The sequence below is a fragment of the Planctomycetaceae bacterium genome, assembly GCA_041398785.1.
GTDB lineage: Bacteria > Planctomycetota > Planctomycetia > Planctomycetales > Planctomycetaceae > JAWKUA01.
This window is the reverse complement of the sequence record JAWKUA010000023.1, coordinates 1-57,671: the sequence shown is the minus strand read 5'-3', so window position 1 is coordinate 57,671 and position 57,671 is coordinate 1. Positions and strand designations below refer to the sequence as shown.

Below are 57,671 nucleotides of genomic sequence, written 5' to 3'. Positions count from 1 at the left end.
CCGCGTTTCCATCCGAAACATCCGGCGAGATGCCAACAAGCACGCAGATCAGGCGGAGAAGGACAAGTCGATGTCGGAAGACGAACGCGATGACGTCAAGGACCAGATTCAGGAACTGACGAAGAAGTACGAAGGCACGATCAACGGAAAAGCCGCCGCAAAGGAAACGGAAGTGATGGATCAGTAGTCGCCGGACGACGCCGAAGCGTTCTCACTTTGCCCGCGGTTTACTCAGTGATCAGCCTGCCGAAATACAGAAAATCAGAAAGCTAAACTGTCATGGCCAATGTCAATGTCGCGATGATCGGTCTCGGCTTCGGTGCCGAGTTCATTCCCATCTATAACGCTCACCCGAATGCCACTGTCACCGCGATCTGCCGACGCAACGAAGCCGAAATGAACACGGTCGGCGATCAGTTCGGAATCGACAAACGATACACCAGCTATGACGACGTGCTGGCCGATCCGCAGGTCGACTACGTCCACATCAACAGCCCGATTCCCGATCACGCATGGATGTCTTTGAAGGCACTCGATGCCGGAAAGCACGTCATGTGTACCGTGCCAATGGCCACAACCATCGAAGAATGCCGACAGATTGTCGAAAAAGTCAGGGACACCGGCCTGAAGTACATGATGGCTGAAACCGTGGTTTACAGCCGAGAGTTTCTGTTCATCAAAGACATGTACCAAAAGGGCGAACTGGGCCGAATCCAGCACCTTGCGGCGTCACATCCGCAGGACATGGATGGCTGGCCCAGCTACTGGGAAAAGATGATCCCAATGCACTATGCGACTCACGTGGTCAGCCCGTGTCTGGGACTGGTAAACGGTCTGGCGGAGTACGTCAGTTGTTTTGGTTCCGGCACAGTGCGGGACGACATCGCAAAGAAATCCGGCAACAGCTTCGCCGTGGAAACGTGTCATATCAAGATCAGGGACACCGACCAGACTGCGCACATCTGGCGGTTTCTGCACGACGTCGCCAGGCAATACCGCGAAAGTTTTGACGTCTACGGCACGAAGAAAAGCTTCGAATGGACACTGATTGAGCACCAGCCGCACATCATCCACACCGCCAAGAAGCCGGAACCGGAAATTCCGGAGAAGATCGAAGTACCGGACTTCGCTCACCTGCTGCCGAAGGAGATTCAGAAGTTCACGCAGCCGCAGGAAATTCACGATGCCGGTCACCTGAGCTTCATTCAGGGTGGCGGGCACGGTGGTTCGCATCCGCATCTGGTCCACGAGTTCGTCAGCGCAATTGTGGAAGACCGTGACCCATGGCCCAATGCCGTCACCAGCGCTAACTGGACGTGTGTGGGCATCTGTGCTCACGAATCTGCGACGAAGGGCGGCGAGATTGTCCGGTTGCCGGAATTCACACTCCGCTGATTCTCGCCACCGCAGGCTTCGTCGCTGCCGTCACCCTTGCGGAATCAATTGAGCGGCGGTCGCGATCCGTCAGCGAGTTTGTGTGCCCGCTGGATCGCAGCGGGTCAAACCGGGTTGCAATAGCCTCCGTCCCCAGCTGCGCGCTTCAGCACGGCACCGCCAGACGGCGTTGATGTCGACGACGACCTGCTCTTGTAGTGAATGCCAGGTGGCCACAACGCATCGCGACTTCGCGTGCAGCAACGCTCCGACGTCTTTGCCTGTCAGAAAATGTCCCGCTTTGGCGCGAGTTTTGTAGGAGTGAATCCCACAAGAGTCTCATTCGGCTGAGTCGTCTATGTTCGGAAGGCTGGAAGGAAGACTAGAGAGACCAAAAAAAAGAGCGTTCCAGGTTTCCCTGGAACGCTCAAAGCCCAGACAGCAAGGCGGGCCATTGCTCGCTGCCCGTGGCGTGATGAAACAATTGCAGTTTTCATGCCAGAGGTCGTGAGTAATTCTGCACGACGAGAATTGCAACATTCTACGCCTGATTCTGCGTCACACGCCCCAGAGTGTCATTGGCGATGTTCAATTATGCGCTAGCAAAATGCAACAGCATGACGCAGATTTGAACACTACCGTAGACGGCGAATGTGCGGCACACGGACAATTCCGGACAGGATCCGCAGACGGTGGGAAAAAGTCCGATGCCGAAGTTCAGGCGCATTCGTGGTCACCGCTTTTCATGCCGGCCAGGCCTGGCTGCCACCGTCGACCCGCAGCACCTGGCCGGTCACAAAATCTCCTAACGGTCCGGCGAAGAATTCGACAACGCGCGTCACTTCATCGACCATAGCGATGCGATCGAGCGTGCCTTGTGTGGCCATGCGGTTTTCGTCGACCTGCCGAGTTCCCAGAAAACGACCCGTTCGCGTGTCACCGGGAGCCAGGCTGTTGACATTGATGTTGTAGGGACGAAGCTGCACCGCCAGACATCGCGTATATTCCACGACGGCTGCCTTGGATGTTGCGTAGATCGCGCTGTTCGGAATTCCCAGAAATCCCGAGATCGAGCTGATGGTCAGAATGCGACCGGATCTTCTGGACATCATCTGTCGCGCGGTTGCCTGACACACGTAGATCGTTGACATCAGATTTCGATCGATCACCGAGCGGACATCTTCCGGCTTAATCATAACGGCGTCGTTGGGATTGGGTTTTCCTCCCGCCGCGGCGATGTCACCTCCGGCGTTGTGAACCAGAACATCAATCGGACCAAGTTCGGCGGTCACTGATTCCACGATGCGATTCACGTCGTCAATACAGGTCAGGTCACCGAGCAGCCGGCAGGTTTTCACACTGTGCGCTTCGCCGATTTCTCTTGCAGTATCGGTCAGAGTGGTTCCTTCGCCGTATTCCGCCGGTCCGTGTTCTCTCATTCCGTGAACACCGACACTGCAGCCCAGCTTTGCCAGGTGTTCCGCGAAGGCTCGACCGAGCCCGCGACCGGAGCCGGTGACCAGTGCGACTTTTCCGTCCAGCATTCGCTCCGCCATTTCGCGACCTTCCTCCCATTGCTTACAGAAGTGATTGAACTGCCTATGATTGGCGGATGGTAACAATTCGGGGCGGTCTGTCGCCGCCAAAGGCCGGCCGCATCGGCATTGGTTTCCGGTGATTCGCTGTAGCCTTCCCGATGATCCGGTCAAGGCAGTCTTGCCGGCACTCACGCTTCGCGCAGCTCGACGCTTCAAAGCTTCCGGCAATTCGCTTTTCGAACGACAGGCTCAGAAAGTTCCTGTGAACAGTCTGCTTCAGAACGACGGCAACGGTGACGAACAAAGCCGGCAGACGTCCGGATCATCGGTTTCCGGCCGCAGGCTGGTTGTGCTGATGTTCCTGTTTGGTATCGCCGCAACCGTTGCGATGTGGGTCTACTGGACACTGCATCTCACGCCCTTCATGCCGTTTCAGAAATCACTTGCGGCGGAATTCAAAAACTCCAGTCCGCGCGTCAGCGGCGGGCAGCGAAAAATCAGCGACAACAGTCCCAGGATTCTGCGAGTCGTCATGCGCGTACCGTTCGATCCCACTTCCGGTGACAGTTCCGCTCAGGAGGAGATCGACGGAACGCTGCGGCGAATCAGGGACCTGGCGGGCCAGCACGTGAACCTGCCGGAATATGAGATACTGGAAGTCCATCTGTTTCTGGAAGTTCAGCATCCGGCGTCAAATGAGATTCGCAGCCAGGTGTTTCGAAAGAACGTGACGTCTTGGCAGGATGTCAACGAAGACGGTTCACCGCACGTATCGCAGCAATCGGGTTCGGACGCAGCGCAGCCGGGATCCGCCGCGCTGGTGCCTGCCGGCTGATGGCGGATCGGCAGTCATCACGACCTTGGTCCCTGGCCGTTTGTTGTCGCGATTTGTAAAGTCACATCGTCGTCGTGATTCGCGACGTCAGCCACGGGAGGGCACGTTTGCCAGGTCTACCTCTGTCCCAGTGAAAGTGAGCCATGACTCGACTCTTCTCTCTGCCCTTTGCGTTGTTGGTGTTGTGTGCCTTCTGTCCTCTGACTGCAGTTGTTGCGGACGAAGAAGCCGGCACGTTCACTGACTTGAATTCGGCCGGCCCCGATTACTCGGTTCAGGGCGAGTATCAGGGAACGCTTAGCGTCGACGGTCAGGAGTTCAAATACGCACTGCAGGTGATTGCTCTGGGTGACCACAAATTTGACGCCGTCGGGTACATGGGCGGTCTGCCGGGAGAGGGCTGGACCGGCGAAGAAAAAGTTCGCGCCAGCGGCCAGACGGCAAACGGTGTGACCACAGTCGTCAGCGATCACGGCAGTGCCACGATCTCCGGCGGCAAGGCGACCCTGAAACTCGACAACGGCACAGAGATTGGCACGCTGAACCGGATTGAACGCAAGAGTCCGACGCTGGGAGCGAAGCCGCCGGCGGGAGCCACAGTCTTGTTCGACGGCAAGTCTGCCGATCAATTCGAACGTGGCAGGATCGTTATGGACGACCTGCTGGCGGCCGACTGCGAAAGTCACGAAAAGCTGGGTGACCACAGGATGCACATCGAATTCCGCACTCCCTTCAAGCCCGCGGCTCGAGGTCAGGCGCGAGGAAACAGCGGCGTTTATCTGCAGGGTCGCTACGAATGCCAGGTGCTGGACTCTTTTGGGCTGGAAGGTGAGAACAATGAGTGCGGCGGGATTTATTCCATCGCGAAACCGGACGTCAACGCCTGTTTTCCTCCGCTGACGTGGCAGACGTACGACGTCGAGTTCACTGCGGCGCGCTGGCAGGACGGCAAGAAAGTCAGCAACGCGCGAGTCACGATCCGGCAGAACGGCATCCTGATTCATGACGACATCGAACTGCCTCACGGCACGCCAGGAAAGTTTCCGGAAGAGGAAGGGCCGGCGGCGCTGTATCTGCAGGGGCACGGGAATCCCGTCGTCTATCGCAACATCTGGTTCACCGCGAAGTAGAGATTCGTGTTCGTGCTGAATCACCTGGCTGGCGGCTGACAGCAACGCTCGTCAGCTGCCGGCGATTCGCGCGAAATTCGAATTTCTGTCCGGATTCCTGCACGGAATTGCGCGGCCGCCGCCACTAACAGATGTGAAACCGCGTTTCTCATTCTGTTTGACAGGTATCGGCCCATGCGACTCACACTTCGAACCCTGCTTGCCTATCTGGATGACCGGTTGTCTCCCGTCAACGCCAGAGAGATTGGGCAAAAAATTACGACCAGCCCGTTTGCCACCGAGCTTGCGGATCGTATCAAGGACGTTGTCCGCAAGCGGCGGCTGTCCGGACCTGGTCCTCAGCGGAAGGTGATTGACGCAAATCTGATCGCGGAGTACCTGGACGATCAGTTGACACCGGAACTGGTGGCACTGATTGAAAAGGAAATTCTGTCGTCCGATTTTTCTCTCGCGGAAGTTGCGGCGTCCCACCAGATTCTGGGACTGCTGAAAGATAACGTCGAGCTGGACAGTCGCGTCCGGGAACGACTCTACGCTCTGGACCCGCATCCCGCTGCGCGCGGAGCTGAACCGGCTGCTGCCATGCACGCGGCGACCGACACGGATGCTGAGGAATGGAAGCCCCTGGCACCGGTCGCCGGCCGGCAGAGACGATCCGCGGTCTGGCTGCTCGCGGTGCTTGTTGTCGGCTGGCTGGCTTTGATTCTGACGGATTCCAATTTGTTCCGCGGCGGGACAAAGCCGGAATTGGTTGCCGACGCCGGTGGTTCCGTTGACGAAGGTTCCGCGCCAGTTGACGATACCGCCGCTCCTGACGATGCCACTGCGGGCGGCACTCAGCAGAACACTGCAACTGTCGACGACGCTGCGACCGCTGCTGACGGCGGCAACGAAAAGACAAGCGACGAATCGACCGGTGACGATGTAGCGGTCGTGACATCCGGTAGTGCCTCCGACGCCGAAGCAGCATCCGCAGCCGACTCCGACCACGAAGCCGTCGCCACTGCGGAACCAAAGCCCACAGAAGCAGCCGAAGAACCGGAAGTTGCGGATGCCGATGCCGCTGAGCCAGCCGAAGTCGAACCTCCGCCGGCCCACCGATTTTCAGCGACAGACCGGCACAGCATGGCTGCCGTTTGGAATCCTGAATCCGGCGGTTGGTCGCTGGTGACGTCTATCGCTCCGCTTTCGTCGCCCGACTGGTCAACGGTCGCCACTCACAATGTCATAGGAGTCTTCGAACCGTTCGAACTGACAATGGCAGCGGTCGACTCCGGCTGGTCCGCCATCGCTCAGGGTCCGGCGCTGCTGCGAGGAATCAGTCACGGTGTGGCTGGTCTGGAGCTGCTGGAAGGAAGGATGGTTATTCGCCGCGATCCCACCAGCTCCGCACAGCCTGGTGAAAAGATCCCGTTCCGACTGGCTGCCGGAAACAGCGCCACGGAATTGACGCTGCTGAGTGAAGACACGGTTGTCGGAGTGGAAGTCGTTCCGTTGCCCCAACTGCTTCCGATTGCCGTTCCGTCAGCCGTCGAAACCGGCAGTGACGGCGGACCTGCTGCAGCGGACGGTAAGAGCGACGCGGCTGCTCCGGCGAATGATCCGGCAGCTGATGAGGATCTCTTCGCCGTCAATCGGCTGCCGATCGGTAACCTGGTCCAGGTCAACGTTTATTCCGCCGAAGGTAGTGTGCTGGTAGCACTGCCGGGTGATCAGCCGGCACAGGAAATTGCCAAAGGCCGCATGATTTCATGGATCGCTGATGCAACGTCCGTTTCCACGGTCAACATCTCGCCTCCCGGCCAATTGGGTGTCATTCCGGAATGGATCTACAGCCTGACCAGCCCGCCCATCGCGGAACTCGAAGAACTCCGTATGCGGCTGTCGCATTCCTTTACACAGACGACTTCACTGTCAATGACAGCCGCCGGCCTGACGAGTGACCGTAATCCGCAGATTGCAAAGCTTGCGGCCGGAATGCTGGCACTGACGCGAGACATTGATCAGTTGCTGGGACTGCTGCTGAAGTCAGATTCAGAAAACGTCCGACGCGCGGCGATCGACGGCCTGCGAAAAGCCATGTACCAGAAGGAAAGTAATCAGGTCCTGGTCGCCAGAGGGCTGGAAAATCGTCTTCCCGTTGACGAGATCGAAGGCGCGATGCGGCTGCTGAAAGGTGTCAGTCGCGTCGCCGCCGAAGAGCGTGACACCAGTGCATGGCTGGTGGGAATGCTGGAAAGCGACCGGGCGGCGATCCGAGAACTGGCGATCTACAATCTGGAGCGGATCACCGATGAACGCTATAGCTTCTATGCGGATGCTGACCCCAGCCGAAGAAATGAGGCTGTGCGTCGGTGGCAGCGGCACCTGAGCCGCAATGACGGAATTCTGGTACACGCACCGTAGACTTCTGTTGACCTGCAGCGCGTTCACGCGAAGGCAGGATAAATGAGCGACCGACAGCAACCGCGTCGTCATCGCGCGCAGCGGAGCGAGCGGGAGCTTTCCGAATACGGATTCCGGCGGCAGGTCGCGTGGTCCGGGGCTCAGCCGCGCCGGCCCGAATGTTCATCCGTCGTTCAGATTCAACCTTCGGGGCCGCGGGCGTTCTCTCGCCAGCGAGATCGCCGCGCCAAAGTCACCCAAACACCGCGGGGCATCGGTCGGTTTGGTGGCCGTCCACTGATCCATAAACCGGAACGAGGCTGACGCTGTCCGATGATCGGACCACGCTAGCCTCGTCGTTTGTTACGGGAAATCACTTCGCAGTCCGTGCGAAACGCTGCTCCGTGGCAATCTCGCTACTCCTCTGTCGCTTCGCTGTCGCAAACGTCTTCTTCGGTGCTTGCTGCGTCGTCCGTTGGGACCTGTGACTTCGAGTCCGCCGCGACCGATCCCTGGGCCAGTCTGCGTTTCGTCCGGAACAGTTCACCGGCCGACGCCGCCACGGCAGCCACCATCAGCAACGGGGCCAGCACGGAGTCGATGACTCCGGCAATTCGAGCGCCAATGATCAGAATGGTGCCGATGCACAGACTGATCAGCAGCACCTGACGCAGCAGCAGTGCATTCTGCTGTTTCTTTTTGGCGTGGGATGCCAGCGCCTTTTCCACCGATTGAGCTGACACTTCGCGGAACGAATTCATGTTCGCGCGCAGGGCCTTCGGATCGATCTTCTGTTTCGGCCGCGTGGGTCGCGGTGCAGAAGCGGCTGCCGATACCGATGCATCCGGCGCTCCGGTTGGCTGGCCATCGGAATCAAGCTGAAGATTGCCTGACATGTAGGCTTCCAGCAAAGAGGCATTCTGCGGTTTCGGTCTTTTTCGGGACGACCCGGACAGCTCGCTTGGCAGCTTGCCGCCGGCACTGCTTCGATTTCGCGCCAGCAGTTGTTCCATATAGTTGGCGACGAAGTCCTGATCGTCGTCGACTTCCTCTTCCGTCTCTTCCGTGCTGTCCTCAGAATCCAGCAGCAGATGCTGGTTTTCGGAGAATCGCATCTCAACGGCTTCGTGTTCACGAAGCGTGTTGCCGCCGATCGAACCTTCCTCCATCGAGGACACCGGAATCGAGTCGCTGGTGATGCCGAACAGTTGCGCCAGTTCTGATCGCAGAGCCGTTGTGCCGGTCTTCTTTTCGCCCTCCGGATTGTCTTCCGAACCATCCGCCGGAAGCGCGTCATCGGATCCGGTCCCGGCATAGCTTTCAACATCGTCGGCCAGAGTGAAGTCAGACTGCGAGTCGCCGGCATCCGTGTCCGCGCCGCCGGCGCGGAAGCTTTCGAAGCCGTCCTGAGGTTCGAAGTCCTCCGTCTCGTTGCTGACATCAAATCGCTCGAACGCGGCCGGGACAGCGAACTCATCCTGTTCATCGGCGTCAAAGCCCGAAGTTGCATCCGCTGTGGACGTCCCATCATCCCGGCTATCGAAATGGCTGTCGGCGCGGAATTCGTCATCGAATGACGCCTCGGTTGCTTCGAATCCGGTGTCCTCCGGCTGCAATTCGGAGAACTCCGCAGTTGCGGCGGGAACTTCATCCATGTGCGCCGGTGAACCCGCGGTTTCGAACGCGGCATCCTGTTCGAATGCTTCGCGCTGCTCGTCGGAATCTGTCCAGTCAACAGCCGCAAAGGAGGTTTCGAAGGGATTGGCCCGATCGCCATTGACGAGGTCGGAGAATTCTTCCGGTATCGACGGAGCCGGTTCGGACAGAGAAGTCTGCAGGTCCGTTCGAGCCTGTTCCAACTGGCATCGGGCGTCGTGCAACTCACGCTGCTGAGAATCCAGCTCGGTTTCCGAGTTCTCGACCAGCCGGCTGCGTTCCCGGAGTTCTTCCTCGCGCTGATCCAGCAGTTGCGAGCGCTGTTCGAGTTCTTCATTCAGGCGCTGCAATCGCTCTTCGTCTTCCGAGGATGAGTTGTTCAGTTCCTGCTGTTCCGTCAGGTCTTCCCGCAGGCTGTCCAGTGCCGTTCGAAGTTCGTTGAGCGCCGTCAGCAGTTCATCTCGCTCTGTGGTCACATCAGCAAGCTTCGACTTAACCGCTTCCAGTTCGGACGTCAGCGTTTCCAGTGCGGCATCGGAACCGACGCGATCGGCAGCCAGCGAAACGAGCTCGTCGCGCTGTTGCTGTACGGCTTGCGCTTCCAATTCAAGTCGCTGCAGTTCCGCCTGCAGGGACTGTTCGCGTTCCGTCAGTTCGGCGTCTCTGGCATCCACAGCAGCCGTGCGTTCATCCAGGTCGGCGAACCGCGCTGCGAGTGCCGCGTCCCTTTCTTCCTGTGTCGCCGCATTGGCGCTGCACTGCTCGATCTGCTGCCGCAGCGAAGCGGCTTCGTCATCAAGCTGAGAACGTTCTGCCTGCAATGCGTTTTCGCGATCCGTCAGTTCGGCGTCGCGTGCTTCGGCTGCGGCGACGCGTTCGTTCAGCGCGGACAGTTTGTCTGACATTTCCTGGTCGAACGTTTCACGATCAACCGACAGGGCATCGTATTCTTCCCGCAATTGCCGGACGGAACGGGCTTCGTCGTCCAGACGTTCACGCTCGACTCGCAGAACCTCTTCGCGAACCGCAAGTTCGCCATCCCGGGAATCGAGTTCCGCGGCGCGATCTTCAAGTTCAGTCCGCTGCTGGTCGAGAGAAACGTCGGCTGCGTCGCATTCGGCACAGCGGGAATCCAGCTCCTCGGACCGCTGCTGCAGTGACTGAGCTTCCGCAGCCAGCCGCTCACGCTCGTCGGACAGTGATGCTTCCCGCTCAGTCAGTTCCGCTGCATGCGTCTCGACGGATGCTCTGCGATCCTCAAGTTCGCCGCGCAGCCGGGTCAGTTCTTCGTCCGCGGCCGCGTGTTCAGCGGTTTTCGCGTCGAGTTCCTCGGAACGCTGCTGCAGCGATTCGGCTTCCTGCTCCAGTCGAGTACGTTCCGACTGAAGTTCTTCTTCGCGCCGCGACAGGTCAGCATCCTGCTGCTCGACCGCTGCGACGCGTTCGTTCAGGTGACTTCGGAGCTGCTGAAGTTCCGCGTTTCCGGACTCCCGTTCTGCGGCCCAGACAGCCAGCTCTTCGGATCGCTGTTTCAGAGATGCGGCTTCGTCGTCAACGTGTTCGCGCTCCGCGCGAAGTGACGCTTCGCGTTCCGCCAGTTCGTTGTCGCGAGCTTCCGCGGCGGCAGATCGTTCATCCAGTTCGCTGCGCAGTCGAGCCAGTTCACTTTCGATCGCGTCGCACTCGGCCGCTTTCGTATCCAGTTCCTGCGTTCGCTGAAGCAGCGTTTCCGCGTTCTGATCGAGTTGTTCGCGTTCGGTCCGCAGAGCTTCCTCGCGGCCGGCAAGCTCCTCTTCGCGTGCGTCGAATGCAGCACCGCGCTCTGCCAGTTCAGAACGCTGTCGCGAGAGTTCCGCTTCGGCGGTTTCTCGTTCGTTCCAGCGAGTTTCCAGTTCGTCAGACCGCTGCTGAAGTGAGGCTGATTCCTGACTGATCCGTTCTCGTTCAGCGCTCAGTGACTCTTCGAGTTCGCGGAGTTCCGCTTCGCGTGCATTCGCCGCGGAAGTCTTTTCGTCGAGTTCCGTGCGTTGCGCGGCGAGTTCGGCGTCGGTGGCTTCGCAGTCAGCGGCAAACGTGTCGAGTTCCTCCTGTCGCTGGTGCAGTGACTGAGTTTCTTCGTCCAGACGTTCGCGTTCGGTGCGAATCAATTCCTGCTGTTCGGACAGTTCGCGTTCGCGAGTTTCGAGAACCGTCTGCCGTTCGTTCAAATCGCTGTCGCGGCTTTCCGCTGCGGCGATCTGAGCGTTCAGCTCCGATTCCCGGCGATCGGCATCTGCGGCACGTTCCTGCAGTTCTGCCTGTCGGCGCAGGACATCGGCCTGCAGTTCGTCACGTTCCGCATCCTGAGCATCAAGTTCCTGTGACCGCAGTTCGCACATCTGCATCTCGCCGTCGAGCTGCAAACGATCCGTCTTGAGCGTCTTTTCCCGCTGTGCCAGTTCCGTTTCGCGGACATCCAGCATGGCATCGCGCTCGTACAGCGTGGCAAGTTTCTGAGTCAGCTCGGCGGCGGTGACTTCGCGATCAGCGGACAACTCCGCCAGCTCTTCCCGCTGCTGCTGCAGTGACGCGGACTCTTCGTCAACACAGCGTCGTTCCGCCAGCAGAGATTCTTCGCGTTCGGTCAGAATGCCGTCACGAACGTCAGCATCGATGATGCGCTCTTCCAGGTCCGCTCGCTGCTGAGCCAGGTCGGCGCGAATTTCAGCACATTCCGCTTCCTTCGCTGCCAGGGCTTCTGATCGCTGCTGGAAGGCGTTCAGTTCTTCATCCAGTTTCGCACGATCTGCACGGCCTGCTTCTTCCTGTTCCACAAGCCGGGATTCGCGATCTTCGATGTCGGCCGCCAGTTCGTCCAGTTCGGCACGCCGCTGCGCGAGTTCTTCGTCGGTCACTTCGCATTCGGCGAATAATGCGTCGACGTCGGCTCGCTGCTTTTGCAGTGATTCGGATTCCTCGTTCAGCAGTTCCCGTTCCAGCCGGACCGCTTCTTCACGTTCGCGCAGATCGGCTTCCTGCGCTTCGGCGACTGCTGTGCGATCATCGAGTTCCGCCTGCCGCCCGGCGAGTTCCGCTTCGGCCACTTCACGTTCTTCAGCCAGAGATGTCAGTTCGTCGCGCTGCTGCAGCAATGACTGAGCTTCCTGCTGGAACTCGTCACGCTCCAGTTGCAGCGACTGTTCGCGTTCGTTGAGTTCCGCTTCGCGTTCCCGGATCTCCGCATCGCGATCGGACAGTTCGACGTCACGAGCGTCCAGTTCCGCTGCGCGTTCGTCGAGTCCGGTCTGCTCCTGCGCCGTCTTAGCCTCGAAAGCGGAACGTTCGACCGACAATTCCTGAGTCAGTTCCTGCAGTGAATTCAGTTCACGGTCAAGGTCTTCGCGTTCGGCGTTCAGCGATTGTTCGCGTTCGCTGAGTTCCGTTTCGCGAGCGTCCGCAGTCGCAAGCCGTTCGCTGAGTGCTTCTGTAGCCTGAGTCTGCTCGGCTTCGAACGCTTCCCGCGCCGCGGAGAATTCATCGTTCCGGACCTGCAGTGCCTGCGTGTCTTCCTGCAACTGATCGCGTTCCAGCCGGATCGCTTCTTCGCGATCATTCAGTTCCGTTTCGCGAGCGTCAGCAGCGGCGCAGCGTTCGTCGATCACCGCCAGAGTTTGTTCCGTCTGGTCGCTGAAGGCGTCACGTTCCGACGACAATGCTTCCTGCTGCTGCCGCAGGGACTGAGCCTCCTGCTCGAACTGTTCGCGCTCGGCGCGCAGTGCTTCTTCCAGTTCGGCGAGTTCCTCCCGCCGCTGCTGCAGAGATTCAGACTCGCACTCGACCCGATTGCGTTCCGCCTGCAACTCATCCTTCTGCAGTTCCAGAGCCTGCTTTTCGTCGGTCAGTTCGGTTTCGCGACGTTCCACGTCAACCAGCAGGGCGGCAACTTCTTCTTCCGCGGCGGCCTGAGCCTCATTGACGCGAGTGATGTCGTCCCGCTTCTGCTGCAGTGCTTCGTCTTCCCATTCGATTCTCGCTTCCAGTTCCTGCGAGCGACGCTCCAATTCGGCTTCGCGTTCTGCCAGAGCGGTTTCTCGCGCGTCGAGATCAGCCTGCCGTTCTTCCAGATTCGCGTTCGCAACGATCGCCGCCTGTCGTTCCGCTTCTTCCTTTTGGTGCGCGAGTTCGTCCGCTCGTTCCTGCAGCTCCTGTTCCTGTGCCGCAAGTTCGTCACGCCGCGCGGTCAGATCCTGCGCTTGTTCGGTCAGATGCAGTTCGCGCTGAGTGAGTTCGGCTTCGCGGCGTTCGCTGGCGGTGTCCTGTTCCTGCTTCTCTGCTTCGAGCTGGATGGCCTGTTGTTCGACAGCGGCAAACTGCTCGCTGAGAACCTGCGCCTGACGATCCAGCTCCGCTTCGCGATCGGCGAGTGCTGCCAGTTCCGTTTCGAGACCGGCGCTTCGTTCTTCGATCGAGGCGGCATGTGCGGCGCGGTCTTCAAGCTGAGCCTCGCGAAGTTCCAGTTGACGCTCACGCTCGCTGAGTCGATTGGCCAGAGCCTGCAACTCGGCATCACGGCGGTCAATCTCCGCCACGCGCAGTTCAAATCCGCAGCGGTGAGATTCCAGCTCCGACTGCAGCGTCTGAAGATGACGTTCGGAGTTCTCGACTTCCGCGCGGCGAATGTCCAGCCGCTGCTGTTCCACCTTCAGCTTGGCCTGCAGTTCGTGCAGCGCCGCGCTTTGTTCTTCGACGACGACGCGCAGAGCATCCACTTCGCCGCGCGAATGTTCAAACGCATTCTGCGACGCCAGCAGGCTGGTCTGACGCTGTGCCAGTCGCATCGCCCGCGCTTCCAGATCGTTGTTGCGGCGTTCCAGTTGCAGCTCCCATTCTTCAAGTTGCTGCTGCCGCTGCCGTGCCAGTTCGTCCCACGCGGAACTTCGGTCGACCACCTGCCGTGGTACGGCGGCGAAGGCAAATTCCGGAAACGCTGCCGTCGGCGCTGGCTCGCTGCGCGTCTGGTTCAAGTCCGGCTGTGGAATGGAAGGTGTTAGTTCCGTCGACGGCTCTCGCGTTGCGACGACAGGATCTTCAGTGTGTCGTTGTTCCCCTGCCAAACCGCTTGTCAACGGCACTGCCGAGACGGGTGCCGAGAGCATCTGCGATGCGGAAACCGGCGCCGCGCAAACCGGCGGCGCGGGCGATTGCGGCGAGGAAACGGCAGCAGCGCTGTTCGTCGTTACCACCAGCGGAGCGTCAGGAACGGGGGTCGGAACGGATCGTTCGGCAGACTCCTGCGGCTCTGGCGCGACAGCTTTTTCGACCGGCGATGTCGGGCGAGCGACTCTGTAGGCAGCGTCGCGCGCGGCAGCTTCGGCTTCGGCGAGTCGTTGTTCGAGTTCGCGCAAATGCAGGCGCAGCGCGTCGCGCACGTGAGCCGGCGTTGACTCGGTTGCCTGAACTGCTTCGGAAGTAAAGTGTTCGGTGATTTCGCGGGGATCGATATGCGGCAGTCTGCCGCGGTCCACGCGAAACGTCGCCGGGCCGAGCGCCAGCAGGTCACCGGGCAGCAGTCGCGCAGTGGCGGAAACCGGAATATCGTTGACCCAGACCTGGTTTCCTCCGGACGCGACCGTCAGGACTCCGTGGCGAAACTGCAGGTGACAGTGCGTTTCCCGCACGCCGTTCAGCCGTGCCTGGAAATCGCAGGACGCACCGCTGCCGCAGGAAAAACGACCGTCGCCGGGAATCCGGAACGGCTCAAGATTGGCGTCCCAGACCGGCTGCAGAATCGGCGGGCACGCGGCGTCCGTTGCCGAATTGGTGGCATGTGAGAGTGAGGGCATAACGTTCTCCGTTCGCCGGTTGTTCACCCCCCGTGGGCGGTCAACCAGCGACACTTGTTGTCGACAAACGGAAGCCGAACTCGCGTCGGCGGCCTACAACCGGGAATTCCGGTTGCACTGTGATGCATCGAATGTGGGAATTTGGCAACCTGGTGAACTACATAGCCCAGGAAAGCAATTCCGTCCAAATCCGCTTCTTCGAAGCTGTTGGCATAACGAATATTCTGGTCCGAGAATGTGTCCCGCGACGTATGCGCGGCTTTCGCGGACAGCTTGTGCCGAGAATGCGGATCGGTCCGACGCGCGCGAAGGAAGCGAATTCACAGATTCTGCTTCCCATCAGCGCCCTTCCGCCGAACAATCCTGCGGACTCTTCCGGTGACCCTTCAACTGAGATTTCTGACGGTTGTGCCGGGACAAAAATCACCGAACGTGAATTTTCGCCACAACAGCCTCAGCCGGGTTTGTGGAGATCACCGCCGGAAACTAGTTTTGAAAAATCACCTCACGCGAGCGACAGGACGCGATCGCTGAACCAACGCTGATGCGCGGAATGAACCGCGTTCGGCCAGGCTTCCGTTATCGCACCATGAGCCCGCTCGACGTCAAATCACCTTCCGTTCGTTCGCTTCACGCTGCCGCCTGCTTTCTGATGCTGGCTGTGGTTTCCTGGGCGCTGCTGACCCCGGATCCGTTCGCGGTTGTGAAAGGCGGGCCTCTGCAGGTTGTCGCCGGATTCGACGATCTGGTGCTGCATCTGGGCGTCTACACGGTGTTTTCCGCGACGTGTTTCGGCCTGGTTGCGGACTCCCGCGACCGGCGAGTCAGAAACCTTGTCGTGGCGATTCTCTGCCTGCACGCGGTCGGCACGGAGATTCTTCAGGCTTCCGTTCCCGGCCGGACGGCGGATCCTCTGGACGCTGTGGCGAACCTGACGGGAATCACGCTGGGAGTCCTTGGTACGCGGCACACCGTTCGTCTTTTGCGAAGTCGCATTGTTTCGGCAACCGCGTAGAATGTCGTTCGTTCCCGACTCGGGACATCGACGTTTGTTTGCCACAATGAATTGACTCAGCACGTATGTCGGACGCAGCCAGCGATCGTTCCTCCGCCGAGAACGCGGCCACTGACCGGCGTTCGGCCGACGTCGGAATCGTGTGCGTCCACAACGGTGAAGTCGGCCGATTTCTGAAGCGGCTGGATCGTAGGCGAAAATATGTCGACCAGAATATCGCCTATCGCGGCGGTTTCCTGAACGAGACAATCCGGGTCGCTATCGCGGAAGCAGGTACGGGGTTTTCCCGGCACCGCACGGCGACTCAGACACTGATTGCGGAACACCACCCGGCGTGGGTGATTTCCGTGGGTTTCAGTTCGTCATTGTCACCGGAACTGAATGCCGGCGACTTGTCGCTGGCCAGCGAAATCACAGATACGCACGGCAACCTGCGAACTCTGAAGTGTCCGATTCCCGAATCCCGACGCGTGCTTGTTCGTCGGCATCTGGTCGCCGATCAGCACCCGTCGACGCCGGCCGACAAGCAAAAACTTGCGGCGGAAACGTCCGCCTTTGCGGTGGACACAACCAGTCTGGCGGTCGCTCAGGTGTGCGACGAACGCGGCACGCGATTCCTTTCGATTCGCGCGATCATCGACGGTCTTGCCGAAGACGTGCCCAGCGACGCATTCTCGATGATCTTCCATCGAAACAGTCGCGCTGTCGGCGGGCTGCTGGGCGGTCTGGTGCGAAATCTGAAACGCGCGCCGGAACTGAATCAGTGGCGAAAAAGGACGGACGAAGCCGCCTCGCATCTCGATCGGTTTCTGTCCGGCGTGATCGTGCAACTGGCCGAGCATCTGGCGAAACGATCGTAGGAGAACCGGTGCCGGGAGATTCCCGCGCCCCGGGCCGAATCGCGTGGAGTCAGGCGACAGTCGGCGAACGACCTCCGTTTGAAAGGCAGGATCGCACCGATACAATCCCGCGTTTTGCAACTGGCAGCCATCGGGCGTTTATGAATAACAGTCTCCAGACGCTGGCCAGCGGAGCCACTCCGCCGGAAGCCCGTCATATCGATCAGCCGCGAATCGAAGCCGCTGTGCGGGAAATTCTGGCGGCGATTGGTGAAGATCCCGGCCGCGATGGCCTCCTGGAAACACCAGCGCGAGTCGCCCGGATGTATGCCGAAATGTTCGGAGGGCTGCATCTGGAGCCCGGACGCCATCTGCAGCGCGTGTTCCAGGAAGAATACGACGAGATGGTGCTGGTGCGGGACATCACGTTTCACAGTATGTGTGAGCACCACCTGCTGCCTTTCATCGGTACGGCTCATGTCGGCTATATTCCGCGAGGCCGCGTGACCGGACTCAGCAAGCTGGCTCGCGTCGTCGACGAAGTTTCACGTCGCCCGCAGGTTCAGGAACGCATGACTCACACCATCGCGGACCTGATCGAATCGGAACTGGACGCGAAGGGTGTCGTGGTCGTGCTGGAGGCGGAACATACGTGCATGACGATTCGTGGCGTTCGCAAACCCGGCGCATTGACGGTGACCAGCGCTGTTCGCGGCCTCTTTAAGAAAAACACGTCCAGTCGCGCAGAAGCGATGGCGCTGATCAACGGCCGATGATTGCTTTGTTCGTTTTGAAATTGTCGGCCGGCATCACTCTGATGTGGTGGCTGATGCCCCGCAAAGACGTGACTGACGGGTTCTTCCGCATTCAGATGCGCCTGCTGCTGGGGCTGGCCGTACTGGCCGCGCTGCTGCTTTCGTCAGCGGGAACCTGGGACGATCTTCCGGATGCACCGTCTGCAGCAGCATTATCCGTCGCGACTGCCGGACAGCAGCGACTGGTGGAAATCGGTGTCGCCGTCGCTGCGTATGCCGGTTCCGTCTTCTGGGCGCTGGGACGAAGACTTCCCGGAAACATCTGCATCCACATGCTGACTCTGGCGTCCATTGTGGCGCTGGGACTGCATTCGTGTCGGGTTCCGAATCAGGCGTCGCTGCCTTTGCAGTTGCTGTCTGATTTCTCTTCGGCCGCAGTTTTAGGTTCCGTGATGACTGGAATGTTGCTGGGGCACTGGTACCTGACAACTCCGACGATGTCGATCCGGCCGCTGTGGTGGTTCATCAAAGCCATCAGTGCTGCCGGCGGAGTTCGCCTGGTCGCGTCAGCGTGGTCGGCGGCTCAATTCGGATTTCCCTCCGAGGACCTGACGCGAACGATCTGGCTGGCGACACGCTGGATCGGCGGAATCGTCGTCCCGCTGGCCGTCGCGGTTATCGTTTGGAGAATCCTGAAGTATCGGAACACTCAGTCAGCGACGGGAGTCCTGTTCGCGGGGTTGATTCTGGTGTTCATGGCCGAAATGGCGGCGTCGCTGCTGGAACGCGACATGAAGATTCCCTTCTGATCGTGCGCGCACAAAAAAGCGTTCGCCGCTGTTCGGCGAACGCTTTCGGCTCGTGTCCTTTCCCGCGATCGGGATTCAGGACTTGGTCAGGTCCTGAGTCGAATCAGCCGGAAAGCCGCATTTTTCCAGAGCCTGGATGGCGTCTTCCACGACGAACGCTCCGGCATTGCCGGAGACCACCACCGTTCTTGCCTGAGCATCAATTTCCAGTGTCGCTACACCCGGTAGCGCTTGCAGGGTCGCCGTAACGGTCCCGCGGCATCCGCCTCAGTGCATTCCCGGACAATGAAACTTCACGAGAGCAACGGCGCTGGCAATGTCCTCCGGAGAGGCCTGCGGCGCCGCTGACGTTGCTGGTGCGGGAGGCTGGCCGTCGGCACATCCGACGACAGCACCCAGCATCAGACACAGCATGGGTTTGCGCATGTTTTGTCCTGTTAAGTAAAGGATCCAGAAATCGGTCCACCGACTTCTCATCGTCGCGAGTGCATCGTCCGCTGGAAACATCATTGCTCGAAACGACCCGGAGAAAAGCGTCGATTTGCCCACCGGCACTGTTGATGCCGAAACGTGCCGGCCTTCAGCAGAAAACGCAAACCGGGAAGCGGTGCGAGCAAACTCGCATGGTCGGCAGGCCGGAGGATTCAATGCAATGAACGCCGCGCAACTTCGAACGCCGCAACTCCTTCGCGACATACGGACTTCAGAAATCCGCACTGATGTGCGTGGCTGCCGTCTCACGAATCGTCGAACGGCCGGATCACTGATTTCGCGGCAGAGCGGCCATAACGCAATCGAAGCAATTCCCCAGTCGTTACAATCTCAGGCTCGTCCAACTTCGAACAAGCGAACGCTCAAATCATGGAGAAGCTGCGAGTTTCGGTCATCATTCCGGCGCTGAACGAACAGTCGCTGATCGCCGACGCTATCCGCAGCGCGCACGATGCCGGCGCCGCACAAGTCATTGTTGTCGACGGTGGCAGCACTGACGAAACGACCATGGTCGCCGGGAAGCAGCGAGCGACAGTGCTGGTAACGTCGCCCGGGCGGGCCATTCAGCAGAATGCCGGAGCGGCAGTTGCTGAAGGCGACGTGCTGCTGTTCCTGCATGCCGATTGCCGGCTGCATCCCGATGCCATTCACGATCTGCGCCGGCGACTGGACGCACCCGCGAACGCAGTCGGCGGGTTCTTCCGGCAGCGAATCGACAGTGCCGATCGCATCTTTCGAGTGATCGAAGCCGGCAATCTGGCGCGTGCCCGGCTGCTGAAATGGGCCTACGGTGATCAGGGTATCTTCGTGAGAACCCACGCGTTTCGAAGTCTCGGCGGGTTTCCGGAACTGACGCTGATGGAAGACCTGTACTTCATGAAACGCCTGAAACGACTCGGTCCGCTGCTGGCGATTTCGACGCCGATCACGGTTTCCGCCCGCCGCTGGAAACAACGCGGCGCGATTCGGCAGACGCTGACAAACTGGTCGCTGATCACGGCCGCTCACCTGGGGATTTCGCCAAACCGGCTCGCCCGCTTCTATGCGAAGAATCGCTGATCGGAATGTTCCGGGGCCGTCCTGCGAATCGTGGCGCCCGTGTTCAGCGGGTTTGCTACACGGACCCGTATCGCACCGGCTGCGTGCCACGACGCCAGCAGGTCGCGAACCGATCGCGCGGCGTCTGCGGACTCCGCGGGAACGCAAACTGTCGGTCCCCAGGATGACTGGACGGCTCCGCTGACACCGCGCTCCGCCAGCCACGAGACAGCGTCCGCAATCAGCGGACTGGAAAACACGCCGCCCTGCTCTGCGGTGAAGTACCGTCCGACAGCCGTGCCGTATTCTTCCAGTGCATCACGAAACGTCGCAAAGTCGATGGCATCGATGGCCGGAATCAGACGATGTTCGATCAGGTCGATCTGCAACGCCATGACCTCGTCCGACATCGTTCGCGACTTCTGAAACACGGCCTCTTCGCTGTCGCCGGAAACCCCGGAACCTGCGACGGGAGTCAAGAGGACCATCCGCCATTCGTCGGGAAACGGCAGACGCCGCACGCGATTGCAAGTCGGTGCTGCCGTCAACTGCCTGGAGCACTGAGATTGTCGCTGACCGTGATCGACCAGGAATCCACCGCGTTCGAAGCCTGCCGTTCCGATCGCCGAACGCCGCACACGATTCAGACTGCGAGCTATCGAGTACAGTGATTCGCCGGCGGAATTTCCCGCGATCAACTGAGCGGCGCTGGCAACCGACAGCGCCAACTGAGTTCCGGCCCCCATCCCGGAATGCAGTGGTGACGATTCCAGCATCTCGACTCGCAGCGGCGGCAGTTCGGGCATGACCGCGCGGCATTGCTTCACGATGGAATCCACTCTCGCCGCGGCCTCGCAATCGTCACCGACCGCCGAAACCACTTCATCGCACCGAGCGAAAGACACGCGAACCCGCCAGCCGGGCGAATCGATCATCAGACCGACTCCACCATAATGCCACGGCAAACCGGCTTCGGCACTCAGCAGTCCGAAGTGCAGCCGGGAGCCGGTTGTGACGTCAACGCTCATCATCAGTGAACCGCCTTCCGGCGCATTGCTGGCTCATTTGATCCGAAGCGAACAGAAGGAAGCCCACGCACCGCCTCGCACGATCAGTCCTCTGCAGGGGACGGGACGTCGACTGTCGCCATGGGACAGTCACGGAGAAGCCTGATGTCCCTCACAGCCGCCATCGTCTGGCTCTCAACACCCAAGGGCATTCTACAGCAACCGGCTCACTGAACCATCAGCACGCGATGTTCGTCGCGTCGCGTGTGTGAAGCCACACACCAGGTCAGGCGGTGCAAGCGAAGTCGTACCAGGAACGAAAGGCAGTTCCGCTTCGAAGGCTGCGACTGACATTTAGCACCTGCCCGGCTACAGTCGTGCCGTCGCCAGCCCATTCCCGCGGAAGGAGAATCATCGTGATGACGATCAGAATCCATTTGGCATTCGTATTCCTTTGTGTTGTTGCAGCACCGGTGAGGGCGATAAAGGTGTCAGCGACGAATGGCACTGTCGTGAGCCTAAGCTGTTTCAGGCTTTCCCTTTATCATCATCGAGGAGTTTCGCTTTGAGCACGTCGCGGGGTCCTGCATGAGCGGGTAGCCGTGGCGCCTGCGTTTGAAGGGCGATAAAGGTGCAGGCGAGGGGGGCGATAAAGGTGTCAGCGACATTTGTTCTGCTCGGTCTCGACGGCCAGCGCTCCCAGAGTGATCGTCAACCTGCAGCCGCTGTGGATGAAGTCGCCCAACCGCAGTGCTCGCGGCGGCACGTCAACCGTCGATCTGATCATCGTTCATGACACCGGCGGTCCGGTCATCGGCCCGGCGCTGAATCATTTCATGCACGGATCCGGAACAGGCCGGGCGAGTGCCGGGTACATTATCGACACCGACGGTCAGATCGTGAAAATCGTGCGAGTCAGTGAGGCGGCGTGGCAGGCGGGCACTACTTACTGGCACCCTCGAAACGGAGTGAACGCGGCGTCCATCGGAATCGAGGTCGTCCACCGCAGCTGCTCATACCCGGCGGCGCAATATGCGTCGCTGATCACTTTGCTGACGGCGCTGGTGCAAGCATACGGAATTCCTCGCAGTCGAATCATCGGACGCAGCGACATCGGCACAAACGACAGCGGGCGTCTGGGGCGCAAAAGCGGCGATCCCGGATCGACGTTTCAGTGGTCGAAGCTGGAACCTCAGAATCTGAGTCCTGGGATCGGCCGCAGAGTCGGCGTGGCACCGCCGCCGTTTCCCGGCAGTTTTCTGGATCAGTTTCCAACCGGTGCCCTGCGAAGCGGGGACAACGACACGTCACGACGGTTCGGCGGCACAGTTCGTTCGACGGTCACCGGCAACCCGGTGCAGGAACTTCAGGAGGCACTGCGGCGAATCGGATACAGCGTGGGAACTCCCGACGGCGACTACGGTCAGAAAACCGTGTGGGCAGTCAGAATGTTCCAGAAGCATTTCCACGAAATGGGCCTCCCGGAAAACGGCCGCGTCGATGCCGCCACCGCGAGCGCAATCTGGACGTTGTCGTGAGACCGTGTAACCCCGCTCAGCGTTCCCCCTGGTGTCCATGTCGCCGCTGTTGTCCGGATGCAGCGTCGCCACTTCATCGTCTGTTGACGTCACGGTGACTTCGACGCCAGGCAACGCATCGAACGTATCATCGCTGTGGTGCGCCACGTTTGAGACCGCTGGAAGACGACTTCGGATCGAATTCGTCCTGCTCATACGGCATTCGTTTTCGTCCCAGGACCATCATTGTATGGTCGCGTGGGACAAATATCCGCTCACCGGCCTGTACCGTCGGGTAAATCTTGTACGGTCGCTTCAAGATCGGTGTGCCGGCGTAAATGGCGACTGTCGCATGTAGATCGCTACTGGGAACCAACCCAACCTCCCGGTCGTCACCGTAGTTAGCCCACAGCACACAGTTGTCGTCGTGAATTCGAAGCATGCCGTCCTCGAGGTCTTCGATGAGATCCGGTGCCGGCGGACCGACGGTTCCCCGGCCGGGACTGGACAGCGATTCCTCGCCCGCCTGGAAGCCCAGCGTATACGTCACAGCAAGCGTCAGCATTCCGATGACCAAAGCGAGAAAAACCTGAGTGACGTTCATCGTATGCAGCTTTATCTTTGCAGTTTCGGTGGCATGTTGTTCGCTGCGCTCGAACCATCATTGTCCGGTGCCGGTTGAGTCCTCAGAATCTATGACTGCAACCGAGTCAGCATGAGCTGACTTGAACACGCAACCACCCGAATGTCTCGCCCAGCGCAGAAGGTGGCGCATACACGGCGCCTGCACAGATAACGAAACGGATCTGTCACGATTTTTTCGAATTCGTGAAGCGCGGCTCGCGACGGGTCAGCCAAAGCCCGGCGTGGTTCAACACTCAGAATCGATGTTTCTGTTGCCGCATTCGAATTCCGGATCGCCGTCCTGAGAAACCGTTTCCTGGGCCTCGACATCGGGGAATGTGTCGGTGCCGGGGCCTCCGTTCAGGATGTCGCGGGCACCTCCGCCGCGGATCACGTCGTTGCCGGCACCGCCGTTGATTGTGTCGGGGCCGTCGTTTTCGGGGTCTACAGGGTTGCCTTGCTCGTCCGGCGGAGTGTCGCCGTAGATATCGTCGTTGCCGGTGTCGCCGCAGAGCGTGTCACTTCCTGCGTCGCCATGAAGAAAATCGTTTCCGGCATTGCCGTGGATGATGTCGTCGCCGGGACCGCCGCGGATTGTGTCGTTGCCTGTGTTTGCGTGGTTTTCCTCCGTCGAAATAATCTGGCCTTCCCGGTATTCCGGACTGTCTCCGGAAAGCGTATCGTTGCCGGCACCACCGTCGATCACATCGTCGTCGAGATCGCCGAAGGCCGTGTCATTGCCATCGCCACATTGAATCGTGTCGTTTTCCCGGCCGCCGTGAAGTTCGTCGTCGCCGTCACCGCCGTGAAGCTCGTCGTCGCCGCGATCACCGAAGATTCTGTCGTCGCCGGGGCCGCCGGTCAGTTTGTCGCGACCATCGCAGCCTCGAATGTGGTCGTTGCCGGGACCACCATCGACGATGTCATCGTCGTGGAATTCCGAATCGACTGTGCCACAGAAATTGCCGCGGCTGCCGGCCTGGGGTGTGTCGCCGTAGAGGTCGTCATTGCCGTCACCGCCGCTGATCGTGTCACGGCCGATGCCGCCGATGATCCTGTCGTCTCCGGCACCGCCCTTCAGCGTGTCGTCGCCGGGACCACCAAAGATCTCGGCCGCGTGTTCGACGTCGGGAGCAACCGTGACGTCGTCATTGCCGCCGAATGTGTGGATTTCGATGTCGCGGCCGTCGGCGTTTGCCCGGAAGCGGACTTGGCCGTTGACCGTGATGAGTATCTGCCCCGGAATCCCAGTTTGTTCGACCTTCACCACGTCCGGCATGTCCGTACCGAGAATTCTGATCGTGGTCAGCAGCGCGCGAACTTCGAGCTGTTCAGATTCCGCGCGGTCGGGGCCGCAGGACCGATGCCGACGACGCTGTGGCAGAAATCTGCCGAGGATTGCAGCAAGCACGGTTTTTCTCCGACAAGCAGGGCGACATCAGTCATAACGAAATCGCGCTGTCACGACTTTCGGTGAATTGTGAAATTGAGCGCACTGAAGCCCCTGTTGGTGTGAACCGAGTGGAGATCAGGGTACACTCGATGGCAGGACAGGGGAGTGTCGGATGGCAACAGCCTGCCGTCACGCTGCAGGCTCCCTGAATGCGACAGATATTCTGGCGAGGGCCGATCAATGCCGCATCCATCTCACCGTTCCGGTACCGTGGCCGGAATTTCCGGTCGGGATTCTCAATCGACGGCGTCCAGTGTCCTGCGCGGCGCGCGGGCGAATCAGCCGGAAGCCTGGCAGCGCCTGCTGGACCTGTACGGTCAGATTGTTTTTGACCATTGCTGCCGACGGGGGCTGTCTTCCGCCGACGCCGCGGACGTCATGCAGTCGGTGTTCTACGCCGTCTACCTGAACATCGATCAATTCCGGTACAGGCAAACGGGAGACACGTTTCGTGGATGGTTGTGGTCGATCACACGGAACAAACTGACTGATCATTTTCGCGGCAGCCGTCGGACTCCTGTCGCGGTCGGAGGCAGCGATGCGTACGCCGGAATTCTGCAGATTCCCGACCCGGTCGAATCCCCTGCTGACGATGGTGACGTCCGCGCCGAGGGGCTGTCCGAATGCCTGCTGGGTGATCTGGACACAGTGCGAGCCTGCTTCGAGCCTCGGTCATGGCGAGCGTTCGAACTGACGGAGCTTGAGGGGATGAGGTCTGATCTGGCGGCAGACGAACTTGGGATGACCGTAGCAGCCGTCTATACGGCAAAGTCGCGTGTCAGGCGAAAGCTGCGGGAATACTTCCAGACTGCTGAACACGGGCAGAACGATCAGCACGCTTAGAACACTGAACAAGGGCTGTGAACAGCAAGGGGCAGACGTACGGAACGTGGTTCGCGGACATGGACAATCCGAAGCCTGCGAAATGCAAGCAGCGCCACCAACGGCCAGGTCCGACGCATAGCTTCAATTTGAACGATCAGCGAGGACCTCGACGGATGGGGCATTTGGAACAGGCACAGATCGTTGACTGTCCGGACATTCGTCATTGGCGGGAGTTCGCGTCAGGTTTGCAGCCTGAGAGTCTGATCGAGCACATGGCGGCTCACCTTGAGACGTGTGAACGGTGCCTCGCGATTCTGCAAAGCCTGGATGCGGAAAAGGACTCGTCCAGCGGCACGATTGTGTTCAGCGGTGACGGCGCAACGGGCGCAGCATTTCGCGCAGCGATTGCGGAACTAAGAGCTTTGTCGCCGGGAACCAACGTAGACTTCAAGTCAGTCGGCCTCCGCGGTCGTGCTGAATTCACCGGCACGCAGACTTCTGAACGTCCCGCCGACGATGTCGTACCTGACCACTACGAGATTCACGAGCGGCTGGGGAGCGGACACTTCGGAGTCGTGTACAGGGCCGTTGAGCGGAAACTGCATCGTGAAGTCGCTCTCAAACTTCCCTCACCTCGTCAGTGGTTTCATGAAGCTGACCGAAAGAGTTTTCTGCGCGAAGCACAAGCGGCTTCGCGGCTTTCCCACGAACACGTTGTCCAGACATTTGCCGCCGGTGAATCCAACCGTGTGCCATACATTGCGTCGGCTTTGGTCTGCGGACCCAGCTTGTCGCAGCGTCTTGCCAGCCTCGGCGAACCGCTGCCGGTTCGCCAGGCAGCGCGGTTGATCATGCTGCTTGGTGGAGCGGTTCAGCACGCGCACGCACAGAGCCTGATTCATCGCGACATCAAACCGGGAAACATTCTGCTGGCACCTTCGAACCGTGAGTCAGCAAGCGCGGTGCAGGTCGGGGATGACTGGTTTGTCCCGAAACTTGCGGACTTTGGGCTGGCGAAGTCGCTGAACGGTGTCCTGCCGCATCTGCAGGACGAGCCGACGGAGTCCGGAATCATCAAGGGCACACCGGAGTACATGGCTCCCGAACAGGCAGACGGTCGGAAGCCAGTCGACGAGCGGACGGACATCTACGCACTGGGAGTGGTTCTTTACCGATGTCTCACCGGGCAAGTGCCGGTCGTCGGCGATTCGCCGCTCGAGACGCTGAAGCTGATTGGTTCGGTCGAAATCGCGCCACCCTCGCGACTGTGTCGTCGTATACCGGCGGATCTGGATGTGATTTGCCTGAAATGCCTGCGAAGTGATGCGTTGGACAGGTACGAGACCGCGCAGGCATTGGCGGATGACCTGAACAGATTTCTCGAAGGCCAGCCAATTCAGGCTCGCCCGACCAGCGTGTTCGCGCGGACAGTCAAGTGGGCCAGACGTCGGCCGTTCGCCGCGGCGCTGGCCGCCCTGCTGATCGTCGGTTCGGCTAGCGGACTGTTCGCATGGAAGGAACATCACCGGCGGCTGGATGTGATGCGGCAGCGAACTGAACGCATCGAACGCATGGCTCAACTGCAGGCGTACGTGGACGACATCGGCCTGGCGTGGCAGGCATGGCAGAACGCTCAGTTGCCGCGGTTTCGAGAATACCTGAACCGCTGGCGTCCCGGCGAAGCCGAATCCCACCCGGCTGCCGGCGACCCGATCGCGGCCGAGTCTGATCTGCGCGGCTTCGAATGGTTTGCACTCGAATCGCTGCTCGAGGAACCAGCGCTGTGGGTCACGTTGCGGGGGCATCGCAGAGGCGTGACGTGTGTGCGGTTCGATCCCGCCGGACGCTGGATCGCAACGGCAGGGCAGGACGGCCAGGTGAAGCTCTGGGACGCCGCTTCAAAACAGGAACTGCTGTCGCTCGACGGACATGTCGGCGACGTGAACATGCTGGCGTTTTCGCCGGGAGGTGACGTCCTTGCGTCTGCCGGGGATGACGGGACGATTCGAATCTGGAATCCCGCCGACGGAAGTTGTTCGCTGGTACTGCTCACCGACGGAGAAAACGGTATCTATGAGCTGGCGTTCTCGCCCGATGGCCGGCGTCTGTTCTCAGGCGGGCGAAGCGACGACATACACGTCTGGGACGCAGAAACTGGTGCGATTCTCGACACGCTGGAAACAGCCGCCGACGGCGTTACCAGTCTGCAGCTCACGTCCGATGGTCACCGGCTGCTAGTCGGTCACGGCAACGGCGAATTCGTCGTTCGCGATGCGGCGATGCTGACCTTGCTGCATCACCGCGAGGATCACATTGGGGAAATCGGCGATATCGCCCTGCTGCAAAATGACGAGTTGCTTGTGACGGCCAGCCGCGACGGGACAGTTCGATTCGGCCGCGCGGATGCCCGTCTCTGGGAGATTCTGTCGGGACATAACGATACTGTGCTGGCGATGGCAGCGTCCGCCGACGGACAAACGCTGGCAACCGCCAGCCGCGACCTGACGATTCGCCTTTGGGACCGCGCGGGCAGGCACTGGGTGTGCTGCGAGGCCACGATCAGGACATCTGGTCGCTGGCATTCTCGCCGGACGGTGAAACTCTGGCGTCCGCCAGCCGCGACGGAACCGTTCGGCTGTGGCACTGGCGGCAGGCGATTTCTCACGGGGATCCTGGCCGGTTTTCATTTCCGAATGACCCAAACCTGTCCGCTGCGGATTTGTCCGGGGACGGCAAGCGGCTGGTGCTGTGCGGCGACGATCCATTATTCCGGATTGTGGACGTCGCCACGCGCCGCGAATTGTCGACATGCGATCGCCCGCCGGAATTCGACGGCCGCGTCTCTCACCTGCGTTTTGCGCCCGACGGTGAGTCAGTCGTCGTCGCGAATGCAGCGGGACAATTGGGATGTTGGAATTCAAACGGTGCCCAACATTGGCAAAGGCAGCTTCCGTTAAGCGTGACGATTGTCGACCTGGCGTTTTCGCACGACGGTCGCAGTTTGTTTGTGCTGCAGGGACTTCAGGCAGTGAGGGAGCTCAATCCTGTCGACGGGAGCGTTGTCGGCGTCATTCCATTCGCTGGCAACACATGTTCCGCATTGGCGGTGTCGCCGAATGGCCGCTGGCTGGCGACAGGTGTCGGCGGGGGATCTGACGTGAAGGTGCAGATCAACGACCTGAGGTCGGACGCGGCCGCACGGTGGTTGACTGGTCACCGCCGGTTCGTCCGGGCGCTGTGTTTTTCGGCCGATTCCAGAATTCTCGCTTCGGCCGGAGAAGACCTCACAATCAGACTGTGGGATGTAGAAAGCGGTGATGTGTTGCACACGTTGTCAGGCAGTCGTCAGGACGAGCGCGCTCTGGCGTTCGCGCCGGACGGTCGCACTCTGGTCAGCGGCAGCGAAGCCGGCAGCCTGAGATTCTGGCATGTCGAAACAGGTCGGCAACTGTTCTGTGCCGACCACCACCACGTCGGCGGTGTTCGCCGAGCCGTCTTCTCCCGCAACGGCAGCACGCTGGCCACGATCGCTGGTCGGGGGAGAGGCTTCTGTGAGGTTGCGCTGTGGCGAATACCGTGAAATCGCCGCGGGCATTGGCAGCGTCTCGCTGAACTGGTCGGGAACGCGTGACGTATCCGGCGGACCAGACCAAATTCTTCATGCCGCCGGAGCAAAGCTGCGATGCGGAAATCATGATGTTGGTCGGTCCGCGTGGCAGGATGGACTCGCACGCAGAAGTGCAATGTCTGCCGTAACAGCCTGAATCCTCATTCGGAAAACCTCTGGCCTTCTACAGCCTGCCAGCCCGGTTACGATCCGGCATTCACGACCAGTTCCGGCTGTGTACGATGGCTTGCAAATCGACTATCGTTGCCGCGTCCGTCGAACCCTGTCTTAAGCTGCGGTGTCCTTCCTTAATGACTGCCTCTCCAGAACAACAGATCCCGGCACTCGACCGTCGCCCGGAAGCACGCGGTTTTCGTGTCGAGCAGTTGCTCGATGAAGCCCGTCGAGGAATCCTGCGCATCCCACACTTTCAACGGCCGCTGCGCTGGCGAACGAAGAACGTCCTGGAACTCTTCGATTCCATTCGTCGTGGTTTTCCGATTGGCGATCTGCTGCTTTCACGCGACACCGCTCCGGGCGGAAGTGTCTCGTTCGGCCCCGTCAACTTTCGGGTGAACGCCCAGCACGCGGCCCTGTGGGTCGTCGACGGCCAGCAGCGGCTCACGGCACTGGTTGCGGCCCTGCTGCGAAAGGAACTCGCTCCGAAACGCGATTATTGGGCTGTTTGGTACGACCTTCAGAAGCAGACGTTTCAAGTATTGCAGCGACGCGAACCGGAACCGGCATGGATTCCGCTGAATGTGCTCAGCGATTCCGTCAAACAGCTCAAGTGGATTCGGAACTGGCCTCACGCCGAGGAACGTGAAGACCTGGTGGACCGCGCTCTTGAACTGGGCAAAGCCGTTCGTGAATACGAAGTTCCCGCCTATATCGTCGACGGTGCCAATGACGAGGTGCTGCGTCTGATCTTCACTCGTGCCAATACCGGCGGAATCGGCATGCGCGAGTCTGAGATCTTTGAGGCGTTGTACGGTCATGAAGGTGAACAGCCGATTCGAAGTGCCGTCGCCCGCCTGTTCGATCTTGGCTTCGGAACTCTGGACGAAGATCTGTTTCTGCGATGCCTGAAGGCCATCTGTCATCCGATGACAGCCGATCAAGTCGGATCGGAGAATCTGTTGCCCGACAATTTGATTCAACGGACGGAAGCAGCCGTTCGGCGCGCGATCACGACGATCACAAGCTGGGCCGGAATCCCGGTCTTCAAACTGATGCCTTATCGGCTTCCGCTGTACATTCTGTCCGCGTTCTACGATCAGTTCCCCGCCGAGAATTCCCGCGCCGACCAGCTTGCCGCACGCTGGATCTGGAGAGGAGCACTGTCGGGCCGGCACGAAGATTCTTCCGACGCAAAAGTCGGCAGCCTGGTGAACGAGATCCGCAGCGGAGTTGACGCGGAAGCCACGATGGCCGGACTCATCCGGACGCTCGGCGACGTGACTGTTGACTCGCTGGCGAAGAACCCGATCGAGAAGATTGACCAGAAGATCAGCCTGAAGAGTGCGGCTTCGAAGATCTTCATTCTGGCGTTACTGGCCGCCGGACCGCGTCGAAGTGATTCTCCCGCGGCCCTCGAACAGCCCACTCTGTTCGCCGGCGAGGAACCGGAAGCCGATTCCGACTCAGACGAATCAACGTCGGCGGAAGACGCGCTGCACGCGAAGTTCTACAGACCGTTGCTGGTTGGTCAGCAGGACACGCTCGGGACTGATATTGTGATCCGTCTCGACGGGATGACGGCGCACGAACCGATATCTGCTGACAAGTACAATCAGGCATCGTTTCTCTTGTCGGAGGACGCGGTGCAGTTCGCGTTAGCCGGAAGCGTGCAAGAGTTTCGTAAGTGCCGGCGCGGAATCCTTCTGGACTATCTGCCGCGATTCATCGCTGATCGTATTGGAGAAGCGGTTGATATCCGGCCGTCCGTGCGCAGCCTGACGAATGAACCTCTCGTCGCGTCGGCGACCGAATAGCGGACTTCTGATGAATGCGCTGAAGGTCGAAGTCGGCGAAGTGGAAGTTGGAACGCTGGAAGCGTTGCCCAATGAGGCTCAGCAGTTCACGTTCTCCGACAGTTATGTGTCGCGGCTGCTCCCGGATCGGCCCGTCCTCGGGCAACTGTTTGAAGACCGTTTGCCCCATCCAATCTGCGTAGACGGACCAGTCTGCTGGTTTGCTCACCTGCTGCCGCAGGGCGTGATGCGAACCTGGCGCACACGACTACTGGGCATTGACGAGCAGGATGATTTCTCGCTGCTGCAATATCTTGGCCGCGACATGCCGGGCGCGGTCGTGTTGACCCCCACTGAGTCACCGCTGGCGCGCCGGGGTTCAGAATTACCTCCACCAGCGCAGTCAGACGATGCAGTTCCAGGCCTGAAATTCTCGCTTGCGGGTGCGCAGTGGAAACTGTCCGCTCGATCTTCGGGGCGGGGACTCACAACCTCGGCCGAAGGTGACGGCGTCGCATGCATTGCCAAGTTTGACGCGCCAGAATATCCGGGCCTGCCCGAGTGTGAATTCGCGACGATGAACTGGGCCAGGGCAGCCGGTGTCAGCGTGCCCGACTTCGAGCTTCGACGATCCGACGAGTTCGATGCGATTCCGGACGGAATGCCGACGGGAAACGGTGCGGTCTTCACCATCGCCCGCTTCGATCGCTCGACAACAGGTCGAATCCACATGGAAGACTTCGGTCAAATTCTCGATCGCCCGCCAGGCGACCGGCAATATCACTCAAGCTATGAAGACATCGGGCGCGTGATTTCGTGGATCGCTCCGAACAGCGCTGCTGAATTCCTCCGGCAGATTGCATTCACAGTGATTTGCGGAAACGGCGATGCCCATCTGAAGAATTTTTCCGTCATTTACCCGGACCGCAGAAACGCGGAGTTGTCGCCAGCCTACGATATCGTGTCGACGATTTGTTACTTCCGACCTGGCAAAGAACAGCTTGCTCTGTCGCTCGGCGGCATCCGCAGGTTTTCCGAAGTGACTTTGCGATCATTCGAAACGCTGTACCACGCATTGGGAATCTCTCCGGAACTCGGAATCGCCACGGTGACGGGTTTGGTCTCCGCGGCCCTTGAAGCATGGACCCAGCCGCACATGCGGCAGGCGTTCGCCGAAACGCATCGGGCCCGGATTCAACGTCATCTTGAGGAGCTTCCGCTCACAAGTGGCTCAGACCATTGAGGCGTCAGCTCTCTTCTAATTTGTGTCGCGGCTTGTTCGACTTCCGCGATGGCACGCACAAAACGTAATTGTCCGGCAGGTGAATTGTTCCACCTTCTGAATCGAGCGGTGGCGCGGCGGACGATTCCTGAGAAGCCGGAAGACTTTGCCGCGTTCTTACGTGTCGTCGCAGAGACATGGGGAATTGTGCTGCTGCCGATTTATGCCATGGTGGCCCGCCGAATCACTGGAATTTTGTTGTCCGGCCTGAAACCAGCGATCAGGTCAGCGAATTCTTCCGTCGCCTGGCTGTCAGGCACACGATGCGCTGGCACGCTCACTACGAAACCGGCGGGACCGGGCATTTGTATCAGGGGCGATTCAAGTCGAATCCGGTGCAGTCCGACGGCCATCTGCTGACAATGATGAGATACGTCGAACGAAATTCCGTGGGACTGAATTTCATCAAGATGGCGGAAGAATGGCACTGGAGTTCCACTTATTTCGCCGCCAGCCAGACGATGAACGACTCTGGCTGGCGATTCCTGACGATGCGCCTCTGCCACGAAACTGGCGTTCGTGGGTGAGATAAGATGGAGACAGAAGCTGAACTCACATCGCTGCGGCACAGCGTCCGTCGTGGCACGCGTACGGTGACGACCATTGGACCAGAAGCAGCACCGTTCGTCGTGATCTGGAAACGACCACTCGGCCAGGGGGGGGGCCGAGAAAAAAATGCCTGATGCGTTTTGTCCCAATCCAGCCGCCATCGTCTGGCTCTCAACACCCAGGGGCATTCTACAGCAACCGGCTCACTGAACCATCGGCACGCGATGTTCGTCGGGTCGCGTGTGAAGCCACGCACCAGGTCAGGCGGTGCAAGCGAAGTGGTGCCAGGAACGAACGGCACTTCCGCTTCGAAGGCTGCGACTGACATTTAGCACCTGCCCGGCTACAGTCGTGCCGTCGCCAGCCCATTCCCGCGGAAGGAGAATCATCGTGATGACGATCAGAATCCATTTGGCATTCGTATTCCTTTGTGTTGTTGCAGCACCGGTGAACGGTCAACAAGCCGCAGCCGTGTCGGAATCGTCGGCGGAGAGCGTCGTGGAGGAACCGCTGATAAGCTGGAGTTATCCGCCGGAAATGCCGGGAGCGACGGTGGAGACTTACCGAACCGTCGGGGACACCGAACTGAAGGCGTGGATCTTTCAGCCGAAGGATCATCAGCCGACGGAACGACGACCGGCGATAGTGTTCTTTTTCGGAGGAGGCTGGAACGCGGGAACGCCCGGTCAGTTTTTGCCTCAGTGTCGCCATCTGGCAGAGCGCGGCATGGTGGCAGTTTCTGTCGACTATCGAGTCAAGTCGCGTCAGGGCGTGTTTCCTCAGGACTGTGTCCGTGACGCCAAAGCAGCCGTTCGCTGGCTGCGAGCGTCCGCTGACCGGTTGGGAATTGACCCGCACCGGATCGCGGCCGGAGGCGGATCGGCCGGCGGACATCTGGCCGCGGCGACGGCTCTGGTGCCGGGATTCGAAGACGGTGACCACACCGACGTCAGTTCCATGCCGGACGCACTGGTGCTGTTCAATCCCGCCGTGGCACTGGCTCCGATCGAAGGCGCAGAGAACCTGTTTCCACCGGACAAGGCGGCATCCATTCGCGAACGAGCGGACGGACGCCCGGAAGAAATCTCGCCCATCGGGTTTGTGAGATCCGGCCTGCCGCCGACGATCATCTTTCACGGAACGAACGACGAAGCGGTGCCGTTTGCTTCCGTCGAACTGTTTCGCGACCGCATGACAGCCGCCGGAAATCGCTGCGAACTGAAAGCCTACGAAGGCCGTCCTCACGGCTTCTTCAATCCCGGCCGCGGGCAGGGCCAGCAACGGGCCGCCGCGACTCAGGATTACTACCGAACCCTCCGTGAACTGGACATGTTCCTGGAATCACTCGGCTATCTGCAAGCCGCCGGTGAGCGATGACGGTGCGTTCGGAACATCCTCGGAACGGGTGCCCGTACAGGGTCTCGCAGCAACGTGGCCATTCGACGCTCCTCGTCCTGGTGTCGAGAGTCCCGGGTTGTTTCGGGCGGCAGAAACGGAGGGAATTCGCCTGGTGCCTTGTCAGCACTGGTTGGAAGAGTTGTGTGGCACTGGCTGTGCGGGTGGTTTCAGCATCGCGAACGCACCGGCACAGCCAGTGCCACACATCAAAACACAAGGGCCAGCGCACTGTACCTGGCGCGCCGGTTGATTTCTGATGCAATGTGACAAGCATCGAGCGGCTTCGTCACTCAGTGTGGCTCGCCGGTCTGCGATCCGCAATCCGACGATGAACAGCGGCATTCAGACCTCGTGCTTTTGCTCGGAGTCGCTGATGCGTTGGAGACCTTCCGGTTCCGGTGGCTGAAAAATGGCTTTGGCATCCTGACATGCACCTGGATGCTGCGAGTTCGACCAGTGGGTGACGTAATCTTGCAGCAACTCGAAAGCCTGACGTTCTTCTTCGCCGCCGGTCTTGTCGACCGCTGAGTGCAGCGTTTCGAACGCGGTCAGCACCGGTTCGGTTCCTGTCAGATGAATTCGAGTTGCAAGGATCGCTGCTTCGATCACCGCATGGCGAGCTCGGTTGAAGCCGAAGAACGGGCGGCGCTGCTGTGAATGAACGATCTCGGCGTGCAGCACCGAACGCTGGTCGGACAGGTCGCGGTCCGTGATGCGGAATTCAAACCACCTGCAGCAGTCTTGCAGTACTCGGCCGTTGACCGCGCGAGCGGGTTCGGTGGGCGGATTTTCGTCCAGTCGTCCGATCGCTGCCTTCGCGATCAGGTCAACGCGGTCCACGACATGAAACACGCCGCAACCGGTTTCGATCAGGTTGCGAAATGTTGTCGATGTCTGAAACGGACGCAATGTCAGTCGTTCAAAATCGCCATGCACGATCGGTCCCATGGGAGCGACGTTGAGCGTGCCGGCGCTGTCGACGCTGGTTAGGATTCCTTCGACAATCATTACTGCTGCCAGTAGTTGCGATCCAGCGTGCGATAGTTGATCGCTTCGCTGAGATGACCAGCCTGGATGTGTTCGCTGTCGTCCAGGTCGGCGATCGTGCGAGCGATGCGGAGGATCTTGTCGTGTGCGCGAGCCGACAGACCGGTTTCCTCCATCGCCGCTTTCAGCATCTGTTCGGCTTCGCCGGCCACCTTGCAGAACTTTCGAATTTGCGGTGGTTTCATCTTGCCGTTGACTCGCGTTCCTGACGATTTGAAGCGAGCGGCCTGGCGCTGGCGAGCGGACTCGACCTGTTCCCGCATCGTCGCGCTGGATGTGCCTTCCGTGGAGTCGGACAGTTCGCGAAACGGCACGGGCGGCACTTCGATGTGAATGTCGATGCGATCCAGCAGCGGCCCGCTGATGCGGCTCAGGTAGCGTTCGACCTGCAGCGGATTGCATGTGCATTGTCGCTTCGGGTCGGCTCGAAAGCCGCACGGACACGGGTTCATCGCCGCGACCAGCATCAGGTTGGCGGGAAACGTCACGCTGCCCATCGCTCGCGAAATCGTCACGCACTGATCTTCCAGCGGCTGCCGCATGACTTCCAGAGTGCGGCGGTTGAACTCCGGCAGTTCGTCCAGAAACAGAATGCCGTGGTGAGCGAGGCTGATTTCTCCCGGCTGAGGAATGCTGCCGCCGCCGACCAGGCCGGCTTCGCTGATCGTGTGATGCGGCGACCGAAACGGACGTCTCAGCAACAGCGGCTGGCCGGGTTCCAGCATTGCGACGGCGCTGTAGATGCGAGTTGTTTCCAGGCTCTCTTCCGGTTCCAGTTCGGGAAGGATCGTGCAGATGCGCTGCGACAGAAGTGTCTTGCCGGTCCCCGGACTTCCGATCAGCAGAATGTGGTGAGCTCCCGCCGCGGCGACCGTGACGGCTCGTTTGGCCATTTCCTGGCCTTTGACGTCGACGTAGTCAATGTCATAGCGGCCGAAGCTGGTGCGAGCGTGATCCCAGCTGAACACGACGGGCTCCAGCGGCAGTTGACCGGTCAGAAATCCAACGGCTTCGGCCAGCATGCCGACGGAAATCACGTCGATGCCATCAACGACGGCGGCTTCCATCGCGTTGGCCGTGGGGACGACGATGTGAGTCTTCCCGGCGGCTCGCGCGGCCAGCGCCATCGACAACGCGCCCTTGACGGGACGCAGGCTGCCGTCAAGCGCCAGTTCGCCGACGTAGACGGCTTTGATGTCGGGATCCGGTTCGATCTGCCCGTCGGAAATCAGCAGCCCCAGAGCAATCGGCAGATCCAGCGACGCGGCGTCCTTGGGCAGATCGGCGGGCGACAGATTGATGACGACACGGTCCATCGGGCGACCGTAGCCGCTGTTGACCAGAGCCCGTTCGATGCGGTGAGTGCTTTCCTTGACGGCAGCTTCGGCCAGGCCGACAAGAATTGTTTTGGGAAGTGCGCCCGGGGAGATGTCGACGTCCACTTCAACCGAGCGAGCTTCGATGCCCAGCAGGGTGTAAGTTGCAAGTCTGGAAAGCATTCGGCAGTGCCCGCGGCGATGTCAGAGATGTGATTCACAGTCGCATTCCGTCGCGCCGCGCGGCAGTTTGACATTCGGGAGACGGTGTTGCAAACGACACCCGCAGCATTGACGGTGAATCACGCTGCAGGCTGCTGCAGAAATCCCGTCTGTGGCGACTCGGACGTGTCAGCGATATCATCGTTTCGGCCAGGCTCACCAGCCGAATGCCGCTCGGAATCCCAACAGGAGCGCGTCGTGAAGACTTTCGTTTCGAAATTGTGGTCAATCGTTTTCGGCTGTCTGATTTGCGTCGTCGCATCCGCTGCGCACGGTGAAGACGTCCGGTCGGAATTTGAATGCCGCTTCGCCGGCGAAGCACCGACGATCGACGGCGTGGCCGATGATGCTGCCTGGCAGCGGGCGGACGTAATCGATCACTTCTACCTGCCGTGGCTTCAGCAGGATTCGCGTCCGGCTCGTGCGGCAACGAAGGCTCGGCTGTTATGGGATCGGCAGTACCTGTACTTCTTTGCCGAAATGGACGACGACGATCTGGACGCGGGCGACGACGGGCCATTCATGAGTTGGCGCGGGGATGTCTTCGAATTGTTCTTCAAGCCCGCCGAAGATAAGCCGGGATATTACAATTTCCAGTTGTGGGCGGGTGGCACCGTTAAGGACGAATTCCTGCCAAAACGCTTTGATGGCGGCTTCAAAAAATCGGTGGACGACGGCACCTTTCACATTGACGCGAAGGTTGTCACCAGAGGCACACTCAACGTTCGGACGGACACCGACGAAGGCTGGACTGTCGAAGGCCGCATTCCGTGGTCGGATCTGAATCGCACCGGAGGCCGGCCGGTTGTCGATGAACAGTGGCGGTTCGCTCTGTGTCGTTACGACCGCTCCAGTCGACGAGACAGCCCGGAACTTTCCACCTGCGCGCCGCTGGCTTCACAGGAGAAGCCGAACTTCCATCACTATGAAGAGTTTGCGCTTCTGAAGTTCATCGGCCCGCAGCGCCGCGACATCGCCGATGTTGACGGTGACGCAACATCGGATCGACTGACGCTGCTGAAGCAGAATTGGAATCGCGTGCCGTCGAAAGTCGCCGGTTCACCCGAACCACCGCTGCCATTTGTCGCCACGCGAACGATGCCGAAGTTGTCGCTGACGTTTCCTGTTGTAGCCGTCAACGAGCCAGGCAGTCGTCGTTTGTATCTGCTGGATCAGAAGTGGTCGTCCGGGCCGACTCGACTGATTCGAACAACCGACAATCCTGTATCCGGCGAAGTCGAGACCCTGTACGACTTTCCGCACGACGGGCTGGCCTACAGCATCTGTTTCCATCCGCAATATTCGGACAATGGCTACGTGTATCTCGGCTGGAACGCGGCAAAGGAAGCGGGTGGAGAAAAGTACTGCATGATTACGCGACTGACGGTTGATCGCGATTCGGATACCGTCGATCCGGAATCCGCCGTGGAAATCATTTCGTGGCTGTCCGATGGTCACAACGGTGTTGCGATGGCGTTCGGGCTCGACGGCATGATGTACGTCACCAGCGGAGACGGTACCAGCGATTCCGACACGAATCTGACCGGCCAGGGACTGGATCATCTGCTGGCCAAGGTGCTGCGCATCGACGTCGAACATCCCGACGACGGCCGCATGTACAGCGTGCCTTCCGACAATCCGTTTGTCGGACAGGACGGCGTTCGTCCCGAAACGTGGGCCTATGGACTCCGCAATCCGTGGCGCATGACGGTTGATCCGAAAACCGGTGACCTGTGGGTCGGAAACAACGGTCAGGATCTTTACGAACAGGCGTATCTTGTTCAGCGGGGCGACAACTACGGCTGGAGCGTTTACGAAGGCAGTCACGTGTTTTATGCCAACCGCGAACTCGGCCCGACACCGCACGTCAAGCCGACGCTGGAGCATCCTCATTCCGAATCCCGATCGCTGACCGGCGGAGTCGTGTACTACGGCGAGCGATTTCCGGAACTGGCGGGAGCCTACATTTACGGCGACTATTCCACCGGAAAGATCTGGGGAGCGAAGGTGAGTGGCGGCAGCGTCATGTGGCACAAGGAGTTGGCCGACACAACACTGCAGATCGCCGCGTTTGCCATCGATTCGGATGGTGAACTGCTGATTGTCGACCACAAGGCCAGCGACGGCGGTCTGTACACATTCGAACGAAATCCCGCGCCGGCCGGTGCGGCGGAGAATTTTCCAAAGAAGTTGAGTGACAGCGGGCTGTTCGCATCCGTCGCCGGTCACGAAGTGCATCCCGGAGTGATTCCGTATTCGGTGAATTCACCGTTGTGGTCCGACGGCAGCATCAAGAGCCGGTACGTTTATCTACCGCCGACGATGACCGTGGACGGCGACGAGCGGCCGACTCAGATCGATTTTCAAACCGGCAGCAGTTGGGATTTTCCGGACGGCACCGTCACCGTGAAGTCGTTCGCCCTGGAGCAGCGTGAAGGCGATCCCGCATCGCGTCGCTGGGTGGAAACGCGGTTTCTGGTCAGGCAGCAGGGCGAATGGTTTGGGTATTCGTACGCGTGGAACGATGAGCAAACCGACGCGTTTCTTGTCGACAAAGAAGGCCGTGACGCGGTCTTCCAGGTTTCGGATGCCGGCGGCACGGCCACCGAACAGCCGTGGCGGTTTCCCAGCCGAACCGAATGCATGGTCTGTCACAGCCGAGCGGCAAAGTTTGTTCTGGGGCTGTCGTCGCTGCAGCTCAACAGAGTTCACGACTACGACGGCGTTGCTGCGAATCAACTGGAAGTCTTCGAATGGCTGGGTGTCCTGAAATTGAACGGTGCGGCCGGTGATGCCGCGGAAGGACAGCGCACCGCGCCGGCTGCATCGTCGCTGCTTGCGGAATCGGCAGACAAGCTTGATCGCCTGCCGGATCCATACGACGAAACCGCCGATCTGACGTCGCGGGTTCGATCGTATCTGCATTCCAACTGCGCGCAGTGTCACGTGGAAGCCGGTGGCGGGAATGCTCAGATGAAGCTCGATTTCGCATCCAGCCTGGAACGAGCCAACATCATCGACGTGGTGCCGCTGCACGACAAATTCGGCATCGCTGATGCGAAGCTTGTGGCGCCGGGTTCGCCCGAACAATCCGTGTTGCTGCACCGCATGACGATCCGCGGCCGAGGTCAGATGCCTCAACTGGCGACCGCGAAAGTTGACCAGCGCGCGGTGGCGCTGCTGGCTCGCTGGATCACGGAGCTGCCGCCGTCAACATCATCTGCGTCGGACAATTAACGGCGGACCGAAAGGATTGTTGCACGCCGGCGGGCGTGAAGCGGTGCGGCTACTCGTGCAGCCAGGTGACCTTGTCCTTAAACGGGGTGCGACTCCCCTGTGGCCAGCCATTGGCGGGATAACCAAGGTAAAAGAGTCCCAGTACGCGGTCTTTTTCACCGAGCCCCAGATGGTCGCGAAAAGCACTGCTGCAGATTGCGGCCCCCGACGACCAGTAGCCACCGATTCCGTATGCCGTCGCCGTCAGGTGCAGATTCTGAACGGCACAGGCGACGGCTTCGATTTCTTCCAATTCGGGGATCTTCTCGCTGACCTGCCGCCGCATCGCGATGGCGATGACGTGAGACGACCGGCACGCGTTGGAAATCAGTTGGTCACCTTTGGCGGGTTTTCGCAATTCCGGCGGTGTCATTCCGTCGTACACGTCCGCCAGGAATTCGCCCAGCCGTCGGCGAGCGTCACCGCAGAAGACAAAGAAACGCCAGGGCTCGGTCATGCCGTGTGTGGGAGCCCAGTTGGCGTTGTTCAGCATGTCGTGAATCATATCGTCGGGAATCGGGTCCTCACGAAACTCCGACGGCTTGATGCTGCGGCGGCCGGCGATGACGCGCCGAAGGATATCAACGGTCGATGGCGATTCAGTGCTCATTCGATTCGCAAGCCCTGTTCGTAAAAAAGGCGGCAGGGCTCACTGAGTCCTGCCGCCTTCTGAGTGATGCGGTTCCGCTTTTGGTTTCGAGCGACGACAGCTACTTGCCGTCGGCGGCCTTTGCGGCATCCGCTTTATAGTTATCGAGTTTCTGTTCGAACATGGCGTATCCAGGAGCGCCGGCGACGGCCTTTTCCATGGCCTCGACAGCTCCGGTCAGGTCACCGCTGGCGTGCAGGGCTGTCGCCAGCGTGTCCAGCACGTTGGGATCCTTGTCGTCGCTCAGCTTCGAAGCCTGACGGGCGGCCTTTACAGCCAGCGCCTTAACGGATTCCGGGAGTTCTGAGGAGTTTGCCAGGGCGTATGCGACGGCGTTCAGGATTTCTACTTTTTCAAAGTTCTTCTCGACGGTTTCCGTGGAAAACTTCTGCAACGCCGCCGTGTCGCCGGACATGGCGTGCAGTTGAATTCGCATAAAGGTCAGCGGTTCCTCATTGCCGGAGAACAGCCGGTCCACCTCGTCGCACAGGCCAAGTGCTTTCTTGAAGTCGCCTTCCTGAGCCGCCATGTTGATCTGCTGTTGCATGAGTTCCAGGGCGTTTTCTTCAATGAATTCAGCGCGAGCGGCAGCGGTATCCCAGGTACCGTCAACAACGGCCTGCAGCGGCTCGTCGATGGTCATCGGATGACCAACCCATTCCACATTGCCGGTTCGTCCCACGATAAAAGCACACGGGATACCGTTCTGCATTGCGGCCTGCATGTACGACGTGTTTGTGGCATCGTTTCGGTCCAGCGCAATTCGGTAGCTCAGGACTTCCGACCAGACCTTTCCCAGATGCGACTTGCGTTCCATGAACGTGCCAACGGTTTCGTCATCTTCATTGGAAATGCCGATGAATTGCACCTTGTCACCATAGTGCTGCTGCAGTTCGCTCATGTGAGGCATGGCCTGAAGGCACGGGCCGCACCATGTCGCCCAGAATTCGACGACGTAGATCTGGCCGCCTTCAAACTTCTCGACCGGCTTGCCCTGGACCCATTTCGAAATCGAAATCTGAGGAGCTGCGTCGCCCGGGTTCAGGTCCGGCTTCGGGAGGTTGGCATCGGAACGGTCGGATGTTGTTGAACTGGACGCGGGTGTGGCCGTTGTTGCCGTCGCCCGGGTGCCGGCCGCCGGAGTGGCTTCAACCGATGTGCCCGGAGGAAGCGGGCTTGACGCCGTCGTGCCGGGTGCCGGTGAACCAGGGTCTGCTGCCGCACTGGAGCCGGTTGAAGCAGTACCCGCTTCCTGCTGACATCCGGAGATGCCCAGCAGGCCGGCGAACGCAACAGCCGTTATTCCTGAAAAGAACTTACTCATAGGTTACTCCGTCCAGGTCTTTCGTATTCTTGTTGAAAAATGTGCTCTGTCCGCGGAAATGTCGTCTGGCAAAACTACGAACGGCAGCGGAATCATACACAAATCTGTTTTTGAAAATATGCCATTCTGCCGTGACGCGGGCGAAAACGGTGCTCGGCGGTATGGCGACGTCGCTGTGTCCGGCGGTGTCATTCCCAGCGAAACAGCTTCAGACTCAGCACAAACGTGATCGCGCCCCACGCTGCCACCAGACTCAGTTGCGGCAGGATTTCGGTCATGCCGGCACCTTCCTGCATCACGCTTCGCAGGGCGGCGATCAGGGGAGTCAGCGGCATCACGGCGATGACCGGCTGCACGACAGCAGGAAACCGTTCCGCGGAAAAGAAGATTCCGGAACCGATCCACATCGGCACCAGGACCAGATTCATCAGTCCTGAAAACGATTCCAGCGTTTTCGCGCGGCTGGCGATCAGCAGACCGATCCCCGCGAATTCGAATGCTCCCAGCACCACCAGCAGTCCCACCAGCCAGTAGCTGCCGTGATTCGTGACTCCGAACAGCAGCCGCGAAAATGCCAGCAGCACCACGATTTCCGGCACCATAAACACCATGCGGCTGAGCATCATGGAAGCCACGAAATGAGACTTCTTCATCGGCGTTCCGACAAAGCGTTTCAGCAACTGGCGAATCCGCATGTCAACGATGGCAAAGCCGACGCCCCAAACGCCGCCTCCCATCAGTCCCAGCCCCAGCAGCCCCGGCACCAGAAAATCGATATAGCGGCTGCCCGGCTCCGAAATCTGCTCATCGCGAGTTTCCGCCACGTCCTGCCTGCCCGCCTCGCGCTGCAGTGTGTCGTCAACCGTGTTGCGAGCCAGGACGCTGCCGGGCCGCGTCGGGTCGAACAGATACGTGTAGCCGGGACCTGCGGGAGTTTCGTCGGCAATCACGATCAGTTCGCTCCTGCCGACCCTCAGCCGCCGTCGAACTTCCTCTTCGGAATGAACGGACACGATGAACCGCTTGTCACTTCGCAGCCGGTCGGCGGTGGCTTCGGCAAGCGGTCCTTCCTGAACCGCGACGGACACCGCTTCGACGGGTTCGCTGCGAAAGGCCAGTCCCAGAGCAATCACCATCACCAGCGGAAAGACGTAGGCCCAGAACACGGCTTCCGGCTGACGAAGGAATTCGCGGACTCGGGCCAGGAATAACTGGACCAGCGGGTGCACTGACAGAGACTGCTTCATGCGGTCACCGCCGTTTCCCCGGCGTTCAGCCCGTGTCCGGCGTGGTGAACGAAAACGTCTTCCAGCGATGCCTGATGCGTTGTCAGGGAGGTGAGTTCCGCCGACTGTTCGGTCAGCCGCTGCAGCAGGGCCGGAATCGCGACGTGGGGCTGAGTCACGGACAGGCAGTGGACGCTGGCTTCCGTTCGGGCGCTCAGGACTCCCGGAAGGTCGCTGCCGAAATCGTCGTCCAGCGCAGCACTCTGGTCAGTGGTGACCGTGAATTCGACGAAATGCTCGGCTCCCAGCCCGGCGATCAGATTACGGGGAGTGTCCAGAGCCAGGATCTTTCCGTGATCGAAGATTGCGACGCGGTCACACAATCGCTCGGCTTCATCCATGTAGTGAGTCGTCAGCAGAATCGTGCCGCCGCGTTCACGGAAGCTGCGAATGATCGACCAGACTTCGCGCCGTGACTGCGGGTCCAGTCCGGTTGTGGGTTCGTCCAGAAACAGCAGCCGGGGATTGCCAACCAGCGACGTCGCCAGAGCCACTCGCTGCTTCTGGCCGCCGGACAGTTCCTTGATTCGGGCGTGAGTCTTCTCCTGCAGCGAAACGGCAGCGATGACTTCTTCCGGAGCTATACCGGAACGATAAAAACTCCGAAACAGGGTGACCGTTTCCAGCACCGTCAGTTTGTCCGACAGGTGCGTTTCCTGCAGCGAAATGCCGATCTGCTCGCGAATCGCTGACGCATGGTCCGCCCAGCTTTGTCCGAAGATGCGAGCGTCGCCGGACGTGGCGGACAACAGGCCTTCGCAGATTTCGATCGTCGTGGTCTTGCCTGCGCCGTTGGGTCCCAGCACTCCGAAGCACTCGCCTTCCTCAATCCGCAGGTCGATCCCGCGCACGGCTTCGACGGGCGGTTTTCCCGGCCAGGTCTTGGTCAGTTGAACACACTCGATCGCGGGCTGCATTGCGGCGGTTCCGGGCGGGACGACTCAGACGCACTTCGAAAAAACGGGACAGCACCGGCCGGAAAACCGCAGACAACGGCATTGGTCGCCGCAGTCCCGAAGCCGATCCCGGATTCCCGATCCGGTTGAAGAATTCGGGGACCGCAGCGTAACCGGCCCGTGACGGAGTGCAAGGCGGCGAACCACGCAGGATGCGTCACGTTTCCCGTCCCGGCGCACCGGAACGCTGCCGCAGCGTCCACGGATGCCTGCGATTTACCTCCGCCGCGGATCGCCGTCACGTAGCGGTGCGTTCGAGCACGCAGCCCGCCACATGGCCTCCAAATCCCAGTGACAGCTTGGCCACAATCTGCTGCGAATGTGGTGTTGCTCGCCCGCCGATCAGCGGAATGTCGCACCGTTCGTCGAGCGTCTGAAGATTGACGCAGGGTGGAATCACCTGGTCACGCAGACCGAGCAGTGTCATGGCCAGTTCGACACTTCCCGCTCCGCCGAGCAGGTGGCCGATGGAGCCCTTCACCGCCGAACAAACGGGAACCCCGCTGCCAAATGCCGATCTCAGGCCGCGAGCTTCGGCCAGATCGTTGGGCTCCGTGCCCGTGCCATGCAGGTTGATGTGATCGATGTGTGCATCGTTGCCGATTGCCGCAATGAGTCGCTTCAGCAATTCCGAAACGACGGTGCCCTGCACGTCGATCTGCGTCAGGCCGGTGGGATCCGACAGCCAGCCGCCGCTCAGCAGTCTGCCATAGGCTGTGGCCTCGCGACGTTCCGCGTGACGCCGGGATTCCAGAACCAGCACGGCCGCTCCTTCGCCGATGATGAAGCCGTCACGATTTTCATCGAAGGGTCGGCACGCCGTCGCCGCGTCGCTGTCGTGCGACAACACACCCAGCCGATGAAACGACGCCAGTACCGACGGCCTCAGCGACGCGTCCACGCTTCCGGCAAGGCACACGTCACACAACCCGGTTCGCACCCATTCCGCGGCCTGAATGACGCTGATCAGTCCCGTCGCGCATGCCGCCACCGGACACGAACCCGGGCCGGAAATTCCCGTCAATTGCCGAACGGCCTGCAGCGGAGCGTCTGATCGAAACACGTTCGCCCATCGGCGACCGTCGCCGTCGCCATTCTTCAGCGGCCCGGAAGCGCCGTCTTGCAGCAGCCGGCACTGAGCTTCCATCTGCGCCAGGCTGCTCTTGCTGGTGCCGATCACGCAGCCGGCTTTCGTGTTGCCGTGTAGCAGCGATCGCAGGTTCGCGTCTTCGCAGGCTTCAAGCGCCGCGTACGAAATCAGCGAAATGAGGACGTCGTCTGCCTGCCACGGCGGCAGCGAGGTCGACACAACGGCTGCCGCCATTCGCCGCGCCAGCAATGCCGCCAATTGCGAGCGATCAACCGGCGCTCCCGCCGCGCGACGTCGCAGCAGCGTTTGAAGTTGTGCGTCGGATTGGTCATCAAACCGAATCGCATCGCTTCCCCCGCGTTCGCCGGCAAGCAGACGTCGCCACGATTCTTCCCGGCCGACGCCAAGCGGAGTGACCAGGCCGACGCCGGTGACCAGGACGTCGCGTTCGGCGTGCAGGGGATCGGTGAAACAGAACACGCGACAGGAGCCTACTGAAGAACGGCCTGCTGAATGTCGCGAATCAGTTTCGATTCCAAAGCCGGGTCCGTGCCTCTGGAAATCCAGCGAGAAGGCGTCGATTGTCCCAGCACCTGATTCAGATCGCGGTCCAGCGGATCGGATTCCGGAAACGAGGCTCCGCCTTCGTAGTTCGCTGCCAGGCCGGGGACATCTTCAATCTGCTTTTCGACACGAACGATGACGGTCATCGAATCGGCACTCGTATTCTGAAACTGCACAATCACCCGTCGCCGAATTGACTGCAGCGTACTTTCCAGCCGGTTGGCGGTATCCGCGGAATCCGGATTCCACGGCTCAAACAGATTCGAACCGGCTCGATAGTGGGTTTCAATCAGGCCTTCCAGCTTACTCTCGCGAGCGACCATGAAATGATAGTTGTTCAGCACGGCGACGGAACGTTCCCACATCAGGTCGAACTGACCGGCCGGAATCACAAGCGCATTCTGCACCGGCGCTTGTCGCGCGGGCATTGACAGGCAACCGGACAACAGCATCGCCGTCACCAGGGCGGCGGCGCGAAGTTGACCGGGAATGACAGACTGGGCACGCACGTGAGGCTCGTCCATGAGCATTCTGCGGAGGGCGTCGAGCCGACGATCGGCCTTCCGGAACTCTTAAAACGCGACTGGCATCGGTTCGCCGACCGCAACCCGTTCGTTCCCTGAACGTGTCACAGCCGCTCGCCGCACCGTTCCACCAGGGCCAACGCGGCGTTTGGCCAGCCAGTTTCGTGCGTCGGCCCGGATCCGACAATAGCAGCCTGCCGAATTCAACTCGCTGTTGTGTCCGCAGTCGCATGCCGTTTTGTTCCAAGATGGCCAGTTTTCCCAAACGCCGCAGGGTTCTCGGTTGTGCTATTTCGTTACCTGCAGTGCGATGTCGTAGATCTGCTTCGTATCCAGGACTGCGTCGTTGGATTCGAGCAGTCGCAGGATTGCCTGGCGGTGGACTTTCATTTTGGTCCCGCCGACGCCGAGCGCTCCGAAACAAATCACGCCGTGTTTTTCGGTGCCTTTGTCGTTCGCGGCGACATCGACAAGCCCGGTCGGCGGGACAGCGTTCAGGTCAATAGCGACCTTTAGGCTGGTGAGGCTGCTGAGGGAGCCTTCCTGAAGAAAGCAGATTCCGGCGGCTCCGGCGGCCACGACGAGCTGCTTTCCCCGGCAGATGTCCAGGAACTCGCTGTCGGAGGACGCCGCGACAGGGGTCAATCGGGCTCCGGGTGCTTTCGCGGCGATGGAATCACAGGCCGCGGCGGCCCGATCGTGCGACCGCGAAACCAGCGTGACGTCGCAGTTTTCGTGAGCAAGCAACTGGGCGACGCGCAATCCCACCGGCCCGGTTCCTCCTAGGACGACGGCCGACGTCTGATCCAGCGACAGATGTTGCTTCGCCGCGACCACGGCAGCCGCGGCGGTGGTGTTGCAGCCGTTGGAATCCATCATCACCGAAACTCGCATCGGCCCGAAAAACGTCGATGACACCTTCTTCAGCAACGCTTCGCCGTCCGCGACATCGCTGCCTCCGATGAAAATTGCCGTGTGTTTCAGATCCTTCGGCCCTCGAGTAAAGATGGCTCCGTGAACCAGCCCGGTGACATTATCGGGATTGATTCCTCCGTAGCTGAAGAGATGGTCGACACCCGCATCCACCGCGACAACTCGGTCGAATGAGCTTGGCAGCGGATCCGTGTCTAATTGGATGAGGATCGATTTCATGGGGAAGGTCAGATTTGAGATTTGAGATTTCAAATGCCGCATCAAGTTTCCGTGGCGCGGTCCGATCCGTGCTTCTTTCTGGCTCGACGCCGATAGTCGGCAAACACGTGTTCGGCCAGCAGAGTCGCTTCGGCGGCGAGTTCGTCGATGCGGTTTCGAAAGACGGCAAACGCGCTGAGCGCGGGAATGGCGACTCCCAGGCCAAGCAGCGTCGTAATCAGTGCCCGGTAGATTCCGGGCGCCAGTTCGGAGACCTGCGGGTTGGCCTTCTGTTCGAATTCCAGGAACGCCTGGATCATGCCCCAGACGGTTCCCATCAGTCCCAGCATTGGTGCAATCGTACCGATCACTGACAGGTATTCGATGCGACGAAACAGGCGAGCCGACTGTTCCACGGCGGCATCTTCCATCGCCTTTTCCACGGCGGCATAGCTGACACCGATTTCATCCAGACCCGCATGCAGCACCCGGCTCAGAAAACTCGGATGCTGTTCGCATCGCTTTTTGGCGTCGTCAATGTTTCGTTCGGCCAGCAGGCGATGAACTTCTTCCGCCAGTCCCGGAGGCATCAGCGTGCTGCGACGAATATTCATCGCGTGATCGATGATCAGTGCGGCCATCACCAGACTCAGCATCAGGATCAGATAGCCGATGGCCCCGCCCGCTCGCAGCATTTCGCGAAGGTCCAGGTTTCGGCCGCTGTGGTTCGCTTCAGCCCCCGGCGGCGACTGGACAGGCTGTGTCTGCGCCGCCGGGTCGTTGTTTGGCTGCACAACAGCCGCGGCTGACGGAGTTCCCGCCTGAAAAACTGACAGGACGACGCACAACAGAAGCGACAACCGGCAGAACCGCGCTCGCAAGTGATCGGTCTTTGACATCCGGGCGATGTTATCTGCCGATCGACAAAGCCGTCAACGCCTGGTCAGAAGCACCTGATTGCGCGATCGCCGGAGCTACCTCGCGCGCCCCTGGCGATCCAGTCGGTCACGCAAGTGGCTGCGCAGCCGACTGAGCCGCACTCGCACGACGTCCGGATTCATTCCCAGCCGGCGGGCGGCTTCGGCGGTGTTATGTCCGGCCATTCGCAGTTCGACAAGCCGGCGGTCGGTATCGCTGAGTCCATCGACCAGAAACCGGAACTGATCCTCCGCGTCGACAAGTTCTCCGGCGGAATCGGTGCTGACGGGCTGCCCGTTGTCGATTTCTGTGGTACCGAAGTGGCTGTCGCGTGTTTGCCGGCGAAGTTTTCGCCAGCGTTTTGCGATCTTGCGGCGAACGATTGTCACCGCCAGTCCGATCAGCTTCTCCGGCGTGGCGATGTCGAATTTCCCCGCTCGCAGCCCGGTCATCAGGCTTCGATGCACGGACTGAGTGATATCCATGGAATCCAGGTACGGTCGCAGTTGCCGGCTCAGCCGCGCGCGGGCGACAATTCGGACTTCCGGTTCATAGCGTCGAGCCAGGTCGGCCATCGCATTCGTATCGCCGTCGGCGGCTCGATTCAGAAGGCTTTGAAACTCAAGAGCTGTGTTCACGGGCAACTCGGGAAGACGGGATCTCTCGGAGTTTCATTCTCGCCGCCGGGTCGGCGCAGTTGCGGAAAACTCGTCCGGTTCCGGCGTGAATGGTGCAAAACAGGAATTCACCACGGATTCCCGTTTCGAACGGCCCATCGATCGGCATCGCAGACGTGACGCATTCGGCGATTCCATCGCCGCCGGTCCGTTGTCAAATCATCCGCCGAACCGCGGGTCGCTGACGTTCATTCAATCCCCGGCCCTGACATGTTCGGATTCGTGAACCGCATCGTGCGAAACAGTTTTCACAGTATGAACATCCGGCGTCTCTTGTGAAACTGTGTCTGTCCCGGCGAGTCGATCGCGGCGCCGGGTTGGGAAGGCTGTCGGACGCCCCGGACGTGCCGTGACATGAAGCAGCAGCCAATCGACGCCTCAGAAACCGGTTTTCCGGACTCCGCAGCCGATGAAGTGCGCCGCGCGGTTCTTTCCGGCAAGGCTCGTCCGGTTGAAGACCTGCTGGCTCGGCGTCCGGATACGGCCGCTGATATCGAACAGGCTCTGGATCTTGTCTACGCCGAAATCACCGCGCGGGAAGAAGCCGGCGACTCACCGTGCGCCGACGAGTACGCCGAACGGTTTCCGCAGTGGGCGGAACGGATCGAACGTCTGTTCGAAGTCCATGAGGCGTTTCGCGAAACCGAGTCGCCCGAGACGACGCCCGTTGCCGAGGTCGATTCCGATTCCACAATTCCCGGCATTGATCTCTCACGGGATGCCGTCAGTCACTGGTCTCGCCTGACGAATTCCCGTCGAGTCGGGCAGTATGAACTTCAGGAGGAAATCGGCAGCGGCGCCACCGGCATCGTCTTCCGAGCGCGGCAGGCGGGTCTGGACCGAACGGTGGCTGTGAAGGTTCTGCGGCCATTCGGCGATGAGGAGTCTCGGGAACGCTTTCATGCGGAGGCCGAACTGACCGCGCGGCTGCGGCATCCCAACATCGTGCAGGTTTACGAGGTCGGCCAGGATTCCGGCTGCGACTTCATGTCGATGGAAATTCTGGAAGACGGAAGCCTGGCGACCATGCTCGGTCACACAACGTTCGCTCCGCGCGCAGCGGCGGAACTGGTGACGACGCTGGCCACCGCCGTTGCAGCCGCACACGATCAGGGAATCGTCCACCGTGACCTGAAGCCGGGCAACGTGCTGATGGCCCCAGACGGATCGCCTCGAATCTCTGACTTCGGCCTGGCTCGCCATCTTTCGGAAGCCGCGGTCCGGCAAACGCGAACGGGTGCGATCCTTGGAACGCCCGGTTACATGGCGCCGGAACAGGCGCGCGGTTCACTGAATGCCGGTCCGCCGGCGGACATCTATTCGCTGGGAGCCATCCTGTATGAACTGCTGACCGGTCGACCGCCGTACCACGGCACATCGGTTGTGGAGATTCTGGAGCAGATGCAGGCTGTGGATCCTCCGGGAATCCGGCAACTGCGGCCCGGCGTTCCCCGCGATCTGCAGACGATCTGCATGAAGTGCCTGGAACGCAGTCCTCGCGATCGATACCTGTCGGCGGCACGGCTTCGCGAGGACCTGCAGCGGTTTCTGCAGGGACTTCCGATTCATGCCAGGCCGGTCAGTTTCCTCGAACGCGCGGGACGGCTGGCGATGCGGCATCGGGGTATCGCGGCTCTCAGCGTTCTGCTGGTGCTGACAATCGTTGCGGGAACCGCCGGCGTGTTCTGGCAGTGGCTGCGAGCGGAAGACGGACTGACCAGTGCGAAAGTTGCCGCGGAAATCGCCCAATCGGCCGAGCGCGAGCAACAGCGGCAGCGGCTTGTTTCCGAAGAACGGCTCTATCGCCAGCAGATTCAGGCGGCGGATCGCGAGATCCAGTCCGGATCGATGGATGTCGGCAACCGGATTCTTCAGGAATGCGATCCGGACTATCGCGGCTGGGAGTGGGACCTGCTGAACGCGGCGGCGAATTCGACGACGGCCGTGCTCGACGGCCACGTGCCGAATCAGGGGCGGGTGGAAGTCAGCGCAAACGGAATGCTCGTCGCCGCGCTGCGAGGATCATACATCGAAAACTCAAACCGCCAGGTCATTGTCTGGGATCTCGAAACCGGTCGGCAGAAGTGGAAGTATGCCAAAGACGGCATGGGGCTGTCTCTGGCGTTCAGCCCGGACAGCCGGACTCTGCTGGTCTGCGGTCACGGGACTGCCATATTGCACGATTCACAGTCCGGCCGGGTTGTAAAGCAGTTTCCGGTGGAAAACAGAATGTCCAACTGGGGAGCGGCGTTTGGTCCCGGAGGCCGCCGAGTTGCTGTGCCGGACGGTCACACAGCAAAGATCTTCGGCATCGATCCCGATGACCAGCGATGCGTCACGTGTCAGGGACTGGAGGAATCCGGTGGCGCCTATGCCGTCAGTTTTCACCCGAACGGAAGAATTCTGGCCGTCGCCAGTCGGAACCTGGGAGTCACCATCCACGATTGTGCGGACGGAATTCTGTTGGAACAGCTTCCCATCGCACTGGACACACGTTCCGTTGAATTCAACCCTGACGGGTCGCTGCTGGCAGCGTCCGGCTATGGGAGTGACGGCCAGGGGGTTCTGAAGATCTGGGAATTCCACGATTCAGGCTTTGAACTTCTGCAGACGCGGTTTGATTCGTCCGGCGTCCGAACCGGAATGCGGTTCAGTCCGGACGGACAGGTGATTGCCCTGTGGACAGGTACGTCACCCATCCGGCTGATGAACCCGTTGACGCTTCGCGAAACCGCCAACTACCCCGTTCATGCCTATACGCACCAGGTGGCGTTCGGACCCGACTCGCGATTCCTGGTCACCTGCGGGATCGAGTCCCGGGTTCGAATCCACGACCGCAGCGGCGAAGTCCGGTCGGTGCTTACGATGTCCGACGCTGCGGATCCGACGGACCTTGCCGTCCATCCTTCAGGCACCCTGGCTGCTCTGGTTGGCGACCTTCGTTCGGACCGTCGCAGCGCCCGTATTCACAACGAGATCGAGGTCGTGGACCTGGAACGCTGGCGGCGGGTTCACCGACTGACGGGGCACGCGGCACCCGTCACCTGCGTTGCCTACAACGCAAGCGGTTCGCTGCTGGCCAGTGGAAGCGACGACCGCAGCGTTCGTCTGTGGAACGATGCCGGCCGAATGCAGCACACGATTGACGTTCATGAATCGCCCGTTGTGGGAGTCCACTTTTCGCCGCGTGACGCTTCGATGCCCGGCAATGCGGATGAATGCCTGGTTTCCGTTGATGACCGCGGACGGGTTTTCGTTCACGACGCGGCGAACTTTACGTTGATCACCGAAATCGACAGTGGTGTTGACGGAGTCCGCCATTCGGCCAGTCATGAAAATCGCGTCGTCCTGGTGACCGATCACGGACAGGCGGTCATCGTGGATCTGCAGCGCGGTGTGGCGCACGTTGTGGGAAACTTTGATACTCCTCTGCGCTGCGTGGCGTTCAATCCGACCGGCGACGAAGTTTGCGTTTCCGGAGACGATGGCGTTGTGCGACTGCTTCGCCTGCCGACGAAGACTGTCGCGGTGGAAGTCTGGCACCGTTCCGTGGATGAAGGTGCTGCGTTGTCGGTGGCGTTCGATCCGACGGGAAGCCGCGTCGTTTGTACCGGCGAATACGGCCTGATCCGGTTGCTTCGCGCCGCCGACGGCAATGAACTGCTGACACTGAAAACTGCCAGCTATCCCGGCGCTGTGTTCCGGGCGATGTTTGACCCTCAGGGTCGCCGGCTGCTGGCGACGGCTTACCGGATGCTGTACCACTGGGATTCGCAGCCGCAACCGCTGAAAATCGGCAGCGGAATTCCCGACGATCCGATCCGCCGGAGCGCCGTCGGCGACTGGCATGTGCAGCAGGGATATTCGTGCGAAGCGGACCAGAACTGGCAGGGTGCGATCCAGCACTGGAGAAAGGTGGGAGAACTCAACGACCGCGACGCTCTGGTCCATGTCTTCGAAGCACGCTGCCACCGAATGCTGCAGGACTGGCTGGCTGCGGAATACTGCTATCGTCAGGCACTGCGTGTCGCGAAGACGTTCGGCTACACTGAATTCTCAAGCCGCACGAACATCGAGCTGGCGGAGTTCCTGCTCGCATGCCCGGACAAATCGCAGCGCTCCGCGCTGGAGGCCGCCGATTTCGCCGTCCGCGCACTGATGACCACTCCCCGCAGCCGACCAGCGTGGAACGCCCTGTCCGCCGCTATTCGAGAGCTGCTGACCCAAGAGCCACTGCCGCGCACGTCCGCAGTTCCGTAGGGCGACCGTTCGCGGCGGACGGACGACGCTTCGAACCCCTGGGAATTCGCACTTGCCCGATCGTCGTCCGCACCCGGCGGGAGGATTCCTGGAATCAGCCAGGCTACCCGCCGGATCGGTCGTCGGTGTTCAGAATTCACCGACAACCTCGCCACTGCTCCGTGTTCCAAGGGAACGCCACACTCCAAAGTCGATCGAGTTGCTGATCGTCCGCACAGAGCCATCCGCCAAAAGAGAATTGACTGAGCCCGTGTGATAGCTGCGGGACGTCAGCGCCGCGTACGAAGGCCGTAAATTTCGGCCCTCCTGCTGTGAATTGAAGTCAATATCATAGGTGATTCCGTCGAACTCGAAGGGTACGAATGTATTCGGAGTCAGTGTGGTGGTTACGCCGCTGTGGTGACAATGGCCATTGGCCCATTCCGTGTGCCCCGTGCCTTCACGCAGGCGGTCCGTTGTGCCCGGCGCGGCTGCTGCCGCCACGTCCTGCGGCGATTGAGGAACCTGCGTCGCATACGGTGCGGCCGGACCGCCATTCCTGAGGTAGTGGGTCCATGCATGGACTTCGGAGGCCATCAGTGTATTGGATGTTCCATCCGTGACGTGCTCGATTCGGATACTACTGTTAGGATGGAACAATCCGTCGCCACCCCGTCCCGTTGCCGGGTCGAAAATCAACCATGTGCCGAAATTGAAGCCATACGTTGTAGGATAAAGTGATATTCCGCTGGTACTGCCGGTGGCTGATGTGTCCCGCAGATTGTCGCCTTTCGGGTCCGAGGGACACACATAGCCCGGCACGCGAAAGCCGCTAATGACCGGGTAGTTTGACCATGCGACACTGAGGTCGATCTGGTTATAAAGATTTCCCTGCTCAAGATACGGCATCAGACGTCCGTGAATTGACCAGGAACTGGAGCGTCCTGTCGGATCGAGGCAGTAGCTTGGCGGCAGCAATCCGTGAACGTCGGCGTAGTTGTGCATCGCCAGGCCGATCTGCCTCAAATTGTTCCTGCACTGCGTTCGACGAGCGGCTTCGCGCGCCTGCTGCACAGCGGGTAGCAACAGCGCAATCAGTATCGCGATGATTGCGATGACAACCAGGAGTTCGATCAGCGAAAACGCCGTTCGTCGAATGCTTCTGGGACCTGACATGTCAATATCTCGTACAAGCTGTCTGAAATTCGCCTTTACCGGCATTGAGACCTTCCGCAACTCCGAATCGTTCACGGTTATCCGAAGAAGGAGTGCTGACCGCGATGTCACGAAACCATCGAAATGGTGAAAGACTCGCGCCCGAAGCCCGTCGCCATTCTTCCAGCAGTTTCGGGTTTGTCCGCCAGCGTTCGGCAGACCAGTGGCAAATTCCATTCCCGGCTGCCGAATAGGACAAACGCAGGACGCCTGTGGTGAGACATCACGGCAGCGACGGGAAATCCGACAAACATGACGGAGAATCCGTCACTGATGATTTCAGCATCGCGGTCGCTGCACCGGACGGCGAGGAACAATTCTCGTGACTTCCGGGATGCCTGTTATACTGGAAACTCCTGACGAAGAGCTGACTGCTCGACACGTGTGTCAGTGGCGCCGGACCGAGAAACGATGAGATGGCCGCTTCGCAATCAGATATTCCTTCCCATCGCGGGACTTCTGACTCTTGCCGTGATTCTGTTTACCGCAGTCAGTGCATGGCTGGCAGCGGAGGTCAGCAGTGCGGAAACGCGCCGGCATATGGACGCAGTTGCTCATGCCATCGGAAATGCCTCTTACCCGCTGACTGACGATGTCGTCGGACGCATTGCGGCGATGATCGACGGTGACGTCGTTGTTCTTGACTGCGATCAGAATCTGGCTGCGTCAACGATGGGTTCTTCGGAGGCACTGCGATCGAAACTCGCGGCGCTGAGCGTGGCACGAGCCGGCGAATCATCGTTTCATGTGGCCTCCCTGGATTCCCGGAAATATCTCGTGACCGCCATCCATCGGAGCCATACTCCGCGGCCCGGCACCCTGTTCGTGCTGCTTCCGGAAACGGAGTTTCGACTGCTTTGGCAGGACTCCGTGTTGCCCCCGCTGCTCGCTGCGTTGCCAATTCTGATACTCGCCCTGGCTCTGGCGATGCTGATTTCCCGTCGCGTGGCAGGTCGAGTGGACCAGCTTCGGGAGTTGTTTCGACGCCTTCCATCCGGTGAGTTCGGCCCGGTGGAAGTGACCGGACGAGACGATGAAATCCGCGACCTGATGACATCCGCCAACCAGCTCTCTGATCAGTTGCGGACCTTGCGTGAACGGTTACTCACGGCGGAACGTCTGCAACTGCTGGGACAACTCTCCGGCGGGCTGGCGCATCAGCTTAGAAATTCGATCGCCGGAGCACGAATGGCCATTCAACTCCATCAGCGGAACTGCACCGCCGACGACAGAATGATCACAACGGCGCTGGCGCAACTGGCACTGACCGAAGAGCAGGTCATGGCTGTGGTTTCCCTTCGCGCCGATTCGTCTGTGGACAGCGGTTCCTCCGCCGCTGAAGTCTGCGATCTCTGTACGATGCTGCTGGAAGTGACTGATTTGTTGCAGCCCTATTGTACTCACTGGAAATCAGCGCTGACCGTTGACGTCCCGGAATCCCTGGCGGTTGAACTGGTCTCACCGCGGTCAATGAAGGGAGCCCTGCTGAATATCGTTCAGAACGCCATCGAAGCAGCAGGTTTGGGCGGAACGATCCACGCTGAAGTGCTGGCAAAGGACGACTGTGCCGTGATCGAAGTACGCGATTCCGGACCGGGATTCAGTCTTAGCCGGCAGGAACTGGTGTCGGCATTCCGAACGACGAAGGTCGATGGAATCGGCCTGGGACTGACGATCGCGCAGCATGCCGTCGACCAGGAGCACGGAGACCTGATCATGTCGAGCGCCGGCGGGTACACCTCCGTGCAAATCCGAATTCCAGCGCCGGCACCTCGACCGCATACTTCCCGTGAACCCTCAGCGGAGACTGTCATCCAGTGAACTCTGTACTTGTCGTTGATGACGAGCCGGCGATCTGCCACTGCTTTCAGGAATTGCTGTCGGAACTCGATTGTTCGGCAACGATAGCGGCGTCCGCAGAAGAAGGACTGCGACTGGCTCGTCAAAACGATTTCGATGTCGTCGTGCTGGATATTCGACTGCCGAAAATGGACGGTCTTACGGCGATGTCCGAATTTCGCGAGATTTCGAGTGCTCCTGTGGTTGTGATGACGGCGCATGGCAGTCTTTCCACTGCGGTTACTGCCGTCCAGGAAGGAGCGTTCGATTATCTTCCCAAGCCATTCGACCTTGACCAGGTTGTCCTGGTGCTGAAGCGTGCGCTCGCCGAATCAGCAGCGCAACTGGAACCGAATCACTGTCCCGGGGGCAGCCCGGCGGCCGCGGAAGAACTCATTGGAGACTCCCTGCCGATGCAGCAGTTGTTCCGTCAGATTGCGATGGCTGCTCAGCATGACGCTCCGGTGCTGATTACGGGCGAAAGCGGAGTCGGCAAAGAACTCGTCGCGCGCGCGCTTCACAAACACAGTCAGCGGAAGAACGAGCCTCTGGTCGCCGTGCATCTGGCTTCGCTGAGTGGTGCACTGCTGGAACGCGAGCTTTTCGGTCACACGGCAGGAGCCTTTACGGGCGCGGATAAGCCCCAGGCCGGGGTTATCGCTGAAGCCAACGGCGGAACGCTGTTTCTGGATGAGATTGGTGAAGCTCCAAAGAGTGTACAGGTGAAGTTGCTGCGGACGATGGAGTCCGGTGAGTTTTATCCGGTCGGTTCATCGAGTCCGCTGAAGTCCGACTTTCGCCTGGTTGCGGCCACGAACGTTCCCATCGACATCCTGCGGTCAACGGAACATTTTCGACCAGACCTGTACTACCGCCTGGCGGCGATCCAAATCCGGGTACCCCCGCTGCGGGAGCGGATTGATGACGTCCCCCTGCTGGCGGACCGTTTTCTGCAGCAATACTCTCCCGGAACAAATCGGAAATTCACGAACTCCGCGCTGAACCGGCTGCAGCGGAAGCGGTATCCGGGAAACGTCCGCGAGCTTCGAAACACGGTCATTCGAGCTGCCACGGCTTCAAATGAAATCGTGATCGATGCGACAGCAATCGAGGAATCCGTCCCACATTCGGAGGTCGATGCTGCCTGCGAAGTCGAAGAACTGCGTCGCGCGGCTCAGAAGTGGGCGCGGCAAGCGATGTCCAGCGAAACACCGGGGACACTGCTGAAGGTGTCGGAGATCATCGAAACAGAGGTGATTGCTGCCGCGATGAAGCAGACAGGCGGCAATCGTTCGGCTGCCGCCCAACTGCTCGGAATTCACCGGGAGACACTCCGTGAAAAGCTGTCGAAGTACGACAATCCGGACGGCAACTCCCGCAACGCCACGACGTGACAGATCTGGGGAGAAAAAGGTGAGAGAGAAAAGGTGTCAGAGAGAGAAAAGGTGTCAGGAACCGTTATTCTGCTTCCTTGG

The 57,671-nt window shown here is 60.1% G+C and carries 40 protein-coding genes and 1 pseudogene (1 of these 41 running past the window's edge); 22 read left to right on the top strand and 19 right to left on the bottom strand.

The features are described from left to right. Together frr and R3C19_22200 are read left to right on the top strand one after the other, a co-directional pair. Positions 1-187 carry the 3' end of a ribosome recycling factor gene (gene frr / locus R3C19_22205; protein ID MEZ6063067.1) on the top strand. The gene continues 374 nt to the left of window position 1, outside the view, so the window shows 187 of its 561 coding nt (coding positions 375-561); the start codon falls outside the window, past its left edge; the stop codon is at positions 185-187. A 92-nt stretch (positions 188-279) separates the two neighbouring features. Further along, positions 280-1,395 carry a Gfo/Idh/MocA family oxidoreductase gene (locus R3C19_22200; GenBank protein ID MEZ6063066.1) on the top strand — a complete coding sequence of 372 codons (1,116 nt, stop codon included), beginning with the start codon at positions 280-282 and terminating at the stop codon, positions 1,393-1,395. Between the two features lie 722 nt (positions 1,396-2,117). Here R3C19_22200 and R3C19_22195 read toward each other — a convergent pair. After that, positions 2,118-2,930, bottom strand: a complete 813-nt coding sequence (locus R3C19_22195) for an SDR family NAD(P)-dependent oxidoreductase (GenBank protein MEZ6063065.1) — start codon at positions 2,928-2,930, stop codon at positions 2,118-2,120. 244 nt (positions 2,931-3,174) lie between these two features. Between R3C19_22195 and R3C19_22190 the strand changes: the two genes are divergently transcribed. The 3 genes from R3C19_22190 (at position 3,175) to R3C19_22180 (ending at position 7,283) form a co-directional block, all read left to right on the top strand. Next, positions 3,175-3,747 carry a hypothetical protein gene (locus tag R3C19_22190; GenBank protein MEZ6063064.1) on the top strand — a complete coding sequence of 191 codons (573 nt, stop codon included), beginning with the start codon at positions 3,175-3,177 and terminating at the stop codon, positions 3,745-3,747. A 143-nt stretch (positions 3,748-3,890) separates the two neighbouring features. Next, the gene (locus R3C19_22185; GenBank protein MEZ6063063.1) at positions 3,891-4,877 is read left to right on the top strand and encodes a DUF1080 domain-containing protein; all 987 of its coding nucleotides are present in this window, start codon (positions 3,891-3,893) and stop codon (positions 4,875-4,877) included. Positions 4,878-5,051: 174 nt separating this feature from the next. After that, complete coding sequence (locus tag R3C19_22180) at positions 5,052-7,283, top strand: hypothetical protein (protein MEZ6063062.1); 2,232 nt, start codon at positions 5,052-5,054, stop codon at positions 7,281-7,283. A 395-nt stretch (positions 7,284-7,678) separates the two neighbouring features. On the opposite strand, the gene R3C19_22175 is transcribed toward R3C19_22180, so the two are convergent. Further along, entirely contained in the window at positions 7,679-14,740 is a 7,062-nt protein-coding gene (locus R3C19_22175; protein ID MEZ6063061.1) for a hypothetical protein, read from the bottom strand. 589 nt (positions 14,741-15,329) lie between these two features. On the opposite strand from R3C19_22175, the gene R3C19_22170 reads away from it, so the two are divergent. The 4 genes from R3C19_22170 to R3C19_22155 all read left to right on the top strand — a co-directional run bounded on the left by R3C19_22170 (position 15,330) and on the right by R3C19_22155 (position 18,158). After that, positions 15,330-15,755, top strand: coding sequence for a VanZ family protein (locus R3C19_22170; protein ID MEZ6063060.1), 426 nt, complete (start codon positions 15,330-15,332; stop codon positions 15,753-15,755). A 65-nt stretch (positions 15,756-15,820) separates the two neighbouring features. Further along, positions 15,821-16,615, top strand: a complete 795-nt coding sequence (locus tag R3C19_22165) for a hypothetical protein (GenBank protein ID MEZ6063059.1) — start codon at positions 15,821-15,823, stop codon at positions 16,613-16,615. A 140-nt stretch (positions 16,616-16,755) separates the two neighbouring features. After that, entirely contained in the window at positions 16,756-17,370 is a 615-nt protein-coding gene (gene folE, locus R3C19_22160; GenBank protein MEZ6063058.1) for a GTP cyclohydrolase I FolE, read from the top strand. After that, the gene (locus tag R3C19_22155) at positions 17,367-18,158 is read left to right on the top strand and encodes a hypothetical protein (protein MEZ6063057.1); all 792 of its coding nucleotides are present in this window, start codon (positions 17,367-17,369) and stop codon (positions 18,156-18,158) included. Before folE ends, R3C19_22155 begins: the two co-directional genes overlap by 4 nt. Before the next feature lie 75 nt (positions 18,159-18,233). Here the strand turns inward: R3C19_22155 and R3C19_22150 are convergent. Both R3C19_22150 and R3C19_22145 read right to left on the bottom strand, forming a co-directional pair. Beyond that, positions 18,234-18,413 (bottom strand): annotated as a pseudogene (locus R3C19_22150) (heavy-metal-associated domain-containing protein). A 12-nt stretch (positions 18,414-18,425) separates the two neighbouring features. Beyond that, complete coding sequence (locus R3C19_22145) at positions 18,426-18,584, bottom strand: hypothetical protein (protein ID MEZ6063056.1); 159 nt, start codon at positions 18,582-18,584, stop codon at positions 18,426-18,428. A gap of 435 nt (positions 18,585-19,019) precedes the next feature. On the opposite strand from R3C19_22145, the gene R3C19_22140 reads away from it, so the two are divergent. Beyond that, entirely contained in the window at positions 19,020-19,709 is a 690-nt protein-coding gene (locus R3C19_22140) for a TIGR04283 family arsenosugar biosynthesis glycosyltransferase (GenBank protein ID MEZ6063055.1), read from the top strand. On the opposite strand, the gene R3C19_22135 is transcribed toward R3C19_22140, so the two are convergent. Continuing rightward, the gene (locus tag R3C19_22135) at positions 19,691-20,719 is read right to left on the bottom strand and encodes a hypothetical protein (protein MEZ6063054.1); all 1,029 of its coding nucleotides are present in this window, start codon (positions 20,717-20,719) and stop codon (positions 19,691-19,693) included. The two genes, R3C19_22140 and R3C19_22135, sit on opposite strands and share 19 nt — an antisense overlap. A 680-nt stretch (positions 20,720-21,399) precedes the next feature. Between R3C19_22135 and R3C19_22130 the strand changes: the two genes are divergently transcribed. After that, positions 21,400-22,233 carry an N-acetylmuramoyl-L-alanine amidase gene (locus R3C19_22130; protein MEZ6063053.1) on the top strand — a complete coding sequence of 278 codons (834 nt, stop codon included), beginning with the start codon at positions 21,400-21,402 and terminating at the stop codon, positions 22,231-22,233. A 127-nt stretch (positions 22,234-22,360) separates the two neighbouring features. Here R3C19_22130 and R3C19_22125 read toward each other — a convergent pair whose 3' ends face one another. Then, entirely contained in the window at positions 22,361-22,816 is a 456-nt protein-coding gene (locus R3C19_22125; protein MEZ6063052.1) for a hypothetical protein, read from the bottom strand. 267 nt (positions 22,817-23,083) lie between these two features. Beyond that, on the bottom strand, positions 23,084-24,247 hold the full coding sequence (locus R3C19_22120; protein ID MEZ6063051.1) for a calcium-binding protein: 1,164 nt from the start codon (positions 24,245-24,247) through the stop codon (positions 23,084-23,086). A gap of 222 nt (positions 24,248-24,469) precedes the next feature. Here R3C19_22120 and R3C19_22115 point away from each other — a divergent pair, with 222 nt between their 5' ends. From R3C19_22115 to R3C19_22085, 7 genes are all read left to right on the top strand, one after another. Continuing rightward, positions 24,470-25,132 (top strand): sigma-70 family RNA polymerase sigma factor, encoded by a 663-nt coding sequence (locus R3C19_22115; protein MEZ6063050.1) that lies wholly within the window; start codon positions 24,470-24,472, stop codon positions 25,130-25,132. 155 nt (positions 25,133-25,287) lie between these two features. Continuing rightward, positions 25,288-28,071 carry a serine/threonine-protein kinase gene (locus tag R3C19_22110; protein ID MEZ6063049.1) on the top strand — a complete coding sequence of 928 codons (2,784 nt, stop codon included), beginning with the start codon at positions 25,288-25,290 and terminating at the stop codon, positions 28,069-28,071. A gap of 2 nt (positions 28,072-28,073) precedes the next feature. Then, positions 28,074-28,694, top strand: a complete 621-nt coding sequence (locus R3C19_22105; GenBank protein MEZ6063048.1) for a hypothetical protein — start codon at positions 28,074-28,076, stop codon at positions 28,692-28,694. Positions 28,695-29,032: 338 nt separating this feature from the next. After that, positions 29,033-30,715 carry a DUF262 domain-containing protein gene (locus R3C19_22100; protein ID MEZ6063047.1) on the top strand — a complete coding sequence of 561 codons (1,683 nt, stop codon included), beginning with the start codon at positions 29,033-29,035 and terminating at the stop codon, positions 30,713-30,715. Between the two features lie 10 nt (positions 30,716-30,725). Beyond that, entirely contained in the window at positions 30,726-31,937 is a 1,212-nt protein-coding gene (locus R3C19_22095; protein ID MEZ6063046.1) for a type II toxin-antitoxin system HipA family toxin, read from the top strand. A gap of 176 nt (positions 31,938-32,113) precedes the next feature. Beyond that, positions 32,114-32,503, top strand: a complete 390-nt coding sequence (locus R3C19_22090; protein MEZ6063045.1) for a transposase — start codon at positions 32,114-32,116, stop codon at positions 32,501-32,503. 415 nt (positions 32,504-32,918) lie between these two features. Continuing rightward, on the top strand, positions 32,919-33,902 hold the full coding sequence (locus R3C19_22085; GenBank protein MEZ6063044.1) for an alpha/beta hydrolase: 984 nt from the start codon (positions 32,919-32,921) through the stop codon (positions 33,900-33,902). A 363-nt stretch (positions 33,903-34,265) separates the two neighbouring features. On the opposite strand, the gene R3C19_22080 is transcribed toward R3C19_22085, so the two are convergent. Both R3C19_22080 and R3C19_22075 read right to left on the bottom strand, forming a co-directional pair. After that, on the bottom strand, positions 34,266-34,931 hold the full coding sequence (locus R3C19_22080; GenBank protein ID MEZ6063043.1) for a DUF447 family protein: 666 nt from the start codon (positions 34,929-34,931) through the stop codon (positions 34,266-34,268). Next, positions 34,931-36,469, bottom strand: coding sequence for a YifB family Mg chelatase-like AAA ATPase (locus R3C19_22075; protein ID MEZ6063042.1), 1,539 nt, complete (start codon positions 36,467-36,469; stop codon positions 34,931-34,933). Before R3C19_22075 ends, R3C19_22080 begins: the two co-directional genes overlap by 1 nt. Before the next feature lie 237 nt (positions 36,470-36,706). On the opposite strand from R3C19_22075, the gene R3C19_22070 reads away from it, so the two are divergent. Further along, on the top strand, positions 36,707-39,745 hold the full coding sequence (locus tag R3C19_22070; GenBank protein MEZ6063041.1) for a PQQ-dependent sugar dehydrogenase: 3,039 nt from the start codon (positions 36,707-36,709) through the stop codon (positions 39,743-39,745). Between the two features lie 49 nt (positions 39,746-39,794). Here R3C19_22070 and R3C19_22065 read toward each other — a convergent pair whose 3' ends face one another. The 9 genes from R3C19_22065 to R3C19_22025 all read right to left on the bottom strand — a co-directional run bounded on the left by R3C19_22065 (position 39,795) and on the right by R3C19_22025 (position 48,864). Then, on the bottom strand, positions 39,795-40,394 hold the full coding sequence (locus tag R3C19_22065; protein MEZ6063040.1) for a nitroreductase: 600 nt from the start codon (positions 40,392-40,394) through the stop codon (positions 39,795-39,797). A gap of 100 nt (positions 40,395-40,494) precedes the next feature. After that, positions 40,495-41,757 carry a redoxin domain-containing protein gene (locus R3C19_22060; protein MEZ6063039.1) on the bottom strand — a complete coding sequence of 421 codons (1,263 nt, stop codon included), beginning with the start codon at positions 41,755-41,757 and terminating at the stop codon, positions 40,495-40,497. A gap of 188 nt (positions 41,758-41,945) precedes the next feature. Continuing rightward, positions 41,946-43,004 carry an ABC transporter permease gene (locus tag R3C19_22055; GenBank protein MEZ6063038.1) on the bottom strand — a complete coding sequence of 353 codons (1,059 nt, stop codon included), beginning with the start codon at positions 43,002-43,004 and terminating at the stop codon, positions 41,946-41,948. After that, positions 43,001-43,960 carry an ABC transporter ATP-binding protein gene (locus tag R3C19_22050; GenBank protein ID MEZ6063037.1) on the bottom strand — a complete coding sequence of 320 codons (960 nt, stop codon included), beginning with the start codon at positions 43,958-43,960 and terminating at the stop codon, positions 43,001-43,003. The genes R3C19_22055 and R3C19_22050 overlap by 4 nt, the downstream gene beginning before the upstream one ends. A 277-nt stretch (positions 43,961-44,237) precedes the next feature. Next, on the bottom strand, positions 44,238-45,569 hold the full coding sequence (locus R3C19_22045) for a beta-ketoacyl-[acyl-carrier-protein] synthase family protein (protein MEZ6063036.1): 1,332 nt from the start codon (positions 45,567-45,569) through the stop codon (positions 44,238-44,240). 11 nt (positions 45,570-45,580) lie between these two features. Then, positions 45,581-46,177: a hypothetical protein gene (locus R3C19_22040; GenBank protein MEZ6063035.1), complete on the bottom strand. Its 597-nt coding sequence runs from the start codon at positions 46,175-46,177 to the stop codon at positions 45,581-45,583. Positions 46,178-46,465: 288 nt separating this feature from the next. Next, the gene (locus R3C19_22035) at positions 46,466-47,329 is read right to left on the bottom strand and encodes an NAD(P)-dependent methylenetetrahydromethanopterin dehydrogenase (GenBank protein MEZ6063034.1); all 864 of its coding nucleotides are present in this window, start codon (positions 47,327-47,329) and stop codon (positions 46,466-46,468) included. 41 nt (positions 47,330-47,370) lie between these two features. Beyond that, complete coding sequence (locus tag R3C19_22030) at positions 47,371-48,207, bottom strand: MotA/TolQ/ExbB proton channel family protein (protein ID MEZ6063033.1); 837 nt, start codon at positions 48,205-48,207, stop codon at positions 47,371-47,373. 75 nt (positions 48,208-48,282) lie between these two features. Next, complete coding sequence (locus R3C19_22025; protein MEZ6063032.1) at positions 48,283-48,864, bottom strand: sigma-70 family RNA polymerase sigma factor; 582 nt, start codon at positions 48,862-48,864, stop codon at positions 48,283-48,285. A 393-nt stretch (positions 48,865-49,257) separates the two neighbouring features. On the opposite strand from R3C19_22025, the gene R3C19_22020 reads away from it, so the two are divergent. Then, positions 49,258-53,163, top strand: coding sequence for a serine/threonine-protein kinase (locus tag R3C19_22020; protein ID MEZ6063031.1), 3,906 nt, complete (start codon positions 49,258-49,260; stop codon positions 53,161-53,163). 129 nt (positions 53,164-53,292) lie between these two features. Here R3C19_22020 and R3C19_22015 read toward each other — a convergent pair whose 3' ends face one another. Further along, on the bottom strand, positions 53,293-54,318 hold the full coding sequence (locus R3C19_22015; protein ID MEZ6063030.1) for a DUF1559 domain-containing protein: 1,026 nt from the start codon (positions 54,316-54,318) through the stop codon (positions 53,293-53,295). Between the two features lie 450 nt (positions 54,319-54,768). Here R3C19_22015 and R3C19_22010 point away from each other — a divergent pair, with 450 nt between their 5' ends. Together R3C19_22010 and R3C19_22005 are read left to right on the top strand one after the other, a co-directional pair. Next, positions 54,769-56,178, top strand: coding sequence for a HAMP domain-containing sensor histidine kinase (locus R3C19_22010; GenBank protein MEZ6063029.1), 1,410 nt, complete (start codon positions 54,769-54,771; stop codon positions 56,176-56,178). Beyond that, positions 56,175-57,590 carry a sigma-54 dependent transcriptional regulator gene (locus R3C19_22005; GenBank protein MEZ6063028.1) on the top strand — a complete coding sequence of 472 codons (1,416 nt, stop codon included), beginning with the start codon at positions 56,175-56,177 and terminating at the stop codon, positions 57,588-57,590. The genes R3C19_22010 and R3C19_22005 overlap by 4 nt, the downstream gene beginning before the upstream one ends. The last annotated feature ends 81 nt before the right edge of the window (positions 57,591-57,671 follow it).

Coding starts and splice junctions, on each gene's coding strand:
- R3C19_22030 (MEZ6063033.1), bottom strand. CDS start 48,207: ATGTCAAAGACCGATCACTTGCGAGCGCGGTTCTGCCGGTTGTCGCTT.
- R3C19_22050 (MEZ6063037.1), bottom strand. CDS start 43,960: ATGCAGCCCGCGATCGAGTGTGTTCAACTGACCAAGACCTGGCCGGGA.
- R3C19_22155 (MEZ6063057.1), top strand. CDS start 17,367: ATGATTGCTTTGTTCGTTTTGAAATTGTCGGCCGGCATCACTCTGATG.
- R3C19_22020 (MEZ6063031.1), top strand. CDS start 49,258: ATGAAGCAGCAGCCAATCGACGCCTCAGAAACCGGTTTTCCGGACTCC.
- R3C19_22095 (MEZ6063046.1), top strand. CDS start 30,726: ATGAATGCGCTGAAGGTCGAAGTCGGCGAAGTGGAAGTTGGAACGCTG.
- R3C19_22010 (MEZ6063029.1), top strand. CDS start 54,769: ATGAGATGGCCGCTTCGCAATCAGATATTCCTTCCCATCGCGGGACTT.
- R3C19_22200 (MEZ6063066.1), top strand. CDS start 280: ATGGCCAATGTCAATGTCGCGATGATCGGTCTCGGCTTCGGTGCCGAG.
- R3C19_22185 (MEZ6063063.1), top strand. CDS start 3,891: ATGACTCGACTCTTCTCTCTGCCCTTTGCGTTGTTGGTGTTGTGTGCC.
- R3C19_22195 (MEZ6063065.1), bottom strand. CDS start 2,930: ATGGCGGAGCGAATGCTGGACGGAAAAGTCGCACTGGTCACCGGCTCC.
- R3C19_22075 (MEZ6063042.1), bottom strand. CDS start 36,469: ATGCTTTCCAGACTTGCAACTTACACCCTGCTGGGCATCGAAGCTCGC.
- R3C19_22115 (MEZ6063050.1), top strand. CDS start 24,470: ATGCCGCATCCATCTCACCGTTCCGGTACCGTGGCCGGAATTTCCGGT.
- R3C19_22065 (MEZ6063040.1), bottom strand. CDS start 40,394: ATGAGCACTGAATCGCCATCGACCGTTGATATCCTTCGGCGCGTCATC.
- R3C19_22090 (MEZ6063045.1), top strand. CDS start 32,114: ATGGGGAATTGTGCTGCTGCCGATTTATGCCATGGTGGCCCGCCGAAT.
- R3C19_22035 (MEZ6063034.1), bottom strand. CDS start 47,329: ATGAAATCGATCCTCATCCAATTAGACACGGATCCGCTGCCAAGCTCA.
- R3C19_22015 (MEZ6063030.1), bottom strand. CDS start 54,318: ATGTCAGGTCCCAGAAGCATTCGACGAACGGCGTTTTCGCTGATCGAA.
- R3C19_22100 (MEZ6063047.1), top strand. CDS start 29,033: ATGACTGCCTCTCCAGAACAACAGATCCCGGCACTCGACCGTCGCCCG.
- R3C19_22170 (MEZ6063060.1), top strand. CDS start 15,330: ATGAGCCCGCTCGACGTCAAATCACCTTCCGTTCGTTCGCTTCACGCT.
- folE (MEZ6063058.1), top strand. CDS start 16,756: ATGAATAACAGTCTCCAGACGCTGGCCAGCGGAGCCACTCCGCCGGAA.
- R3C19_22110 (MEZ6063049.1), top strand. CDS start 25,288: ATGGGGCATTTGGAACAGGCACAGATCGTTGACTGTCCGGACATTCGT.
- R3C19_22060 (MEZ6063039.1), bottom strand. CDS start 41,757: ATGAGTAAGTTCTTTTCAGGAATAACGGCTGTTGCGTTCGCCGGCCTG.
- R3C19_22080 (MEZ6063043.1), bottom strand. CDS start 34,931: ATGATTGTCGAAGGAATCCTAACCAGCGTCGACAGCGCCGGCACGCTC.
- R3C19_22135 (MEZ6063054.1), bottom strand. CDS start 20,719: ATGATGAGCGTTGACGTCACAACCGGCTCCCGGCTGCACTTCGGACTG.
- R3C19_22145 (MEZ6063056.1), bottom strand. CDS start 18,584: ATGCGCAAACCCATGCTGTGTCTGATGCTGGGTGCTGTCGTCGGATGT.
- R3C19_22040 (MEZ6063035.1), bottom strand. CDS start 46,177: ATGGACGAGCCTCACGTGCGTGCCCAGTCTGTCATTCCCGGTCAACTT.
- R3C19_22175 (MEZ6063061.1), bottom strand. CDS start 14,740: ATGCCCTCACTCTCACATGCCACCAATTCGGCAACGGACGCCGCGTGC.
- R3C19_22055 (MEZ6063038.1), bottom strand. CDS start 43,004: ATGAAGCAGTCTCTGTCAGTGCACCCGCTGGTCCAGTTATTCCTGGCC.
- R3C19_22085 (MEZ6063044.1), top strand. CDS start 32,919: ATGACGATCAGAATCCATTTGGCATTCGTATTCCTTTGTGTTGTTGCA.
- R3C19_22165 (MEZ6063059.1), top strand. CDS start 15,821: ATGTCGGACGCAGCCAGCGATCGTTCCTCCGCCGAGAACGCGGCCACT.
- R3C19_22140 (MEZ6063055.1), top strand. CDS start 19,020: ATGGAGAAGCTGCGAGTTTCGGTCATCATTCCGGCGCTGAACGAACAG.
- R3C19_22125 (MEZ6063052.1), bottom strand. CDS start 22,816: ATGAACGTCACTCAGGTTTTTCTCGCTTTGGTCATCGGAATGCTGACG.
- R3C19_22180 (MEZ6063062.1), top strand. CDS start 5,052: ATGCGACTCACACTTCGAACCCTGCTTGCCTATCTGGATGACCGGTTG.